The 57671-nt window shown below is 34.3% G+C and carries 57 protein-coding genes (1 of these 57 running past the window's edge); 49 read left to right on the top strand and 8 right to left on the bottom strand.

Annotation, left to right across the window (positions count from 1 at the left end; genetic code table 11):
* Both H8718_RS13170 and H8718_RS13165 read left to right on the top strand, forming a co-directional pair.
* A protein-coding gene (locus tag H8718_RS13170; protein WP_249333249.1) for a phage tail tape measure protein crosses the window boundary here: on the top strand, window positions 1-111 show its end. Its footprint begins 5064 nt before the window's first position; 111 of the gene's 5175 nt are visible here — the last part of the coding sequence; its start codon lies off the left edge, out of view; the stop codon is at window positions 109-111.
* 262 nt (window positions 112-373) lie between these two features.
* Window positions 374-679 carry a hypothetical protein gene (locus H8718_RS13165; protein WP_249333248.1) on the top strand — a complete coding sequence of 102 codons (306 nt, stop codon included), beginning with the start codon at window positions 374-376 and terminating at the stop codon, window positions 677-679.
* A 22-nt stretch (window positions 680-701) separates the two neighbouring features.
* On the opposite strand, the gene H8718_RS13160 is transcribed toward H8718_RS13165, so the two are convergent.
* Window positions 702-905: a helix-turn-helix domain-containing protein gene (locus H8718_RS13160; RefSeq protein WP_249333247.1), complete on the bottom strand. Its 204-nt coding sequence runs from the start codon at window positions 903-905 to the stop codon at window positions 702-704.
* A gap of 203 nt (window positions 906-1108) precedes the next feature.
* Between H8718_RS13160 and H8718_RS13155 the strand changes: the two genes are divergently transcribed.
* Window positions 1109-1351, top strand: a complete 243-nt coding sequence (locus H8718_RS13155) for a hypothetical protein (protein ID WP_249333246.1) — start codon at window positions 1109-1111, stop codon at window positions 1349-1351.
* Window positions 1338-1595, top strand: coding sequence for a hypothetical protein (locus H8718_RS13150; protein ID WP_249333245.1), 258 nt, complete (start codon window positions 1338-1340; stop codon window positions 1593-1595). The genes H8718_RS13155 and H8718_RS13150 overlap by 14 nt, the downstream gene beginning before the upstream one ends.
* A 393-nt stretch (window positions 1596-1988) precedes the next feature.
* Here the strand turns inward: H8718_RS13150 and H8718_RS13145 are convergent, their stop codons facing one another.
* On the bottom strand, window positions 1989-2900 hold the full coding sequence (locus H8718_RS13145; RefSeq protein ID WP_249333244.1) for a tyrosine-type recombinase/integrase: 912 nt from the start codon (window positions 2898-2900) through the stop codon (window positions 1989-1991).
* A 204-nt stretch (window positions 2901-3104) separates the two neighbouring features.
* Between H8718_RS13145 and H8718_RS13140 the strand changes: the two genes are divergently transcribed.
* From H8718_RS13140 to H8718_RS13110, 8 genes are all read left to right on the top strand, one after another.
* On the top strand, window positions 3105-3713 hold the full coding sequence (locus H8718_RS13140; RefSeq protein WP_249333243.1) for a histidine phosphatase family protein: 609 nt from the start codon (window positions 3105-3107) through the stop codon (window positions 3711-3713).
* 98 nt (window positions 3714-3811) lie between these two features.
* The gene (locus tag H8718_RS13135; protein WP_249333242.1) at window positions 3812-4210 is read left to right on the top strand and encodes a DUF3796 domain-containing protein; all 399 of its coding nucleotides are present in this window, start codon (window positions 3812-3814) and stop codon (window positions 4208-4210) included.
* A gap of 5 nt (window positions 4211-4215) precedes the next feature.
* Window positions 4216-4419 (top strand): helix-turn-helix transcriptional regulator, encoded by a 204-nt coding sequence (locus H8718_RS13130; RefSeq protein WP_249333241.1) that lies wholly within the window; start codon window positions 4216-4218, stop codon window positions 4417-4419.
* Between the two features lie 385 nt (window positions 4420-4804).
* Entirely contained in the window at window positions 4805-5008 is a 204-nt protein-coding gene (locus H8718_RS13125) for a hypothetical protein (protein WP_249333240.1), read from the top strand.
* Between the two features lie 193 nt (window positions 5009-5201).
* Window positions 5202-5741 (top strand): ribosome hibernation-promoting factor, HPF/YfiA family, encoded by a 540-nt coding sequence (hpf, locus tag H8718_RS13120; protein WP_177670827.1) that lies wholly within the window; start codon window positions 5202-5204, stop codon window positions 5739-5741.
* A 150-nt stretch (window positions 5742-5891) separates the two neighbouring features.
* Window positions 5892-6602, top strand: coding sequence for a purine-nucleoside phosphorylase (gene deoD / locus H8718_RS13115; protein WP_177670829.1), 711 nt, complete (start codon window positions 5892-5894; stop codon window positions 6600-6602).
* A gap of 157 nt (window positions 6603-6759) precedes the next feature.
* Window positions 6760-6885, top strand: a complete 126-nt coding sequence (locus H8718_RS20625; RefSeq protein ID WP_283246226.1) for a hypothetical protein — start codon at window positions 6760-6762, stop codon at window positions 6883-6885.
* A gap of 33 nt (window positions 6886-6918) precedes the next feature.
* The gene (locus H8718_RS13110) at window positions 6919-7407 is read left to right on the top strand and encodes a hypothetical protein (RefSeq protein ID WP_249333239.1); all 489 of its coding nucleotides are present in this window, start codon (window positions 6919-6921) and stop codon (window positions 7405-7407) included.
* Between the two features lie 41 nt (window positions 7408-7448).
* On the opposite strand, the gene H8718_RS13105 is transcribed toward H8718_RS13110, so the two are convergent.
* Window positions 7449-8963 carry a bifunctional metallophosphatase/5'-nucleotidase gene (locus H8718_RS13105; protein ID WP_177670834.1) on the bottom strand — a complete coding sequence of 505 codons (1515 nt, stop codon included), beginning with the start codon at window positions 8961-8963 and terminating at the stop codon, window positions 7449-7451.
* Window positions 8964-9136: 173 nt separating this feature from the next.
* Between H8718_RS13105 and H8718_RS13100 the strand changes: the two genes are divergently transcribed.
* The 4 genes from H8718_RS13100 (at window position 9137) to gpmA (ending at window position 11389) form a co-directional block, all read left to right on the top strand.
* Window positions 9137-9307: an ATP-binding cassette domain-containing protein gene (locus tag H8718_RS13100; protein WP_177670836.1), complete on the top strand. Its 171-nt coding sequence runs from the start codon at window positions 9137-9139 to the stop codon at window positions 9305-9307.
* A 66-nt stretch (window positions 9308-9373) separates the two neighbouring features.
* Window positions 9374-9622, top strand: coding sequence for a CPBP family glutamic-type intramembrane protease (locus H8718_RS21090; RefSeq protein WP_408646579.1), 249 nt, complete (start codon window positions 9374-9376; stop codon window positions 9620-9622).
* Between the two features lie 147 nt (window positions 9623-9769).
* A complete protein-coding gene (gene map / locus H8718_RS13095) occupies window positions 9770-10519 on the top strand; it encodes a type I methionyl aminopeptidase (RefSeq protein WP_249333238.1) in 750 nt (249 codons plus the stop codon).
* A 123-nt stretch (window positions 10520-10642) separates the two neighbouring features.
* A complete protein-coding gene (gpmA, locus tag H8718_RS13090; protein WP_330597705.1) occupies window positions 10643-11389 on the top strand; it encodes a 2,3-diphosphoglycerate-dependent phosphoglycerate mutase in 747 nt (248 codons plus the stop codon).
* Window positions 11390-11467: 78 nt separating this feature from the next.
* Here the strand turns inward: gpmA and H8718_RS13085 are convergent, their stop codons facing one another.
* From H8718_RS13085 to H8718_RS13075, 3 genes are read right to left on the bottom strand one after another with little or no spacing between them, the layout of a single operon-like run.
* A complete protein-coding gene (locus H8718_RS13085; RefSeq protein WP_249333237.1) occupies window positions 11468-13321 on the bottom strand; it encodes an ABC transporter ATP-binding protein in 1854 nt (617 codons plus the stop codon).
* On the bottom strand, window positions 13311-15047 hold the full coding sequence (locus H8718_RS13080; protein ID WP_177670844.1) for an ABC transporter ATP-binding protein: 1737 nt from the start codon (window positions 15045-15047) through the stop codon (window positions 13311-13313). Before H8718_RS13080 ends, H8718_RS13085 begins: the two co-directional genes overlap by 11 nt.
* Window positions 15048-15050: 3 nt before the next feature.
* A complete protein-coding gene (locus H8718_RS13075) occupies window positions 15051-15494 on the bottom strand; it encodes a MarR family winged helix-turn-helix transcriptional regulator (protein WP_249333236.1) in 444 nt (147 codons plus the stop codon).
* A gap of 263 nt (window positions 15495-15757) precedes the next feature.
* Between H8718_RS13075 and secA the strand changes: the two genes are divergently transcribed.
* The 3 genes from secA to H8718_RS13060 all read left to right on the top strand — a co-directional run bounded on the left by secA (window position 15758) and on the right by H8718_RS13060 (window position 21955).
* A complete protein-coding gene (gene secA / locus H8718_RS13070) occupies window positions 15758-18337 on the top strand; it encodes a preprotein translocase subunit SecA (protein ID WP_249333235.1) in 2580 nt (859 codons plus the stop codon).
* A 214-nt stretch (window positions 18338-18551) separates the two neighbouring features.
* Window positions 18552-20327 (top strand): sensor histidine kinase, encoded by a 1776-nt coding sequence (locus H8718_RS13065; RefSeq protein ID WP_249333234.1) that lies wholly within the window; start codon window positions 18552-18554, stop codon window positions 20325-20327.
* A 14-nt stretch (window positions 20328-20341) separates the two neighbouring features.
* The gene (locus H8718_RS13060; protein WP_177670852.1) at window positions 20342-21955 is read left to right on the top strand and encodes a response regulator transcription factor; all 1614 of its coding nucleotides are present in this window, start codon (window positions 20342-20344) and stop codon (window positions 21953-21955) included.
* On the opposite strand, the gene H8718_RS13055 is transcribed toward H8718_RS13060, so the two are convergent.
* Window positions 21950-22870, bottom strand: coding sequence for a CehA/McbA family metallohydrolase (locus H8718_RS13055; protein ID WP_177670853.1), 921 nt, complete (start codon window positions 22868-22870; stop codon window positions 21950-21952). The two genes, H8718_RS13060 and H8718_RS13055, sit on opposite strands and share 6 nt — an antisense overlap.
* A gap of 13 nt (window positions 22871-22883) precedes the next feature.
* Window positions 22884-23336: a DUF6669 family protein gene (locus H8718_RS13050; protein WP_177670855.1), complete on the bottom strand. Its 453-nt coding sequence runs from the start codon at window positions 23334-23336 to the stop codon at window positions 22884-22886.
* Window positions 23337-23529: 193 nt separating this feature from the next.
* Here H8718_RS13050 and H8718_RS13045 point away from each other — a divergent pair, with 193 nt between their 5' ends.
* The 30 genes from H8718_RS13045 (at window position 23530) to H8718_RS12900 (ending at window position 57531) form a co-directional block, all read left to right on the top strand.
* Window positions 23530-24459 (top strand): metallophosphoesterase family protein, encoded by a 930-nt coding sequence (locus H8718_RS13045; RefSeq protein ID WP_177670857.1) that lies wholly within the window; start codon window positions 23530-23532, stop codon window positions 24457-24459.
* Window positions 24460-24564: 105 nt separating this feature from the next.
* Complete coding sequence (locus H8718_RS13040; RefSeq protein ID WP_177670859.1) at window positions 24565-25554, top strand: ABC transporter permease; 990 nt, start codon at window positions 24565-24567, stop codon at window positions 25552-25554.
* A gap of 47 nt (window positions 25555-25601) precedes the next feature.
* Complete coding sequence (locus H8718_RS13035; protein ID WP_249333233.1) at window positions 25602-27344, top strand: extracellular solute-binding protein; 1743 nt, start codon at window positions 25602-25604, stop codon at window positions 27342-27344.
* A gap of 61 nt (window positions 27345-27405) precedes the next feature.
* Window positions 27406-28326: a carbohydrate ABC transporter permease gene (locus H8718_RS13030; protein WP_249333232.1), complete on the top strand. Its 921-nt coding sequence runs from the start codon at window positions 27406-27408 to the stop codon at window positions 28324-28326.
* A gap of 88 nt (window positions 28327-28414) precedes the next feature.
* Window positions 28415-29353 carry a carbohydrate kinase family protein gene (locus H8718_RS13025; protein WP_249333231.1) on the top strand — a complete coding sequence of 313 codons (939 nt, stop codon included), beginning with the start codon at window positions 28415-28417 and terminating at the stop codon, window positions 29351-29353.
* 9 nt (window positions 29354-29362) lie between these two features.
* The gene (locus H8718_RS13020) at window positions 29363-30721 is read left to right on the top strand and encodes a family 4 glycosyl hydrolase (protein ID WP_249333230.1); all 1359 of its coding nucleotides are present in this window, start codon (window positions 29363-29365) and stop codon (window positions 30719-30721) included.
* A 21-nt stretch (window positions 30722-30742) separates the two neighbouring features.
* On the top strand, window positions 30743-33844 hold the full coding sequence (locus tag H8718_RS13015; RefSeq protein ID WP_249333229.1) for an alpha-mannosidase: 3102 nt from the start codon (window positions 30743-30745) through the stop codon (window positions 33842-33844).
* A 21-nt stretch (window positions 33845-33865) separates the two neighbouring features.
* Window positions 33866-35356, top strand: coding sequence for a M17 family metallopeptidase (locus H8718_RS13010; RefSeq protein ID WP_249333228.1), 1491 nt, complete (start codon window positions 33866-33868; stop codon window positions 35354-35356).
* Window positions 35357-35375: 19 nt separating this feature from the next.
* Window positions 35376-36944: a hypothetical protein gene (locus H8718_RS13005; protein WP_249333227.1), complete on the top strand. Its 1569-nt coding sequence runs from the start codon at window positions 35376-35378 to the stop codon at window positions 36942-36944.
* Between the two features lie 23 nt (window positions 36945-36967).
* The gene (locus H8718_RS13000; protein ID WP_177670874.1) at window positions 36968-37663 is read left to right on the top strand and encodes an MgtC/SapB family protein; all 696 of its coding nucleotides are present in this window, start codon (window positions 36968-36970) and stop codon (window positions 37661-37663) included.
* Window positions 37664-37679: 16 nt separating this feature from the next.
* On the top strand, window positions 37680-38480 hold the full coding sequence (locus tag H8718_RS12995; protein ID WP_249333226.1) for a histidinol-phosphatase HisJ family protein: 801 nt from the start codon (window positions 37680-37682) through the stop codon (window positions 38478-38480).
* Window positions 38481-38556: 76 nt separating this feature from the next.
* The gene (locus H8718_RS12990; protein ID WP_249333225.1) at window positions 38557-39687 is read left to right on the top strand and encodes an MFS transporter; all 1131 of its coding nucleotides are present in this window, start codon (window positions 38557-38559) and stop codon (window positions 39685-39687) included.
* Window positions 39688-39880: 193 nt separating this feature from the next.
* Window positions 39881-40603 (top strand): LytR/AlgR family response regulator transcription factor, encoded by a 723-nt coding sequence (locus H8718_RS12985; RefSeq protein WP_249333224.1) that lies wholly within the window; start codon window positions 39881-39883, stop codon window positions 40601-40603.
* Between the two features lie 347 nt (window positions 40604-40950).
* Window positions 40951-41862 carry a sensor histidine kinase gene (locus tag H8718_RS12980; RefSeq protein ID WP_249333223.1) on the top strand — a complete coding sequence of 304 codons (912 nt, stop codon included), beginning with the start codon at window positions 40951-40953 and terminating at the stop codon, window positions 41860-41862.
* Window positions 41863-42353: 491 nt separating this feature from the next.
* A complete protein-coding gene (locus H8718_RS12975; protein ID WP_330597703.1) occupies window positions 42354-43547 on the top strand; it encodes an MBOAT family O-acyltransferase in 1194 nt (397 codons plus the stop codon).
* 12 nt (window positions 43548-43559) lie between these two features.
* Window positions 43560-44753, top strand: a complete 1194-nt coding sequence (locus tag H8718_RS12970; protein WP_249333221.1) for a DHHW family protein — start codon at window positions 43560-43562, stop codon at window positions 44751-44753.
* Window positions 44754-44759: 6 nt separating this feature from the next.
* The gene (locus H8718_RS12965; protein ID WP_249333220.1) at window positions 44760-45437 is read left to right on the top strand and encodes a response regulator transcription factor; all 678 of its coding nucleotides are present in this window, start codon (window positions 44760-44762) and stop codon (window positions 45435-45437) included.
* Complete coding sequence (locus tag H8718_RS12960; protein ID WP_249333219.1) at window positions 45424-46671, top strand: sensor histidine kinase; 1248 nt, start codon at window positions 45424-45426, stop codon at window positions 46669-46671. The genes H8718_RS12965 and H8718_RS12960 overlap by 14 nt, the downstream gene beginning before the upstream one ends.
* An 86-nt stretch (window positions 46672-46757) precedes the next feature.
* Window positions 46758-47171, top strand: a complete 414-nt coding sequence (locus H8718_RS12955) for an EamA family transporter (protein WP_249333218.1) — start codon at window positions 46758-46760, stop codon at window positions 47169-47171.
* 51 nt (window positions 47172-47222) lie between these two features.
* Window positions 47223-48333, top strand: a protein-coding gene (gene prfB / locus H8718_RS12950; protein ID WP_177670894.1) for a peptide chain release factor 2 whose coding sequence is annotated in 2 segments (ribosomal slippage) — window positions 47223-47297 and window positions 47299-48333 — 1110 coding nt in all. Because the reading frame shifts where the segments join, the coding sequence is not laid out codon by codon here.
* Window positions 48334-48493: 160 nt separating this feature from the next.
* On the top strand, window positions 48494-48937 hold the full coding sequence (locus tag H8718_RS12945) for an ACT domain-containing protein (protein WP_177670896.1): 444 nt from the start codon (window positions 48494-48496) through the stop codon (window positions 48935-48937).
* A 16-nt stretch (window positions 48938-48953) separates the two neighbouring features.
* Window positions 48954-50171 carry a homoserine dehydrogenase gene (locus H8718_RS12940; protein ID WP_249333217.1) on the top strand — a complete coding sequence of 406 codons (1218 nt, stop codon included), beginning with the start codon at window positions 48954-48956 and terminating at the stop codon, window positions 50169-50171.
* Between the two features lie 12 nt (window positions 50172-50183).
* A complete protein-coding gene (locus tag H8718_RS12935; RefSeq protein WP_249333216.1) occupies window positions 50184-51416 on the top strand; it encodes a cofactor-independent phosphoglycerate mutase in 1233 nt (410 codons plus the stop codon).
* Between the two features lie 93 nt (window positions 51417-51509).
* Entirely contained in the window at window positions 51510-52718 is a 1209-nt protein-coding gene (locus H8718_RS12930; RefSeq protein ID WP_249333215.1) for an aspartate kinase, read from the top strand.
* Between the two features lie 228 nt (window positions 52719-52946).
* On the top strand, window positions 52947-53567 hold the full coding sequence (tmk, locus tag H8718_RS12925; protein WP_177670904.1) for a dTMP kinase: 621 nt from the start codon (window positions 52947-52949) through the stop codon (window positions 53565-53567).
* Window positions 53568-53713: 146 nt separating this feature from the next.
* A complete protein-coding gene (locus tag H8718_RS12920) occupies window positions 53714-53953 on the top strand; it encodes a hypothetical protein (RefSeq protein WP_249333214.1) in 240 nt (79 codons plus the stop codon).
* A gap of 195 nt (window positions 53954-54148) precedes the next feature.
* On the top strand, window positions 54149-54415 hold the full coding sequence (locus H8718_RS12915) for a metal-sensing transcriptional repressor (protein ID WP_177670907.1): 267 nt from the start codon (window positions 54149-54151) through the stop codon (window positions 54413-54415).
* Between the two features lie 26 nt (window positions 54416-54441).
* On the top strand, window positions 54442-56865 hold the full coding sequence (locus H8718_RS12910; protein ID WP_249333213.1) for a heavy metal translocating P-type ATPase: 2424 nt from the start codon (window positions 54442-54444) through the stop codon (window positions 56863-56865).
* 29 nt (window positions 56866-56894) lie between these two features.
* Window positions 56895-57104 carry a heavy-metal-associated domain-containing protein gene (locus H8718_RS12905; protein WP_177670909.1) on the top strand — a complete coding sequence of 70 codons (210 nt, stop codon included), beginning with the start codon at window positions 56895-56897 and terminating at the stop codon, window positions 57102-57104.
* Window positions 57105-57135: 31 nt separating this feature from the next.
* Entirely contained in the window at window positions 57136-57531 is a 396-nt protein-coding gene (locus H8718_RS12900; RefSeq protein WP_249333212.1) for a cupin domain-containing protein, read from the top strand.
* Window positions 57532-57671: the final 140 nt, after the last annotated feature.

The following is a 57671-nucleotide window of genomic DNA, read 5'->3' as shown; positions in this document are numbered from 1 at the left end:
ATTAATGGCAACCCAGATAAAGACATGGTTAAATTGTTAAGAAAAGAAACAGATAGAATTGCAAATTATACTTTAGACAAATTAAAAGGTGTAATGAATATAGGATATTAAAATATAGGGTACTTATTAAGATTAATTTCTTAGTAGGTACCCTTTTTTTTGGCGCAGATGTATAGCCTACATTAATATAGGGTATAATCCTACTACCCTTCATCCTAAATTTTTTGATTTAAATCATTATATCTCTTTTTTAAACCATTAGGAAACGTCCCCCGTTCCTAGTGGTATTTTTTTGTTTCTATAAATGGAACTTAAAATATTATACTATCGTCTAAATACATTATAAATGTACGGTTTAGGAGTTGAGTAAAGTATGATAGCATGTCAAAGTTGTGATAGGATACCAGAAAAACATGAATGCGGCAGATGCAGACAAGTATTAAAGCATGAATTAGCAGAAATTGTTCGTGGTGAGGCTAAGATATATCTTGATGAAAACAGCAGAAATAAAAAAGGAAGACCATCGAAAATAAAAGATTCAACCTTTCAATACAATGTAGCCAAAAGATATAAAGAACTAAATAGCTATCGTAAAGTAGGAGAAGAATTTGGATTGAGCAAAGGAACTGTAGCAAAGATTATTAAGATATATGGTAGCAATTTGAAATATGTAAAATAATAAGACCACTAGGGGAATTTACCTAGTGGTTTTCTTTTATTTCTATGACTTGTTCAATTGGGATTTTAAAATGTAAACATATTTTTTCAAGTATATCCATACGGACAGGTTTGTCTTGATTTAACTTAGTAAAGGTAGTCGAGCTAATACCAACTTCATTTAATAAATAATCTCTATCAATATCATGTTCTACCATATAGTGCCTGAATGGTTTATAACTAATCATTTTACACCCCCTATTATAAAATTATCATAAATATAAAAATTTTTAAATATAATCAAGCATTTAAATGATTATTCGTGCATATGATGGAGTATAAACACAAACACAATAAAAAGTGTTTACCCACCAAGTACTCAACTCATGAGTATCTACTATTTTCATATCACTACACACTAAAAGTGTCCTCTCTGAAAGGATTTGATTATATGCCATCTACAAGAAGGAATGTTTGTATCACAAATGCTGAACTAGATAAATATTTAGATACTTGTCCGAATGTAAGTCAATTTTTACAAGAGGCAGCGTTATTCTATTTACAGGAAAAAGATAATGTATATGCAAAGGATAGAGAATTAAAGGAACTTGAAAGAAAAGTAGATACACTTAAAGAGGCTTTAAATAAAATCGTAGAAGCAATTATGGCAGGAGGTAATCATGATGAAGTTTGAAAATATTATTAAAAAACTTGCTAAAGATGGTTATAAAGTAGAGCCTATGGAATTTTCTTTTCAGACTGTATTAGGTGTAACTGGAACGGCCTTAGTGGATATTTACAATGATAATATACAGAAAACTACAGCTAGATATGTTGACGTTGTATCTCAAATTCAAAACGGAAAATCTCATATTCAGACAATAACTACCATTCAAGGATGTATCAAGAAGAGGCTAACCGAATACCAAAAACTATAGAATGTGACGAGCATTAAACCATGGCTATTGCGTGTATGTTATGTGGGTGTAGGTTATATGCCTAATTGTAGCTTATGTATTGCAATGTATCTAGTCAACTATTTTGTCTTAAAAGCAAAAAGGGAATACAGAGGTTTTCATTATAAAATGTTCCTCGTATTCACCCTGTTACCTTACTTTAATGTTATATTCCTAACGTTTGAAGGTATTCTATTTATGTCTAAAATATCTGGATATAAAATTGTTAAAGTAAGAAAAGCTAAACAGTCTAAACGTTCACCCAAACGTGTATCTGTTAAAGCTTAAAGCATCCGTCTATAGATATAATATAACCTAATAATATTATTGTTATACAAAGGATATGTAAACTTTACATATCCTCTTTTTCTATGCCTAAATATTGAGTTTAATAGCTTTTCGTTTCATATTGTTTAAAGGGCAGTAATCATCAAAATTGGATTTGACGTCTTCTATGTCTATATTAAGATATTTCTGTGTAATGCGGATATCATGATGGTTCATGATGGTTTTAAGATACATTATATTTCCTCCAGACCTCAAATAGTCAACGGCAAAGGTATGACGATAAAGGTGCATAGAAGTTCGTGCTACACCACGACTTTTATTATAATTAATCATAGCAAGCTTCATGCTTTCACGTTTTAATTGATCTCCATATATAGTAATAAATAAGTAATCATCATCTTCATGCTGATATATTGATAGATACTTTTTTAATACCCTCTTTAATTCTGATCCTAATGGTACATAGTACGGTTTATTACCTTTGGATTTTGAAAAATATATTGTGTTGTTTATAAAATCAATATCTTTAATTTTAAGATTTGCACATGAACTACTTCTACAACCTGTACTATACAATAAGTTAGCTATGCACCAGTTTCTATATTCTGTGAAAGTTTGTCTCTTAGGAGGTGCTAATAAAAGTTGCAATTCATCTTTTGTATATGGTACTTTTTGTGGAGCTTTATTTTTGATTGGAGGATAATCAAATGTTATCCCCCTACTATTAAAAAATATCTTCAATATAGATAGTCTTGTTGCAATAGTAGAATCAGTATTACCTTTTTTTCTCATGTACCTAGTGAAATCATTAATATCACGTTGAGACACATCTTCCATAGATTTATTACCTGTATAATCAATAAAGTATGATAATGTATGCATGTAATTGGATAAAGTGTCACTGGATAGATTTCTAATAGAGCAGTCGTCTATAAATTCTTGAATGCAATTTTTAAGACTATAATCGCTAATTTTAATTGCAACTTGCTTTCTTTTCATTCATTATACCACGCTTTCTTTATACTATTTGAAAATGTATAAAATGGCATAGTACAAAACTGTAAAACCTAGTATTCCCAATGGTTTGTTTAGAAAAGTGATCTAGTTTTATTATACTATCTAGGCTATTAATAGTATATACAGGAATTGCCTTAAGGGGGTATAAGTACTACAATATTTTTATTAAAATAAGGGAGGATTAAGATGCTTACATTATACATAACAAGACATGGAGAAACCGAATGGAATATACAAAAGAGGATGCAGGGGCATAAAGACTCACCGCTTACAGAGAAAGGGCGTAAGCAGGCACAGGCTCTTGGAAACTATTTAAAGAATATTCCTTTTGAGAAGGTATTTGTAAGTGATAGTAACCGTGCTTATGAAACAGCATGTACCATTATGGAAGAAAGAGATGTACCCATTATAAAAGAAGTAAGGCTTAGAGAAATGAATATAGGTATATGGGAGGGCTCTACTTTTGAAGAAGTAGAAAGGCTAGACCCTATAGAGTCCTATCACTTTTGGCATGAACCACATCTTTATAAACCACAGGGAGGGGAAAGTTTCTTTAATACAAGAGATAGAGCCTATAGCTTTATACAAGAACTCATAGAGCAGCATCAAGAAGGGAATATCTTATTAGTAACCCATACCATTACGCTTAAGCATATTATGAGCTTATGGGATGAGAGAGAAGTGGCCGAGTTATGGAACGAACCTTTTGTATCTCAGACAAGTTTAAGTATTGTAGAACTAGAAGAAGGGCGAGGGACGATTAAAGCCTATGCTGAAACGCCACATCTAGAATAGAGAGGAAATTTTCTATTAAGAAGCATTGACGTCTTTAAATATAAGTGATATATTCATCACATAAAGATACAAATATATCACTTATAAGGAGGTGCTTTATGAAAAGAGATACGACTAGGACACGAAAAATTAGCCCTTGGTTAGGGTTATTAGGGTTACTAGGATTTATATCACCCATACTCTATATAGAATTAAGTAATCCTAATGCACTTTTATTTTTAGGTTTCTTTGGATTTTTTGGATTCTATTTTGAAGGTAAGATGTCTAATACGTTAAGAGATGAGCGCTTTCAATATAATGAGCAAAGAGCAGTAGCGACGGCGAGCCAAATAACACACGTATCGATGGCATTTATACTTATTATTACGGTCAACTGGGTATCACAAAGGGGAATAGAAATAGCATATACCTTTTTAGTTGCAGCACTAGCTCTTTTATGGGCCCTACAGATTTCTCTGCCACTAGGGTTACTCTACTACTATGAGAATAAGGAATAAAGATTATGCCAGAGTTTATATGTACATTAAAGAAATATAGATTAATGAAAGAACTGACTCAGGAACAGTTAGCAGAAAAAGTGGGAGTAAGAAGAGAGACGATTATGAGATTAGAAGCAGGGAAATATAATCCGTCACTTAAGCTTGCCATTGATATTTCAAAAGTCGTAGAAATACCTATCGAACAACTTTTCATATTTGAAGATTAAAAAAACTTAGTACACATTAATGTGTACTAAGTTTTTTTAGGAGAAAAATTAAATAAGGAATTGACTTGCTAATAAAGTAAGTATGAAGAGAGTGAGAAAAATATTAAGAAAAAATAGATTTTTTGTTAAGTAATAGAAAGTAATAAAATACTTAGTTGATAGATATAGTTACTAAGAAGAATTTGATATTAGAGTGCAAGATTTTATGAACCTTAATGTTGTATATAGAATGTTAATAAATTAGATAAGATTTATATATATATTATATACAATTTATAGTGCATTTCTTTACATGAACTACATAGGAAATGCCTATACTTCTGCCATAGTCATTAAAAATTTGCATAAGAATCTAAACTTATTTTAAATTGGAGGGTTATATACTATGAAGAAATTATTATTTATTGCATTGGCCTCAATTAGTGCAGCTGCATTTGTGGGATGTGCACCAACATCAGAAGAACCTACAGGTACTGAAACAAGTGCTGGAACTACAACTGATGTAGATGCAACTGAAACAGGAAGTACAGAGGTAGATAGCACAGAGGCTGATACAAGTAATGTAGATAGTACAGCTGATAACGAATAAAAGAAATACTATAAGAAATCAGTATAGCAAATATAGCCTTTTCAGCCTCTATATAGAGATGAAGAGGCTAATATAAAATAACACATAAAATTATAAAAAACTTTATTCAAAAAGAGGATTTTAGCATATCTTATCGAATATATATAGTATAACTTACCTGTTAACAGGCAGTTGATTGAAAGGAGAGATACATATGAAATACAACATTATAGGTAAAAATATAGAGGTTACAAAAGGCCTTGAATATGCCGTAGAAGATAAACTTCATAAACTAGATAAGTATTTTAATGATCAAACAGAAGTACAAGTAATGTTAAGTGTAGAAAAGCTAAGACACATCATTGAGATTACAATTCCTTTCAATGGACAAATTTTAAGAGGTGAAGTAGAGGGCAAAGATATGTATGCCATTATTGATGATGCCGTGGCTATTATTGAAAGACAAATTGTACGTTTTAAAAATAAATTAAGACGTAGACATCGAAGCGGAGGAAGCATTGCAGGACTTTCCGATGCATTTGCATCTATGGATACAGAGCCAGAAGAGCTGCTAAAAATAAATCGAAAAAAGAAATTTGCGATTAAACCTATGGATACAGAAGAAGCTATTATGCAAATGGAACTTGTAGGGCATAATTTCTTTGTTTATAGAGATGCTCATACTGAGGAAGTTAATGTAGTCTATAAACGTAAAAATGGAACTTATGGATTAATTGAGCCTATTATAGATTAAAATAAAACTAAACGTGCAGGTATATAACTTGCACGTTTTTTATTTAGAAGGTAAAATGTTACAGTAGGCTTTGTCTACCTTGAACAGTTAATCCGTGACATGATACATTTAAGAGGTAGATAAAATTATATATATATTAGGAGGATACTTATGAGTACACCAACTCCACATAACGGCGCAAAATTAGGCGATATTGCAAAAACAGTATTAATGCCTGGAGACCCATTACGTGCAAAATTCTTAGCAGATACGTATTTAGAGGATGTTGTTCAGTACAACTCTGTAAGAGGTATGTACGGTTATACAGGGACTTATAAAGGTAAACGTGTATCAGTACAAGGACACGGTATGGGTATACCATCAATCGGAATTTATACTTATGAATTATATAACTTCTATGGTGTAGAAAATATTATTCGTATCGGTTCAGCAGGTGCTATCGATGAAACGCTTCATATTGGAGATATTGTAATCGGTATGGGTGCTTGTACAAATTCAAACTATGAGGATCAATACTTATTACCAGGTCGCTATGCACCAATTGCATCATTTGACCTTGTGCAAAAAGCAGTATTAGAAGCTGAACGTTTAGGTTACACTTATAAAGTTGGTAACTTATACTCAAGTGATACATTCTATGATGATAGTTTAAGACTTAAGTCATGGCAAAAAATGGGTGTACTAGCAGTAGAAATGGAAGCAGCTGCACTTTATATGAATGCTGCACGTGCAGGTAAAAAAGCACTTACAATTTGTACTATTTCAGACTGTCCATTTACAGGAGAAGCAACAACAGCAGAGGAACGTCAAACTAAGTTTACTCAAATGATGGAAGTTGCTCTATCTTTAATCGAAGAATAAAACCTTAAGGGGCTGTTGCAACAGCCCCTTTTTAATAATCTCTCTAAAAGTTAAGATTCTGAATAAATTATAGTAAAAATAGATAAAATTTTTGAAAATGTATTGAATGCTAATGCATAGCGAGACTAAAATATAAGTAGTGCATATAAATGGTAATATGGAAGGTACTATTACACTACTTAATCGTTTAGGAAAACAATTTGACTTTAAGATTACCAATGACAGAAGAAGCGGGCAGAATTTAAATGCTTTAGAACCAAGTACGGTGATAGAACAAATTTAACACTATTTGAATAACCTTGAAGGATGTGGAAAAATGGAAATTAAATGCACGAAGGAAGAATTTAAAGTTTTACTTGATTTAGTTTATGCAGGAAATCTACTTATAAATGGTATGCGTGAAGTGGATGAGCGTATCGCACCTCATGCAGAACTGGAACAAAAAATCTTTGCTATGGCAAAAGAGTTTGGGCTTGAAGATTATATTGAATTTGATGAAGAATTTAAAGAGTATATGCCAACAAGAGCTTATGAAAACAGCGAAATCAATGACTATATTGATGCCTACGAAGATAAAGTGTTCTGGGAAGAGCTTGTAGTACGTATGGCAAGAAGACAAGCCCTTAACGAACTTGGTGATGAAAATCCAGATATGACTAATGCAGAACTAAGAAATAGACAGATTGAACTTGAAGAATACTATGAAGATGAATTTATCGAAAATGGTATTTATCATTTAAAATGGATTAAACCAGAGATTCAATCAGAAGAAGAAGCTAAAGCAAAAGCGAAAAGGGAACAATAAACATAAGGGAGATAGATTATGTATATCTATCTCCCTTATGTTTATTTAAGAATCGTAATATATTTATTTTTATCGACAGTTACATTTTTATGTTGCATAAAGTAGTCAATGATGATCTCAGGCATTTCTACAAGAATTTCTTTAACAACTTTACATGCAGGGTACATATCATAGCCACCTACACCGCTGTAACGGTAATTGTTCATAGCAAGTGTAAGGATATCGTTAGGACCTACTTCTTTGCCATTTAGACTCATGGCTACTACACGTTCACCCACTGGTTTAGTAAGGTCGAAGGTATAGCAAAGTGGTGCGAAGTAATCATAGTTATAGTGAGATACTTTAGGTTTAAGGAATTTATCAGATACTGAAATCTCACCATTTTCTATGTGGAAGTAGCTTGCACTGTTCTCAAGGGCTGCTTTCACAACAGAACCTGTTACTTCAAGTACAATTAAAGTATTTGGGAAGATGTAAGTAGATACAATATCACGTACAGTTACTTCTTTGTTAAATCCTTTTACACTATTAGCAAAAGATGTGCAGGCAATATCAGCACCGCTTCTTTCTAATTGCACTTGGTTGATAAAGTTAGCAAGGTATGTGCCATTTAAAGACATCTCTAAGTGGTTACCAGGTACAAGATCTGTATCTAGGAAGCCAACGGGCTCATCAAGCCATGTTTGGAGTGCAGATTCAAGAGGCATAAGCTCATCGTAAAGTGCTTTGTTATAAGTAAGGCCTGTAGATACTAGTTTAGAAGTACTTGTGATTACGCCTTCTTCGCTGACTGTTACATCTACCTCGGCAAATTGTGTACCGTATTGAGGTGTTTGCACAATATGGGTACCTGCAATGTTTTTGTCTGCAAGTGCAATATGTTGATGCCCTGTAAGAAGTACATCAAAATCAAAAGCTTCGCAGATTGCATAAGCTAAGTTTTCTTTAGAATCACTAAGTTTACGATTTGTTTCAAGGTCATATTCAATACCACCATGGTAAATACCGATTAAAAGGTCTACCTCACCTCTAAGCGCTTCATAAGAAGGGCGAATACTATCAAGTGTAGCACTTACAGTAAAGTTTTTAAGGTTTTCAGGTTTTTCCCATACAGGAATGAACTCTGTGCTTACACCAATAATTCCTACTTTAAGGCCATTTTCAAGTGTATGAATAGCATGTTGCTTAATTGGAAGTTGATTAAGTTTATCCTCTACGTTGGTACAAAGGCATTTGGCATCGATATAATCAAGGTAGCTTTTTAAATAATCATAGCCATAGTTAAAATCATGGTTACCTAAAGTAATGTAATCATAGCCTGCTTTGTTCATTACTTCAGCAATTGGATTTTTTGGAAGGCCTAGACGACTTATATAAGTTGTAAAAGGAGAGCCTTGGATTGTATCGCCACCATCGATAACAAGTGTATTTCCGTCCTTTTTAAATTGCTCCATCATGCATAGGAAACCTTGTGGTTTTAATTCCTGATCTCTATAATCTGTTGGATAAACATATCCATGAACGTCAGATGTAAAATAAATTTTTAAGTTTTTCATATTAAGCACCTCATTATATTCTAACAATACTTTGTATTATAGCAGTAAACGTTATAACAGGCTATCATTAGGATATGATTTTAAGTTTAGAATTATTGTAAAAAGTAAGATTTAATATATTCGGTTCGTTTGATATAATGAAAAGAGTTCAAGTAAGAAGTAAGGGAGGTATTTTGACACCTACAAGTGGGATTATTAAAATAGCAGGCAGAGCTTATAGGGAAGATAAGAATAATGCAAAACAACTTATAGGTTACTTATCAGGAAATAGTAAGCGATATGGTAGATTATCCCCTAGAGAAATTCTTGAGATTTTTGGTAGACTGTATGAAAGGAAGCTGTAGGAAGTTAAGAAGAGAATAGAAGAGCTTATTAAAAGTGAACTTACTTTCCAAGATGCCTTCGGGATAATGGCTAGGGTTCTTTTATCTAATGTAGGTTTTCTGATTCTAGCTTTAGTGTTCCTTACCAAAATGTTTGACTTCTGGATTAATCTTTTAGTTGTAGCCGTTATACCAGCTCTATGTGAAGAGATGCTTTTTAGAGGTATGATTCCTAAAGCTCTATTGGGGACGGGATTTGCTTACGCACTTTATAAGGGTGGCTTCATTTCCTTATGTAACTCATGCACCTTTTCAATAATAGGATTATTGTGTTAGTGCAGCACCTTACTATGCATAAGGCAAAAGTAGCGTGATAGATGAAATATTAATGATGACAAGCATAATCTATATTATAATAGGAGTAGTTCAGGAGTATTACGAGTTAAACAAAATAAAAATAGAAATAGATAGAAGGAATGAAAAATGGGTTTAATTAAAACAAAACAACAAATAGAAGGCATTATAGAAAGTGCAAACATTAATACAGCCGTTTTAGATCATGTAGCAGCACATATTAAAGCTGGTATGACAACAGAAGATATTAATAAACTTGTACATGACTTTACAGTAGCGCATGGAGCTATTCCAGCACCACTTAACTACTGTGGTTTTCCAAAGAGTGTATGTACTTCTATTAATCATGAAGTATGTCATGGTATTCCAAGTAAAGATGTTGTCCTTAAAGATGGCGATATTATTAACGTAGATGTATCTACTATTTACAAAGGATACTTCTCTGATGCTTCTCGTATGTTTATGATTGGTGAGGTAAGTGAGGAAGCTAGAAAACTTGTAGAAGTAACACGTGAGTGTATGCAAAAAGGTATAGAAACGGTTAAGCCAAACGCTTACCTAGGTGATATTGGTGCAGCCATTTTAGCGCATGCTAGAGCAAATGGCTATAGTGTAGTACGAGAAATTGGAGGGCATGGTATAGGCTTAGAATTTCATGAGGACCCTTATGTAAGCCATGTAAGCCGTGCGGGTACAGGTATTAGGCTTGAGCCAGGTATGATCTTTACGATTGAACCCATGGTGAATATAGGAACAGCACGTGTAAGAGAAGATAAGAAAAATGGCTGGACGATTTATACAGCAGATAATAAACTTTCTGCACAATGGGAAAGCATGGTACTTGTAACAGAAGATGGATACAAAATTTTAACCTGCTAATAAATACAAGCCCTGTGGACTCATGAAGAGTGAGTTTACAGGGCTTTTTGTGCTCTTTTTGGACTTATTTACATAGAATGGATAGGAGGTGAAAAACTATAACGAGGTGAAAGGAGTGAAAAGGTGATTCAATTAGTACTTATTAGGCACGGAGAAAGTATGTGGAATCAGCAAAATAAATTTACAGGTTGGACAGATGTAGAGCTCTCAGAAAATGGTCTTATAGAAGCAAGAAAAGCAGGGATTGTTCTGAAACAACATGGTTTTACTTTTGATGAGGCTTATACCTCTATGTTAAAGCGAGCTATCCGCACCTTATGGATTATTTTGCATGAAATGGATTTAATGTGGATTCCTGTGCAGAAGTCCTGGAGGCTCAATGAGCGGCACTATGGTATGCTTCAAGGACTTAATAAGCAGGAGACTATAGATAAATATGGCGAGGAGCAGGTGCATGAGTGGAGGCGTTTTGTAAATATTAGTCCGCCACCTCTTACAACAGAAGATCCTAGATATCCAGGAAATGATATAAAATATCAGGGACTTACCAAAGAGGAACTTCCTCTTACGGAGAATTTGGCAGGTACAGAAAAACGTGTACGAGAAGAATGGGAAGAACATATTTTACCAAGTCTTAAAGTAGGTAAAAAGATTATTATATCTGCACATGGTAATACTTTAAGAGCACTAGTTAGATACTTAGATAATCTTTCAAGTGATGGCGTAGCCAATCTTAATATCCCTACAGGAACGCCTTTAATTTATGAATTTGATGAAACTTTACAGCCTATTAGACACTATTATTTGTCTATAGAAGGCGAATTGCCACCTAGTACTGTGCAAAAGTATGTACACGATAACTTGCTATAAAGTAATTTATTAAACAAAAAAGCTGATGCTATCCTTCCGGTGTAGGAGAGTAGCATCAGCTCTTTTTGTGTTATTTTATTAAGCTGATTGATCGAATTGGCTGTTATAAAGATCAGCATAAAGGCCACCTTGACTAAGGAGCTCTTCATGAGTACCTTGTTCCACAACAGTACCAGCTTTCATAACAAGAATCTTATCAGCATCTTTAATAGTTGAAAGTCTATGGGCAATAACAAAGTTTGTACGGCCTTCCATAAGACGTGTCATAGCATTTTGAATATAACTTTCTGTACGTGTATCTACACTACTTGTTGCTTCATCTAGAATAAGAATAGCAGGGTTAGCAAGGATAGCACGTGCAATAGTAAGAAGTTGTTTCTGACCTTGAGAAATGTTAGAAGCCTCTTCGTTAAGGATAGTATCATAGCCTTGAGGTAATGTACGAATAAAGTGGTCTGCATGAGCAGCTTTAGCAGCATTAACTACATCTTCAAAGGTAGCATCTTCCTTACCATAAGCAATATTATCCTTAATGGTACCTTTAAAGAGCCAGGTATCTTGGAGTACCATACCAAATAAATGGCGAAGCTCCTCACGTGTTAAATCTGTAATATCCACACCATCTACTTTAATCTTACCGCCATTTACTTCATAGAAACGCATAAGGAGGTTAATAAGTGTAGTCTTACCAGCACCAGTAGGACCTACAATAGCAATAGTCTGACCTGGTTCTACATCAATATTCATATCTTTCATAAGAAGGTGGTCTTCTTCATAGCCGAAGGCAACATGTTCAAATGTTACACTACCTTTAGGTTTTTCAATATGAACAGGACGTTGAGTTTCTGGCACAGCTTCTTGTTCATCTAATACTTCAAATACCCTTTCAGCAGAAGCTACAGTAGATTGAAGGATATTCGCAATGTTAGCAAGCTGATTGATAGGTTGAGTAAACTGTCTAGAATACTGAATGAAAGCTTGGATATCACCAATTAAGAGACGTCCTGTAACAGCAAGAAGTCCACCAACTACTGAGATAACTACATAGCCAAGGTTGTTAACGAGGCCCATAAGGGGCATAACAAGACCAGACATAAACTGAGCTTTCCAACCTGATTCATAAAGTTCATCATTAATTTTAATAAAAGTATCCACGGATTCTTTTTCATGTCCAAAAGCTTTTACAACGCGGTGACCTGTATACATTTCTTCAATATGACCATTTAAAGCTCCTAGTGCATTTTGTTGACCTGAGAAGTATTTCTGAGATCTTCCAATAATCGGCCTAATGACAAAAATACCTAAAGGTAAAGTAATTAAAATGACAACTGTAAGAAGTGTACTAATACTGAACATCATCACCGTTACACCAATGAGGGTAACAGCAGAAGTAATAAGCTGTGTAATACTTTGTTGAAGGGTATTACTAATGTTATCCACGTCATTCGTAATGGTACTTAAAACATCACCATGAGGATGGCTGTCAAAATATTTTAGTGGAAGACGTGCAAGTTTAGCATTCACATCTTTACGAAGTGTAAAGACTGTACTTTGGGCTACACCTGCCATAAGGTATTGCTGTAAATAGTTAAAGAAAGCACTTAGAATATAGAACCCAGCAAGTAGCATAAGAATTTTACTAAGAGCAGTAAAGTCTATACCACCAGTATCACTTGTGATTCTAGCAACACCTTCCACAATAGTATTGGTAGCACTACCAAGGATTTTAGGGCTTGCAACAGCAAATAAAGTACTGAGACCAGCAAGGACAAAAATAAGGATGAGTCTTGGAAACATAGGTTTTAAATAATTTAAAAGACGTTTCATAGAACCCTTGAAATCTTTAGCTTTAGCACCACCTAGAACCATGCCATGGCCCATAGGGCCACCATGACCACCAGGGCCACCTGGACGTTTTGGCTTATTTTCCATTTTCAATCTCCTCCTTTGAAAGTTGAGATAGAGCAATTTCTTTATAGACATCACAAGTATTAAGAAGCTCTTTATGTGTACCTTGGCCTACAATTTTGCCGTCGTAAAGTACAAGGATTTCATCTGCGTCCATAATAGTACTTACGCGTTGAGCTACAAGGATGACAGCAGAGTTAGTTGTTTCATGCTTAAGGGCTTTTCTAAGTTTAGCATCTGTCTTAAAGTCAAGGGCAGAGAAACTATCATCAAAAATATAGATTTCAGGCTTACGAATGAGGGCGCGTGCAATACAAAGACGTTGCTTCTGTCCACCAGACACATTAGAGCCACCTTGGGCAATATAGCTGTCTAGGCCATCTTCCATTTCGGATACGAAGTCACGTGCTTGAGCTACTTCAAGAGCCTGCCAGATTTCTTCATCTGTAGCATCTTCTTTACCATATTTCATATTGTCACGGATTGTACCATTAAAAAGAATAGCCTTCTGTGGTACAAGCCCAATTTTTTGACGAAGCTGCGCCTGAGTCATATCTTTGACGTCTATGCCATCTACTAATAGTTGACCTGATGTAATGTCATAGAATCTTGGAATAAGACTGATAAGTGTAGATTTACCAGAACCTGTACCTCCGATAATAGCCGTTGTCTTTCCTGGTTTTGTATCAAAGGTAATATGTGTTAAAGCAGGCTCTTCGCTGTTAGGATATGCAAAGGTCACATCTTTAAAAGTAACTTCGCCATGTATCTTGCAGTCTACATCACCAGATACGCTATCTTGAATCTCAAAAGGTGTTTCAAGTACTTCGTTGATACGTTCAGCAGAAGCAGCTGCTCTTGGAATAAGCACAAACATCATAGTTACCATTACAAGGGCCATCATAATTTGCATAACGTATTGAATAAAGGCAATAAGGCTACCTACTTCAAAGGCACCAGCCTGAATACGAATACCACCGAACCAGATAAGGGCTACAGAAGTTAAGTTCATAATAATCATCATACTAGGCATAAGAACAGCCATAATTTTGTTAACCTTGATGGCTGTCTGCATAAGGTCACTATTAGCATCATCAAAACGTTTTTGTTCATAAGGTACTTTGTTAAAAGCACGAATAACACGAATACCTGTCAAATTCTCGCGTAATACTAAATTAAGTTTATCAAGCTTTACTTGCATAGATTTAAAAAGAGGCATACCAGAACGTGCTACAAGCAAGATGACTACTACTAAAATAGGAATTGAAATAAGTAGAATAACAGAAAGCTCTAAGTTAGTAGAAAGAGCCATAATAAGCCCACCAATAACCATTAAAGGTGCAGTTACCATCATACGTAAGGACATCAGTACAACTTGCTGAACTTGTGTAATATCGTTGGTAGTACGGGTAATAAGGGAAGAGGTACCGAGCGTGTTAAATTCACCTAGTGAGAAAGACTCCACTTTAATGAATAAATCCGTTCTCAGGTCACGGCTAAAGCCCATAGCCACCTTAGCAGAATTAAGGTTGGCAAATACCATTAAAGCACTTCCTATAAGGGCTACAAGAAGCATGAATAGACCTATGCGTAGAATATAACCTGTATCTCCTGTACCAATACCTACGTCTACGATTTTAGACATAAGTGCGGGTAGGAAAAGGTTGGCAATGGTTTGTAAAAAAAGTAATAATAAAGTTAAGAGTGCAGTACCTAAATAAGGTTTTAAATACTTAGCTAGTCTAAGCAATTTTTATTCATCTCCTTTCAACTCAGCATCTATTAAATTTTGGCGTACCTGCATAAGCAGGCGCTTAAGAATGATTTTCTCTTCTATGCTAAAGTTTTCTGTGTAAAGAGCTTCTTGACTATCATGAATTAGTTTTAACTCCCTACATACAGAATATCCTTTATCAGTTAGGAAAATTCTACATACACGTTTATCCTCAGTATCACAGGCTTTGCGAAGAAGGCCACCACGTTCCAGGCGCTTAATAGCCATGGTAATGGTTGAAGCTTTTACTTGAAGCTTTTCAGCTAAAGTGCCCTGACTTACTCCGTTTTCATGATAGAGGCAAAGTAAGAGTCTAGGTTGCCCAGGGTAAAGGCCATACTTTTCAAGAATAGGGTGGCTTTGGCTAAAACTAAAGCGTGCAATTTCAAAAATTAAATGATTAATGGTATCTGGAGCAGACATAATAGCCTCCTTTGAAAATAGTTAGTCAACTAACTATATATCGAAATCATAAGAAAATCAATGAATAAAATATGAACAAAAAATGAAATTTATTTTCATAACTAAAAGAAGAGTGGGATTGATTATGGCTATAATTGGATAATAGGGATAGTTGTAATAGTGTATAATATTTGATATACTTAGAGTTAGCGTTTTATTAGAGAATGACAGGATATAATATCAATTATCTATATACATAACATAGAAAGAAGAAGGTGAAGATTTTGAAGAACTTAGTAGAGAAAATTTTTGGGACTCATTCACAACGTGAGCTCAAAAGAATAGAGCCAATCGTAGCTAAAATTGAGTCTTATGATGAGGCAATGCAAAAGCTTACAGATGATGAGCTTAAAGCTAAGACAGGGGAATTTAAAGAACGCTTAGCAAAAGGCGAAACATTAGACGATATTTTACCAGAAGCTTATGCTGTATGTCGTGAAGCAAGCTGGCGTGTACTTGGGATGAAACACTTTAGAGTACAGCTTGTAGGTGGGGTTATTCTTCATAATGGGCGTATTGCAGAGATGAGAACAGGGGAAGGTAAAACATTAGTTGCTACACTTCCATCGTATTTAAATGCCCTTACAGGTAAAGGTGTACACGTTGTTACAGTAAATGATTACCTTGCACATCGTGACGCTGAAGAAATGGGTAAACTTCATAATTTCCTTGGTCTTTCAGTAGGTTGTATTTTAAGTGGTATGGAAAATGACGAAAGACGCGAGGCTTACAACTGTGATATTACTTACGGTACAAACAATGAATTTGGTTTCGATTACCTTCGTGATAACATGGTACTTTATGCAGAGCAAATGGTTCAAAGAGAACTTAACTATGCCTTAATCGATGAGGTTGACTCTGTTCTTATTGACGAGGCTCGTACACCTCTTATTATTTCTGGTAGTGGTTCAAAATCTACTCATCTTTATAAAGCAGCAGATATCTTCGTAAGACGCCTTAAAAAAGGTCAGCTTCTTGGAGAAGAAAGTGCTATGGCATCTCTTATGCGAGAAGAGATTGAAGAAGAAGGCGATTTCATTGTTAATGAGAAAGAAAGAAATGTTACACTTACTGCCGATGGTGTAAGAAAAGCAGAACAATATTTTGGTGTTGAGAACTTAGCAGATCCAGACAACATGGAAATTCAACATCATATTAACATCGCTCTTAAAGCACATAACTTAATGCATCTTGAAAAAGACTACATTGTAGATGAAAAAGGTGAAATCGTAATTGTAGACGAATTTACAGGTCGTCTTATGGATGGACGTCGTTATTCAGATGGTCTTCACCAAGCTATTGAAGCTAAAGAAGGCGTGGAAGTTAAAAAGGAAAGTCAAACACTTGCAACTATTACATTCCAAAACTATTTCAATAAATACAATAAAAAAGCAGGTATGACAGGTACAGCTTTAACAGAAGAAGGCGAATTTAGAGATATTTATGGAATGGACGTTATCGTTATTCCTACTAATAGACCAATTCAACGTGTGGACTATCCAGATATGGTATTCAAAACAGAAGATGCAAAATTTGCAGCTGTTATTGAAGATATTAAAGAAGCACATGCAAAAGGACAACCAGTTCTTGTTGGTACCGTAACGATTGATACATCAGAACATCTTAGCAAACTCCTTAAAAAAGAAGGCATTAGACACCAAGTACTTAATGCGAAATACCATGCAAAAGAGGCAGAAATTATCTCTGAGGCAGGTAAAAAAGGTGCTGTAACAATCGCAACCAACATGGCAGGTCGTGGTACAGATATTAAACTTGAAGAAGGCGTACAAGAACTTGGCGGTCTTAAAATCATCGGTACAGAACGTCATGAATCAAGACGTATTGATAATCAGCTTCGTGGTCGTGCAGGACGTCAAGGTGACCCAGGTGCATCAAGATTCTACTTAGCACTTGAAGATGACCTTATGCGTTTATTCGTACCAGAAACAACAATGAAAATGTTTGATGCACTTGGCCTTCCAGACGATGAGCCAATTGAACATAAAATCCTTTCAAAAGCAATTGAAAGAGCTCAAACTAAAGTAGAAAGCAATAACTTTGGTATTCGTAAACATCTTCTTGAGTATGATAAAATTATGAATGATCAAAGAGAAGTTATCTATGGTGAACGTTTTAAAGTACTTAAAAACGAAAACCTTAGAGATAACGTTTTAAGAATGACTAAAAATACTATTACTAAAGCTGTAACAAATGCTACAAATGGTATTGAATATGCAGAAGACTGGAATCTGGCAGCAATGATGGATCACCTTTCTACAATCATTCCATTTGAAGAAGTAGAATTCACAAAAGAAGAACAACAAAACCTTAGTGCAGATTCTCTTATTGATCTTCTTTACAGCAAAGCTGTAGAGCTTTATGAAGGTAAAGAAGCTGAACTTGGTGAACAACTTCGTGAGATCGAACGTGTTATCATGCTTAAAGTAATCGATCAAAAATGGATGGATCACTTAGATAATATGGATCAAATGCGTCAAGGTATTAACCTTCAAGCATATGGTCAACGTGACCCACTTATTGAATACCGTTTCTTAAGCTTTGATATCTTCGAAGAAATGACAGAAAACATTCAAGAAGAAACTGTAAAAGCACTTTTCCACATTCGTGTACAACCTCATCAAGAAATTAAACGTGAAGCAGTTGTAAAAGTTACAGCTACAAATCATAAAGATGAAAGTTTAGGTGCTCAGCCAGTAGTGAAAAAAGAAAAAGTAGGCCGTAACGACCTATGTCCATGTGGTAGTGGTAAAAAATACAAACAATGTTGTGGACAACATGAATAAATAAAATGAAAGAGTGTATAGGAATTTCCTATGCACTCTTTTTTAGTGTTTTAAATATAAGTTAAAATTAGATAAAATTAATATTAAATTTATGATAAAAATATATAAAATTATGAAAAAATATTCGGGTTAAAGAGGTTCTATGTTATAATTATGAATCATAATAAGCATTACAAATATTATGAATTAGATTTATTTACATAGGGGGAGATTAATGAAAGAAATAAGGAGGAAGATTACTACTTATTTATTCCATTCTAATACCATATTTGTACAGCTAGTACTCTTTACATTAATAGTGAGTATAGTGCCAATCGGCATTATTGGTTCACTATTATTTAGTCATCTTTCAAGTTCCGTAGAAGAAACTTTAAATGAATCCTACTCACAGATTGCAAAACAATATGTAGCAAATATGAATGAAAGTTTGCTAAGGTATCAATATCGTTTACATCAAATAGCAGATAATACAATTATTATAGATGAATTACTAAATAGAGGGCAGGATACAAACCCCTATGTCAAAGGGAAAAAAGTTACAGTAGAAGTAAGAAAATGCCTAGGTGTAGAAGACTATAATAAGTTTAGAAATTGTATGGTTTATTCAAATATAAAAGATGCAAAAATATATGGGGATAAAGTATCGATGATAGAAGAGGCACGAAAAGAATCTTGGTATAGTGAGGATAGGATTTTAAGTGAAGGGATTTTTACTTACTTAAGTGTAGATAGACAGGAAAATATATTATCTTTAATTGAACCTATCTATTATATTGATACGGAATCTTTAAAAAAAGATTATTTAGGTTTTGTGAAGTTAGATATCGATACGACTAAGCTGTTTGAACCCCCTAAGGATAAGAAGGAGTTAACGTCACCATATGACATTATTGTATTAGATGAAGAGGAGTCTATTGTTTATACTTCTAATATTTACTCTACTAGTGTGTTAGAAGGATTAGCCTTTGACCAACTTAGCTCGCATAAGATGATTTTTAAAGATAATAAAATGATTTATGGAGACAGGCTCAATCTTTATAAATTAAAAGTACTCTTTATTTTTGAGAATGATTTCTTTGATAGAAAGCAAGAAACTCTGCAGAATTCTATTTTATGGATTCTTTTTTTACTCATAAGCTTGATTGCAATAACAACTTATTTATTTACAAGGAGTTTCTCAAGAAGAGTAGGATGTTTAATTCAAAAAATAAGGTTGGCAGAAGAAGGCAATTTCACTGTAACAGAAGAAATTGCAGGGAATGATGAGATTACTATACTAGATAGACATTTTAATATTATGTTAAAACGGTTAGATGAACTTATACAAAAGAATTATATTCAGCAACTAGAAAAGAAAGAAGCACAGCTGAAAAGTCTACAGTTACAGATTAATCCCCATTTTCTCTATAACACATTGGAGACGATTAGTTCATTAGCAGCTGTTAAGCATGCATTTGATATATGCGATTTATGTGAAAAATTAGGAGATATATTTAGGTATAGCTTAGGTAAAAATTATGGTGAGTATGTTCCTCTAGAGCAAGAGATTAGGCATATCCAAAACTATATATTTATCCAGAAAGCAAGATTTGGAAATAAGTTTGATGTAGTCTATAACTTAGAACAAGATCTGTTGAAAAATCAGGTATTACGTTTTATCTTACAACCCATTGTAGAGAATGCGCTTAGTCATGGTTTGAACATGAAACAAACAAAAGGAATACTAACAATCTCTATTAAGAAAGATGAGGGATGCATATGTATAGAAGTAGAAGATAATGGGGTGGGAATGGAATTAAATCAGCTCATAGCGTTAAAAGAATATATACAGGCAAATGAAGTAAGTAAAGAAGATAAGAAAAAAGGGATAGGTATAAGAAATGTTAACCAAAGAATTAAACTAGCATGTGGAAATCAGTATGGCATTACAATAAGGAGTAAACCTAATGAAGGTACTTGTTTTACGATAAAACTACCATTTATTCAGTAAGGAGATGGAATAAAATGAGCAGAAGAATTTTAATAGTAGATGATGAGACACTTATAAGACAAGGAATTCAAGCAAGGTTAGAGTATTTAGGATTTGAATTTGAGAAGATACAAGAGGCAGATGATGGATTAAAGGCTTTATCTGTATTACAGGAAGAAGAGATTGATATTGTTATTACTGATATTAGAATGGCAGATATGAGTGGGCTTGATTTTATACGACAAGCCAAGCCTCTTTATCCTCATATTCAATTTATGATATTAAGTGGGTATGCAGAATTTTCTTATGCAGAGCAGGCAATTCAGCTAGGGGTTAGTGCGTATTTACTAAAACCTATTTCTAATGATGAACTTAAAAAAGTTATGAATACTGCTTTAGAAGAACTAGAAAAAAGAGAAGAACAATATAGGATACTTAAAAAAGGCGAGAGAATTCTCAAGGAAAATGAACAGTATTTACTAGAGAAGAATTTGAATGCTTTACTTCATCAGCTTGAACCTTTAGAAGGAGAAGCGCTTTCATTGAAACAGAGTATAGAAGTATATTTTCCACTTCAAAATAGGAAGCTAATGACTATTTTGATTAATATTGATGGAGATAGTTATGAAAAAGATTCCTATCATTACCAAGATAATCAGCTTATTCGATTTGCTATAAGAAACATTTTTAATGAGAGTAATATTAAAAGTGATAAAATAATTATTAATAATTTATCCAATAGTAATCAGCTTTTTGCGATTTTATCTAATACCTGTGGTGTGACATTAAGAGCAGAAGCAGAACAACTGTTATCTATAGTACAAGGTAACCTCTGGAATCGCATGAATATCTCAACGAGTATAGGAGTTAGCTCTATAAAAGATTATTTATTTATAAAAGGGACTAAAGAAGCGAAAAAGGCTTTTCAGCAAAGGTTAATTCATGGAAATGGTAATATATATTTTTATGATGATATTAGGCTTTTAGATGTTATGCAATTACCTACAGCGCAATTGCATATGCTTAATCAGTACATAGAACGATTAGATATAGGGAATATTCAATTTATGATTAATACTATTTTTTCAGATGAGAATATTAGAAAGTATAATATCAGTTATATTCGCATGATGTGGGTGCGTATTATAGGAATTGTATTAAAATCATCTAACTCTATTTTGGAAAAAGAGCCAGAAAAAGTGGAACAACTTGTATTTGATGTAGAAGAATTAGTGTCTATCTCTTCTATTAAACAACTCAGGGAACATTTATGGAGTGTCATAGTAGATTGTTTAAATTTAGAGAGTAATGTAGATGCAACAGCTAAAAATAAAATGAAGCTGGCCGTTAAGTATATTACAGAGCACTATAATGAAGATATTGCTATTAATGATTTAGCAGAGCGTTTTACTATGAGCCCTAATTACTTTTCTTCAGTCTTTAAGAAGGAGACTGGGCAGACAACACTTAACTATATTAAGGAGCTAAGGTTAAAAAAAGCAAAAGAATACTTAGTAGGATCAGAAAAAAGTGTTGTAGATATTGCAAAAGAGGTTGGATATGAAGATAGCCAGTACTTTTTTAAAGTCTTCAAAAAAGCTACTGGCCAAACTCCAATGCAGTATAGAAAAAGTTGTAGTAAATTATAGATAGATAACAGGAGCAACTGCAATAAGATTTTCTATTTCCAAGTTATCTTTATAAAGTTTTGGAATGAGAATAGAAGAACTATTTAAGTTTGAATAAGGGATAATAAGAGGAGCTTTATGATTAAATGAAAAGCATAAAGTCTCTTTTTTTGTGCGAAGAGATAAGAGGTAAGGTCTCTCGTCTTCTACATAGCCAGGTTTAGTTGTATTTTGGATAGAAATATAAAGTGTCTTTGTATAATCATTTTTTTCTATCACAAGAAGAGGACCCTTTGACACCCATGTTCTTTGAGTATGAATCGCTTGTTTAAGCTCTGTAATGATATCACCATTTTCTTTTCCCTCAATGAAGGTTGCAAACTGACCATGCATACTGTCTTTACTATGTAAGTCCATACCGCTTGTAAAAGCAATACGGTGACCTTCTAGAATAAGGGATTCCCACCATAGAAGGCCTTGCTCATTAACTTCATGTAAAGGTTCAGGATTATTGAAAATTTCAATAAAATCTAGGCAGGAATAGTCTGTGAAAGTCATTTCAAAACGGCAGCAGCCAATAGGATAACCATATGAGAAAGGATGAGCAACGCCAGCTAGAGCCCCTTTTTCTTTTATAGCTTTAAAGAGTAATTCTGGGTTATGCAAATTAATATTCTCCCAAGGGATATATTCTTTAAGGTCAAAACAGAGGATATGACCATAATAAGTAGTATATTCCATTCCGTATATACAGGAGAGAGGAATATTTTTTTTGGCTAAAGCTTCCTGAATTTTTATATGACCTGAAATAGTATTGTGGTCAGTTAAAGCAAAAGCATCTACTTTATCATCACACATAAGGTCAATAAGTTCTGATGGTGTTAAATTACCATCCGATTCTATTGTATGGTTATGTAGTTCTAAGCGCTTATACATAATCATCCTCCTTTTAATTTACTGATAAAGAAAGCTTATAGTGTGTATCATCTTGAATAACGCTAAAAGCTACAACAGTTACTCTAATGACACCATTAATAGATTCTTGAGGAATACAACCTTCAGTAGCTTGAGTTTTTGAGAAGTAGATGATTTTAGGATTATCTTGGCGATGTACACCACCTATGAATTCATCATTCATAGTTACAATAATTTGTAATTCTGTTTTCATACTTTTTATGGTTGCTGTAATCATTTCATCTGTAGCAGAGTTGGCATTGTATTTACCATGGCACTCAGCTACTAATTCTTTTTTGAGTTCTTCTGTAATTGAATCATAATATTGCTTATCAAAAGCAAATGATAATGCCATTTCTTCATAGGGCTGATCTAAGCAGATTGAATAAGCAATTTGACCTACAAAGCCTTTGTTGAGTATACCACCTACGTCATATATTTGTTTCATAAGAACACTCCTTTAAAGTCAATAGAATAAATAAGTGTTTAAGATGTCACTACTATACTATCAATTTTTAAGTTATTCAATCAAATTAGAAAAGTTGTAGAAATATCCATTCTTGTGCGTAGAATTGTCCATTGTGAGAGGGATACAAATTTTAGTAATCTTGCAGTAGAAGCAAAGAATGGAGGTTACATAAATGAGTAAACTTGTTTTTTCAGAAGAAGGTAAATTTAAAATTTTGCAGTTTACAGATATTCACTTTAGCGATAACAATCAGGTAGATGAAGAGACAGTAAGGTTAATGAGAAAAATATTAAAAGAGGAAAATCCTGATTTTATTATGATTACGGGAGATACAGTATATGGAGAAAATAACGTGGAACATCTTCATTTGGCATTAGCACCTGTTATTGAATCACAAATTCCTTTTAGCTATACATTTGGAAATCATGACACAGAAGAGGGAGCAGATTATAGCATTTTATTCCCTATGATTACAGCTATACCTAATTGTGTAGCTTATCATGATGAACGCTCAAAAGTAGGTATGGGCAATCACATGTTGGAAGTAGTAGATGGGAATGGAGAAGTAAAATGGGTTATTGTAGGAATGGATTCAGGTAATTATAATCCGATTAAACATATAGGGGGCTATGCCTACGTACAGCAGGAACAGATTAATTGGTACCAAGAAAAAATAAAGGAGTATGAAGAAAAAAATCCTAACTTTTCAGCTCTTCTATTTATGCATATACCACTTCCAGAATATCACGAACTTTGGGATATGGAGATTTGCTATGGTAAGAAGAGAGAAGGTATTTGCAGTCCTAAAATCAACTCAGGATTTTTTGCAGCTATGCAGGAAGCAGGCCATACCAAGGGAGTATTTGTAGGACATGATCATATTAATGATTTCTATGGAGAAATGTATGGAATCACTTTAGGATATGGAAGGGCAACTGGCTATAATACCTATGGACAAGAGGATTTCTTAAGAGGAGCTAGAATCTTTATACTTGATCAAAATAATATAGAGGGCTTCGAGACTTATGTAAGGTTGTCAGATGGAACAGTTATTAATAAGCCAGAAGTACATATGCCACAGAGAAAACGAGATGATAATTGAGTGTAGAAATAGACACTAAATAACGAAGTTTTTTACATTGTTGACTATAAGGAAAAAATTTATGATGAAGATAGAAACTAATTTAAAAATAAGAGGGGGAGTTACATGAGTAGTACCAATGCTAAATCTATAGAGTACGAAAATATAGTAAATGCCCAGCCAGAATTAAGTAAGGTAGAAAAATGGAAGGGTGCAGCTATAAAAAATACTAAAAAATACTGGCCACTTTATCTTATGCTTGTACCTTGTATCATTTATTTCATTTTACTCTGCTATGTCCCCATGACAGGTATTGTCCTTGCTTTTAAGGATTATTCCTTTAAAGAAGGAATTTGGGGAAGTCCATGGGTAGGTTTTAGGTACTTTAAGACCTTTTTCAGTAGTTATGATTGTTTAAGGTTACTTCGTAATACATTAAGTGTTGGTTTTATTAAATGTATTCTTGAGTTTCCATTTGCTATTCTTTTAGCGCTAATGCTCAATGAAATCCGTAACTTAAAGTTTAAGAAGACAGTTCAAACTATTACATATTTACCACACTTTTTATCCTCTGTAATTATTGTAACGATTATGCAAAGAGTGCTTGCTCCAGGAACAGGGGTGCTTAACCAAATCATTGGAAGTATGGGGGGGGACCCTAGCACATTCTTCTTAATGGAGGCAAAATATTTCTTCCAAATCTTGTTCTCTATGGATTTATGGAGAAATATCGGTTGGGATTCTATTATTTACTTAGCTGCTATTAGCTCTGTAGATCAAGCACTTTATGAAGCAGCCGATATGGATGGATGTTCAAAGCTTAAGAAGATATGGCATATTACATTGCCAAGTATAAGAGGAACGATTGGATTACTTTTTATCATGGGTGTAGGTGGGCTTTTATCTTCAGGTTTCGAACAAATTTACTTATTAAGAACACCAGGGAATATGGCTTTAGCAGATACGTTAGATACTTTCGTGGTTCGTATCGGCCTTGGCAGTGGACAATTTGGCTATGCCACAGCCATTGGACTTATTCAAGGTGTAGTAGGACTGGTATTAGTTGTAATTTGTAATAAGCTTTCAAAGAAATTTACGGAAGTTGGACTTTGGTAAGAGTATTCCCATTAAACTTGCTAAGGGAAAAAATAAGGGGGGTTCATATGAAAAGTAAGATTTTTAGAATGATTATGGCGACAACGATGGTAACAACCATGTTATTAGGAACACTTACAGGCTGTACAGCTAAAGATGGAGGTACAGAAGCTTCAGGTAGTACATCGGATTCAGCAGATAGACCAGATACATGGATTGCTGACCGTACTATTACAATTCAGGCTTATGTAGATGATATTGGCTACTCACTTCCAGAAGATTTTAGTGAAACACCTGTTGGGCAAGAGATTAAAAGACTTACAGGAATTGATGTAGAGGTTCAATATACTCCAGGAGCTAAAGATTCAGAAGTACTAGCTTCACAATTAGCAGCAGGGACTATTCCAGATGTTGTTGTAACATACTTAAATAACTCTTCAAGACCTGAATTTACTTTATTGCTAAAAGCAGCTAAAGAAGGGCTATTTGCAGATGTATCTGAATATATGAAGGAATCTAAAGTGTACAGTAAGTATTATGAAGAAGGGTATCTTCCAAATGATACTTATAAAAATATTACCTTTAGGGATGACTTAGATGGTGCATACATTATGCAACTTTCTATTCCAGCAGTGGATAGATCTTTAGAATTTAACCCACAAGAAGAGTATGTAGGTGGTATGTATATTCAAAAATCTATTGTGGAGGCTCTAGGTATTAATCCGGCAGCAATTAGAACACAAGAACAATTCTATGATTTATTAGTAGATATTAAAAATGGTGGATTTAAAGATAAGAATGGTAATGATGTTTATCCACTAGGGCCTAAATATTGGGGGGGATCTAAAGATACTTTAGATTATATTGTTCGTGGATATAATTGGGGAGTAAGTGACGGATACAATATTGATCAAGATGGAAACATCAAACATGAGGTAGAAACAGATTACGTATATAAGAAAATTGACTTTGTAAGAAAGTTATTAGCTGAAGACTTGATGAATCCAGAATTCTTTACAATGGATTCTACGCGTGCAGCAGAAGTTTCAGAAATAGGCAATTCAGCAATTATAGCAGATGTTCATAACTACCAAGAGATTGTTTATGAAACAGGTGAATGGGTGCCACTTGGACCTTTAAATGACTATACAGGTGATAATGCAAAAGTAGTAAATGGAAAAAGTGGATATGGTGCTTGGGCTATTTCATCAGAAGCTGAAAATCCAGAAGAAATCTTTGCATTCTTTGATTTCTTATCCACTAGAGAAGGTAAGCTTTTAGGCAACTACGGAATTGAAGGTGAACACTACGATATGGTGGATGGTAAACCAGTAGTCAAACCAGAAATTTTAGAACACATAAATAATGGTGATTCAGAGTGGCTTATTAATAATGTTGGTGCATCTTTTGGAGGAACAGGTGTAGTACTTTGGGAATTCATTATGACAGATATTGATTGGCTTGAAGAATTTGGTGAAAGTCGTCCTGGTGCAGGTTCAGGAGGTGGATTTGAAGGAGCTATTGAAATAGCAACTAAATATCCATATAAAGAAAAATTAATTCCTGGTTTAGATGCAACGGCATATCTTTCAGCAGATTCTCTAATGGAAGTAAAAGCTCAAATGTCTTTACTCGATTATGATGAAATGTTAGTTCAAGCTATGTATGCTGCAAGTGAAAAAGAGGTAAAAGATATTGTAGAAGGATTCCGTAAACAGATACAACAAGCGGGGTTAGAAGAGTTTAGAGCTTATTTAGAAGAAATCTATAAAGAAGATAGTTCTAGCCTTAACTTCTATCCTATTAACTGATCCTTTATCTCTGCCATTTCTGTGGTAGAGATAAAACAATAAAGAAAGGATATAGGGATACATGAAAAAAGAGAAACCAGTAAAAAAATCAAAAATAAAAGAAAACTTCTCTGACAGGCTCATTCAAGGATTTATTTATTTAGTGGTCATTGCACTATGTTTACTCATTATTATTCCTTGTATCAATGTATTGGCCTTATCCTTTAATGATGGAGCTGATGCAGCTAAAGGTGGCATTTATTTTTGGCCTAGAGTGTTTACGCTAGATAATTACAAGGAAGTATTTGCAGATGGAAAGATTATGAAATCTTATGGTATTACTATTGCTAGAACATTTATTGGTACGAGTTTAAGCTTAATTGTAACGACTTTAGCAGCTTTTGCTTTGAAAGAAGAAAAATTGCCGGGTAGAAAAATAATTACTATGCTTATTACTTTTACCATGCTCTTTGGTGGTGGTATGATTCCAACTTATATTCAGTATAAGAACTTACACTTATTAAACTCTTTCTGGGTATATGTTATTCCAGGTATGGTAGGTGTAACGAACCTTTTAATGGTACGTACATTCTTTGAATCTATTCCGGATAGTTTAGAAGAATCGGCTAAGTTAGATGGATGTGGATACTTTAAAATTTACACACAAATTGTGCTACCTCTTAGTAAACCGGTACTTGCGGTTGTTGGTCTATATACAGCAGTTGGTCATTGGAATGATTGGTTTGCAGGGGCTTTCTACATGAATTCAAGTAAATTATGGCCGGTTCAAACAGTTTTACAGCAAATGCTTTCAAGGGCAATGGCATCTTCACAAGAGGTAAAAACAGCTTCACAAGCTATTGCACAAGCAAATAGCGCTGTAACATCTGATTCCTTGAAGATGGCAGCAGTTGTAATTACAACGGTACCTATTCTTTGTATTTATCCTTTTGCTCAAAAATATTTTGCGAAAGGTGCAATGATTGGAGCTGTAAAAGGTTAAATAAAAAGTAAAAAAGATTCTTTAGCACATACAAAATATTCATGTGATAAGGAATCTTTTCTTAATATAGAGGATAAGGAGAATGACCATGAGTAATAAAAAATGGGATGTTTATGTATATGGGGATATTAATGTTGATTTAGTTATACCAGGGGTAGAGCGCTTACCACTTCCAGGACAGGAAGATGTAGTAGAAACGATGAATACGTATGTAGGTGGAGGCGCAGCCATATTCACCTTAGGTATAGGAAAGCTAGGATTAAACCCTGTATTTCAAGGAACCATAGGCGATGACTGCTATGGTAAATTCATTTTAGATGAATTTAGAGAGAAAAATGTAGATCAAACTCTACTAGGTATAAGTAGCATCAATAAAACAGGAATATCTATAAGCTTTACCAATGAAGCAGATAGATCATTTTTAACGTATCGCGGTACAAATGATGAGATAGATTTATCTAAGGTTGATGTGGAAAAAGTTAAAGAGGCAAGGCATATCCATCTTACAAGCTACATGGGACGTAAAAATCATGAGCAGTATCTGGAACTATTAAAGGAGATAAAAGCATATGGAACAACAACTGTATCATTTGATGTAGGATGGGATGATGCTGGTGAGTGGTACCAAGGTATTTATGAATTATATCCTTATATTGATATTCTCTTCATGAATGAAACAGAAGCTATACACTATAGCCGAAAGAAAGAGGTAATTGATGCAATTAAGGATTTTGGGAAGACCTGTAAGCTTGTAGTGGCTAAGCTTGGTAAAAAAGGCTCTATAGCAGTTAAAGATGGACATATTTATGAAGCAGCATCTTATAGTGTTGAGGCCATAGACACAACAGGGGCAGGAGATTCTTTTAATGCAGGATTTGTCTATGGATTTTTAAAAGGAAAGTCTATCGAAGAAGCTTTGAAATGTGGTAATGCATGTGGTGGGTTATCTGTTACTGCATTAGGAGGCAATACAGGATTTCCAAAAGAAGATGAGCTTATAAAGTTTATGGCGAAAAGGGAAAGGTAGGGAGAAACGATGAAAGTAACAGTAATTGGCGGGGCAGGCGTTCGCACAGTTATTTTTATTAATGGATTATTAGATAGATATAAAGCTCTACATATTGATGAAGTAATTTTATTTGATATTGATCAAGAGAAACTAGAGATTATAGGAAAATTGTGCAAACACGTAGTACGACGCAGACAACAAGATTTAAATATAAAGATTGCAAAGGATCCTATAGAAGCTATTACAGGAGCAGATTACATCGTAACAACTCTCCGTGTAGGAGGAGATCATTCACGTGTTATAGATGAAACGCTTGCTTTAGAAACAGGTGTAATAGGGCAGGAGACAACAGGTGTAGGCGGATTTTCTATGGCATTACGTACAGTACCAGTGTTAGTGGAGTATTGTGAACTTATTAAGAAATATGCGCCAGATGCATGGATTTTTAATTTTACAAATCCTTCTGGACTTGTTACACAAGCACTTAGAAGTAAGGGCTATGACAAAATCATTGGTATTTGCGATGCACCAAGCAGTACGAAGTTCCGTATGGCTAAGGCATTAGAAGTAGAGGAAAAAGATTTATATGTAGAATTTTTTGGACTAAATCATTTATCTTGGATAAGTAGTGTGAAAAAACACGGACAAGAGATGTTAGGGCAACTATTAAAAGATGATCAGTTTTTACAAGATGTACAAGAGTTTTCTATGTTTGATTCAGATTTATTAAGAGGGATTGAATTATTACCTAATGAATATCTCTACTACTATTATCATAGAGAAAAAGCATTAGAAAACATTTTAAAATCAGATGCAACAAGAGGTAAGACTATAGAAGCTGTTAATCTTCAGATGATGAAGGAATTACAAGAAATAGATATTGATGCACGGCCTGAAGAGGCGCTGCAAATCTTCCTCTATTATATGGAAGTAAGAGAGCGCTCTTATATGAGTATTGAAACAGGTCACTCAAAAGCAGAACAGATTGAAAAAGGTAATCTTGAAGTACCAGATGGTATGGGATATGCCGGTGTTATGTTAGATTGCATTGAAGGATTGCAGAGTGAAGAAGGTAGGTATCTCGTATTATCTGTACAAAACCAAGGTTGTATAGAAGGTTTAGAGGCAGAAGATGTAATAGAAGTGACTTGTAAGGTTTCTAAAAATGGTATTTGGCCAGTACCAGTAGGGAAGATACCAGAACATTGTAATGTACTTATTCAAGCTATTAAATATTATGAGAAGCTGACAGTAGAAGCAATTTTTAGCCGTTCTAAGGAGAAAGCAATACAAGCATTGACCTTGCATCCACTAATTAATTCTTACTCTTTAGCAAAAGTATTAGTAGAAAAATATGATAAAGCTTATGGTGAAATTTTTAAATAGAATGCTTATAGGAGGAGAGTTATGCCATTTGACTTTCATAATAAAGGTAGAATCAATAACCTAATTGAAGAATTACAAGAAATGCGTTATCGCCAGCTAAGGGAAATACCTTCTTTCTCTTGGTACAAAGATGATGGTGCGATTGCTAATAGACAGCCACAAGGAGAATCTGAAATAGTCTCAGTAGGCTTTAGATGGAAAGGATGGGATCAGTATAATTGGTTATGTACACACATCAGTATTCCTAAGGAGTGGGAACACGAAGAAGTAATTGGTCTGTTTGATTTTGGTGTACCAGTGGGAACAGGGAATAATAGTCACTTTGAAAGCTTACTTTATCTCAATGGAAAGCCTTATCAAGGAGTAGATGGTAATCATAAAGAAGTATTTTTAGAAGTAAAAGAAAATGGATTTGAGTTAGACCTTAAATTCCGTGTATGGTCAGGGCTAAGCGGCGGTGGGATGCCACGGCAGATGCCCATGGAAATTGAACGTGCACAATATGGCATTTTAGATAAGCCTACAGATGATTTATATTTTTTAGCTAGAAACGTATTAGAAAGTTATAGTCTATTAGATGATAACAATGAATATAAGCAGTGGCTTTTAAATGAGCTGGTTCAGACCTTCAGATTAGTAGACTATACAGAACCTAGGTCAGAGGCATTCTATGTCAGTATCCAAAACGCCTATGAGTATTTAAGTAATAAAATGGATGGAAGAGGTAAGCCCAATGTTAGCGTAAGTATGTTAGGGCACACTCATATTGATGTAGCTTGGCTGTGGAGATTACGTCACACAAGAGAAAAAGCAGCAAGATCTTTTTCTACAGTAAATCGTTTAATGGAGAAATACGACCATTATAGTTTCTTGCAATCACAGGCTCAGCTTTATGAATATATCAAAAATGATTATCCAGATATCTATGAACAGATTAAAAAGCGTGTAGAAGAAGGCAGATGGGAACCAGCAGGGGCTATGTGGGTAGAATGTGACTGTAATGTGGTATCAGGGGAATCACTCGTGAGACAAATTCTAATAGGCAAGAATTTCTTTAAAGAAGAATTTGGATATGAGAGTGAATTTTTATGGCTTCCTGATGTATTTGGTTATTCATGGGCTATGCCACAAATTTTGAAAAAATCTGGAGTCAATACGTTTATGACCACTAAGATTAGCTGGAATGATACAAATAAAATGCCATATGACACATTTACTTGGAGAGGAATGGACGGCAGCGAAATTACTGCACATTTTATCACCACAACAGATGAAGGAGATAGTTATTATACCTATAATGGAGACTCTAGACCTTATGCAGTAAAAGGTGTATGGGATAATTATAGTAATAAAGATACGAATAATGATTTAATCATTTCTTATGGATATGGAGATGGAGGGGGTGGACCAAACCGCGATATGATTAGAACCATCTCTACACTTAATAAAATTCCTGGTATTCCTAATGTAAAAGTAGAACGAGCTACAGAGTATTTTAGAAGATTAAATAAAACAATAAATAAAAATGAAATGAATGGATACCTGCCAGTATGGGATGGAGAACTTTATTTAGAATTCCATAGGGGCACTTACACTTCCCAAAGTTATAACAAATGTATGAATCGTAGAATGGAAAACTTCCTTCGAGATACTGAGATACTTTCTGTTATAGCAGCAAGCCTTGCGGGGATTACTTATAGGAAAGAAGATATTCTTAAAGCATGGAAAATTGTACTTTGTCATCAGTTCCATGATATTTTACCGGGGTCTTCTATTAAAGAAGTATATGAGGATAGTCATAGAGAATACGAGTGTGCAAAGGCACTTTTAGAAGAGGTAATGAAAGAAGTAGAAAAAGGCTTGCTAGAGCATAAGAAGGATACTTATACAGTCTTTAATAATAGTAACTGGAAGCGTGATACATATGTTACTATACCTCAGTTAGCAGCAGATGAGAGTGTAACAGATAGTAAGGGAGAACGGCTTAAAATTGCAAGGCGAGAAGGTGGAGCAACAGTATTAGTTAAAGAAATGAAACCTTTCTCATTTGTGACACTAAATATTGTTAAACAGCTTGCTACGCAAAAGGAAAACTTTTTAAATACTAATGTTGTAGAAACACCTTATTATACTGTTACATGGAATACAGAAGGACAACTTACAAGGATTTATGATAAACAGGCTGGAAGAGAAATCTTACCAGAAGGTAGTTGTGGTAATGTACTTCAAGTCTTTGAAGATAAGCCAAGATGTTTTGATGCATGGGAGCTAGAGCCTACTATAGATCTTAAGATGGAAGAGGTTACTGACTTACACCATATACAAGTAAGACAAAATGAACTCGGCCTATTTGTAGACTTTACATGGAACTATCATAAGTCACATATCAAACAAACGATGTGCCTTTATTATGATAAAAAACGTATCGATTTTAAGACAGAAGTAGATTGGCAAGAGCGTCAGAAGTTAATGAAAGCAGCATTTCCTATTGATGTGCGCGCAGTAGATGCAAGATTTGATATTCAATTTGGTAATATTAGACGTCCAATTACTAGAAATAATAGTTGGGAAGCAGCTAAATTTGAAGTGATTGCACATAAATGGATAGATTTATCTGAAACAGGTTATGGCGTAGCACTACTAAATGATTGTAAGTATGGACATGATGTGAAAGAGAATATAATGAGAATTTCTTTAATTAAATCGGCAGTAGACCCAGATTACTCTGCTGATTTAGGAAAGCATATCTTTACTTATGCCTTATTGCCTCATACAAAAGAATGGTATGAATCACAAGTTGAGCAGGAGGCGTTTGATCTTAACAACCCACTTCTACCAATTAGTGGTGAATGTAGCATTATGAGTGGTTCACTATTCACTTTTAGTCAAGATAATATAGAAGTGGATTGTATTAAGAGGGCAGAGTATGCTGACCATATCATTGTACGATTCCATGAATTTATGGGGAAACGCAGTGAAATAAAAGTAGAAAGCAGTTTAGCTATAGATAAATGGTATGAGTGTGACCTTATGGAGCAGCCATTAGAAGAAGAACAACATACACCAATAGCTATGTTTATTAAACCTTATGAAATTAAGACAATTGCAATTCAGTTAAAATAAAATCTAGGAGGAAGTAAAAGCATGAAAGTCCGTCAAAGAGAATCTATTATCTTAAAGGGAAAAAAAGAATATGTACTTATACCTTATATAAAGGAAGAAGGCATAAAAAAGGAATGGCTACAGTTTTTACTTCCACTAGATGGGTTGGTTATAGATGAATTAATCAAAGATGGGGGTAAAAGTCTAATATTTACACAAGATTGCTGGGTACAATTAGAGTTTTTACCTATTACGAGAGAAAGAGCAACTATAATAGAAGATTTAAAAGAGACTTTTGGAGCTTTTGGAAAGAAAAATAGAAATGATTATCAAATTTTATTTGAGTATCTAGATCTAGAAACATTAAAAAAAGAAGAACTTATACAACTGGTGATACAAGCTATCTTAGAGGGAGCCTATAATTTTAATAAAGAATATTTAAAAGCTCTTAATAAAGAAAATATATTTGAGATGAGAAATCAGCTCACTGATGAAAAGGACAAGGTTACACTCACGATTGTTACAACGGGTGATTTTCAAGAAGCTATAGAAAAAGGCCTTATCTATGGTAAGGCTATTAATAGAGCACGTACACTAGCAAATCTTCCTAATAATTATTTAAATGTGCGTGACTTTACAGTTTATGCAAAGCAATTAGCTGAATTTTATCAGTTAGAGTATAGTGTATTAGGTCAAGAAGAATTAGAAAATTTACATAGTGGGGGTATACTTTCAGTTAATGCAGGGTGTAAAGAAGAACCTAGTCTAATTACACTTACCTATAGAGGGAATGATATGCAGGAGCTAAGCGCAGTAATAGGTAAAGGTGTTATGTTTGATGCAGGAGGATACCACCTGAAATCATTAGAAGGTATGGATGGAATGCAATATGATATGTGTGGCGCAGCTAATGTACTTGCAGTTATTGAGATTATAGCAGCTTTAAAAAGTAAGGTGAATGTCATGGTAGTTATACCCGCAGTAGAGAATGTTATCAGTTCAGAGGCTACTAAGATGGGGGATGTGATTACAACTATGGCTGGCAAAACTGTAGAAGTATGGAACACTGATGCAGAAGGGAGACTCATTTTATGTGATGCCCTTACTTATGCTATAAGACAGGGAGCAAGTTGTTTAATTGATTTAGCAACGCTCACTTATTCTTGCCAGGGGGCATTAGGAAGTGAAATTTCGGGTATATTTTCCAATAATGAAGTTTTTTATCAAAGATTTATAGCGCAGACTCATAAAACAGGAGAAAAAGTATGGAGGCTACCTTTAGACTCTATCTATCATAAATTATTAAAAAATACTATAACAGCAGATTTAATTAACTATGCACCGGGATATGGAGCAGGAGCAAGTATAGCGGCATGCTTTTTAGAGGAATTTATAGAAAAGGATATACCGTGGATTCATCTTGATATAGTAGGAACTGCTGTATGCAGAAATGAAACATGTAATAAAGTAAAAGGTGCTACGGGTGTATTAGCAACTACCATTGCTTCTTATCTAGATAGTCTATTTAGTTGATTAAGAAAGAGGGTTTAAGATGAAAAATTATACTTTTGATACTTATATTTCGAAAGAAGTATTAGAAAATTATTTATCACGTTCAGTATCAGCCGCATTTTTTATACATACAAAAACATTAGAAGATGATTTACGTGCATTAAAAAATATGGGAGTAAAATTTGTAGGACGCGCTTCAGGTATATGGGAACCTGATGAAAGTGATGAAGAGCATTTTAAAAAATCTAAGTATTTGGCAGACCGTATACATGAAATAGATCCAGAAATTATTTTGCAGGCTTGTATTTTTGAAGCAGTATACTTCTATGAAGATAATTTTAAGATACCTCCCTATGTATTTGAGGCATTTGGTTTGCCAGTAGAAGATAGATGTTTTAGGTTTAAAGATATGCTCTTTTTAGAAAGACCAAATGGATTTGTCTGGGGAAATGAAGGTGGAATTCCAGACCTAAGTAGGACTGAGGCAAGAATGTGGTTCTACTATAGAGCAACACAGTATATTGATGCTGGCTACGAAGCGTTGCATATGGGACAAATTCATCTTTATACAGCTAATGACAGAGGCATGAAGAAGATGGCAGAGTTAATACAAATGATTCGTGACTATGCAAAGGTACATGCAAGAAGACATAAAGTCTTAATGGATGCGCATAGTCATGGTATTAATATAAATGGCAAACTCCTTTTAGATTACCATGCTATGCCGTTTACTAGAGTACCACTTCTTGATAGAGGTGGAGAGAAGCTTGTTATGGTACGTGAAGGCTTTAGTGAAGGAGGAGAGAATCCTAATGGCTGGTCTGATGATGTGATGCCATTCCTTATGGAATATGATAATTGGGGTGGCAAGGTATTAGATGACTTTAGTCAGTATTCTTATGAAGAAAGAGCGACTAAAGACTGGTGGGGCTATGACCAAATTGGATGGTTTGCAAACCAAGACGAAGAGGGGCAAAGACATTTTCTTGAGTATACTTACAAATGGACAGCTATTAATAATGTAAATGCTTACTTTGAAGTGCCATTTCGTAGGACACTAGATAAAGCAGCTGTAAGAATGAAGCGTGCAGACAACGGACAATGGGATTATCAGGATTATTATCAGATTAATACAAAGAGTAAGGACTGCCCAATGGGCTTTAGCCAAGAAGAGACAGTGAAGAAGTTATGGGCAAGCGGTGACAAATTAAGAAAGCAAGCAGGTAATCCTAAACATCTTATTGATTACGGATGCAGAGGGGTTTATGACGAGGAAACAGGGATAAAGTTGCCAGAAAAGGTAGTAGTTTATGGAAGTTTTCAGCCTTATGTAGGTGCTGTTGCAAATGATTCTAACAGTGAAGTAACAAGGATGTATTACATAGGAGAGGGCATATACACACTTTCTGTAGTTCTGCCTTTTGCAGGAGAGTTTGATTATGCTATTTCAACTTATGGCACACTATCAGCCACGTATTGCTATGATAATTATCCAAGAAGCGGATCTTCAAATAAAGGAATTTTTAAAACGACCAAGGATAATACAGTAGTGCGCTTCAGGTATAAATTTATAGATCATCAAGTTACGCTAGAAATTTTTGAGGATTAATAAGGGAAGAGGGTATAGGGCTTATGGTGGAATGCTTACAATATCTAGAAGAATTTAATTATATCTCTATACTGGTTCGCCTAAGCCTTGCTGTTCTTCTAGGTGGAATTGTAGGTGCTGAGCGTGGTGCTAAAAGACAGATAGCAGGAATAAGAACTTTTGCACTAGTATGCTTAGGCGCAGCGCTTGCCATGGTGACCAATGAATATCTGGGAGTACGGGATGGCACTATAGTAGATCCATCACGTATGGCTGCACAAGTAATAAGTGGAGTAGGTTTTCTAGGTGTAGGAACAATTATTGTAACAGGAAAAAATCAAGTTAAAGGTCTTACAACAGCAGCAAGCTTATGGGCAGTAGCAACTTTAGGAATTGCAGTAGGGGCTGGATTTATATATGGAGCTGTAATAGGATTTATATTTATTATGCTTTCTATAAAGGTGTTGCAAAAAGCAAGTAGATATCAGGAAAATCACAATCGTATTTTAGAAGTTTATATGGAACTCAATCCAGAAGTAGGAATGACTTATGTAACAGATTATATACATAATAAAGAATTTGTTATTCGTTCCATGCAAAGAAGCTGCCAAAATACTTTTAGTGCTGATGATGTGGCTGTGACTATGGAGGTAGACTTAAAAAATAAGCAAAATCATAGTCATATACTAGCCGAGCTAGAGCAGATCAAAGGTTTAGATTATATAGAAGAAATACATTAAATAGGAGAAATGATATATGTACTTAGTAGATTATCATATGCATTCGAAATATTCTTTTGATGGTCATGAGGAAATCATGGATATTTGTGAGGAAGCGGTCAAGCGAGGACTAAAGGAAATTGCCATTACCGATCATTATGATATGTTTGAAGATAAAAAGTATGCACGTAGTTTAAAGTATGAGCAGATTTATGCAGATATAGAAAGGGCTAAAAAAGCATATGAAGGTAGACTTATTGTAAGGAAGGGGGTAGAACTTGGACAGCCCCATAAATCATTACGAGAAAGTCAAGAGTTTCTTGCAACATATGACCTAGATTTTGTTATTGGCTCAGTTCATAATTTAGAGGATGCATTAGACGTAGGAGACTATAATTTTAAAACAAAAGATATCAATACACTTTACTTAAGCTATCTAGACTCATTAATTGAGATGGCAATAAAATGTGATTTTGACGTTATGGGACATATTACATATCCAATGAGATACTTATATGAGCAATTGCAGATATATCCTAATATGAATTTATTTAAAGAGCCTATAGAAAGACTTTATAAAATCTTAATTGAAAGAGGAAGGGGAATAGAAGTCAATGCTTCTGGCTTTTTTCAGACTATAGGTAGATCTATGCCAGATTTAGATTTAGTGAAACTTTATAAGCAATGTGGCGGAGAGATTATTACAGTGGGGTGTGATGCACATTATTTAAGACATATTGGATGTGCAGTAAAGCTTGGATTAGATGTAGTAAAAAGTGCAGGGTTTGATTACATCACTACATACGAGCATAGACAGCCCCAGTTTAAACGGATATAAGAATAAATTGTAAATAATTATTAGATAAATAGGTGCAATGATGATAAATAAAATAAGCAGTAAGAGGACATATATAGTGTTTATTGCTTTTAGCATTTGTATGATTGTTTTAGGGGCGAGTGATAGCCTAAGAGGCATATTCTCTATTGTATTTCAAGACTACTATGAGTTAAGTACGACTCAACTTTCTATGATTGTAACTATAAGTTATTTGGGTAATTTAGTTTTTTTACTTTGTGGAGGAAATTTTCTAGATCGATTTAATAAAAAATATGTTTTTATTTCAACTTTAAGTATATGGATAATAGGCGCGTTATTATTTATTAGGGGGAATAGCTATATATCTTTATTACTTGGCATGTTTTTATGTACAGGTGCATCTACATTATTAAATACAACAATTAATATTTTAGTGCCAGCTATTTTTGCCGGTGCTCCAGGGCTTATTGTAAATGTATTATTTTTTATTCAGGGAATTGGAACAAGTGGCTCTCAAAATATAGTAGGTAGATTTGCAGCAGATATCTCTTATTGGAAGATGGTTAATATAGTATTATTAGGGGCCTCACTTATAGGAATGCTATTTATGTTTTATTCTACCATTCCAAAGGTAGAGCAGAAAAAAGAAACCATTTCCTATGTACATATTATCAAAAACCCAGCGTTTATTTTTTATATTTTAATATTTGGGTTTTATTTTATTGCTGAACACGGTATTTTAAATTGGTTTATGTTATATGGCATCAATGGTTTAGAATTAGAATATGATAGGGCCTCTTTTTTTCTTTCTATCTTTTTCGGGGGGATAACATTAGGACGATTAATGTTTGCACCCTTAGTCCAAATGCTAGGTGTACAAAGAAGTGTCATTGTATTCGGATTAATAGGGGGACTACTTTATATAATAGGCATAGCTGGTGGCATAAAAACAGTGGTGTTATTAAGTGGTTCAGGTCTAATCCTTTCTATTCTATATCCTACTTTAGTTTTGATGATTCAGAGCTACTATGATAAGGAATGTATTGCATCTGCTACAGGCGTTATTATTAGTATTGCTACTCTGTTTGATATTATTTTTAATCTAGGGTTTGGTAAGATTGTAGATACTCTAGGAATGAGGCAATCATTTTATATATTACAGATAAGTATGTTGTTATTTTTAAGTAGCTTAATATTTTTTCATAAGAAGGTTAAAGTAGAAAAGTAAAGGTCTACTAGGATGGTTCAATGCTATTCTAGTAGACCTTCTTAGTTTAGCGGGAAAGCAATATCCTTATAACATAATGTCTACATGATTTTTCAGTATATTATATAATATAGATATAGCGTTATTTAAGAAAACAGGTATAATAAAAAAGAGACTAGATTTTGAAGCACCATTGTTACAAAGGAGAAAGAGGATGTTTAAAATTGCAATATGTGATGATGAACAGGCGATTTGTTCATATATCGAAGATATCATTTTAGAGTATCAGAGAGAAATCCATGTAGATATAGAAGTTGAAGTATTTTACTCTGGTAAAGACTTATGTAGAGCGATAGATCATCAGCAACGTTTTGATTTAATCTTTTTAGATATTGAAATGAATCTATTAAATGGTATTGAAGTAGGAAAGAAAATTAGAGAAGAGCTAGATGATTATATTACAAAAATAGTATTTGTTTCAGGTACAGATACGTACTATAGACAGCTTTTTGAAGTACAGCCTCTTAATTTTGTTTCTAAGCCTATACAGCCATATAAGATCAAAGAAAATATTCGTTTGGCTATGAAACTTTCTGATCAGCTAGACGGATTATTTAGATACAAAAAGAAACATGAAAATTATCAAATTGATGTAAAGCACATCCTTTACTTTGAGAGTATAGGGAGACAGATTAGAATGGTAACAGTAGAAGGAGAAGGCCAATTCTATGGGAAACTAGAAGAAGTACTTGCACAAGTTGCAAAATATCAATTTATACAAATACATAAATCTTATGTAGTCAGCTATAATCAGATTACTCAGTTTAAATATGAGGCTGTCATCCTATCAAATGGAGAGAGTCTGCCCATTAGCCAGTCCCGAAGGAAAGACATAAGAAATTTTCAGATGAAATATGAGAAAGAGAGACTAAGTTAATGTATTTTTTAGTAAGTATATTATTTATATATAATCTTTATAAATTAATGATGTTGTTTTTTGATAACACTAGGATAAATCGAAAAAAAGAAATTGTTTCTTATGTTATCTATTTTTTTGTAAATGTATTTATTAGTACATATTTTCCTATGCCTATACTGCTTGTGACAAGTAGTATTATAGGCTTCACCCTTATTTCTCTAAATTATAAAGCTAGCCTTAAGAAGAGAATTTTAGCAATATGCTTTATAGTCTTATTATCTGCATGTGTAGAGACTGTAACCGTTCAGCTTATATCTGGATTAAAGCTACAATTGTTTAGAAGGGATCAACCTGAGTTTAATTATATGTTTAGTTTAGTACAGTTGATTCTTTATTCAGTAACTATTATATTAGGTAAGTTTAAGAATATAAAAAAAGGTGAGCAGGTATCACCTCTCTACTGGTTTTTTATTACCTTTATACCACTGATTTCCTTATATATTATTTTATTACTGATGTATATTAAAGATATACCTGTGTTCTTAGCGAATATGGCTATTATAGGTATAATGGTGGTTAACGTTTTAACATTCTATTTATATGATAGAGTATCAGTTATGCATATAGAGAGAACAGAGAAGTTGTTATTAGAGCAACAAAATAAGTATTATGATGAGCAATTTAAGATTATGAATAGCTCTATAAAAGCAACACGAGCTATTAGGCATGATTTAAATAATCATATTGCAATTGTTTCTAGCTTAATTGAACAAGGGACATCACAGGAAGCCTTGCAGTATTTAAAGGATATTAAAGGAAGTTATAATCGAAATGGAAATTATGTTCAAACAGGTAATATTGCTATTGATAGTGTATTAAACTTTAAATTGCAAGAGGCAGATGGACAAAATGTCGATGTATCCTTTGACATCTCTATTCCTGACACAGTAGAAATACCTGCTTTTGATATTGTAACAGTTTTAGGAAACTTATTAGATAATGCATTAGATGCTACATGTAAGCTAGAAGATAATAGAAAGATTGATCTTCAAATGAAATATGATAAAGGTCGTTTCTTATTTAAAATAGAAAATACATATAATGGGCAAGTGTTAAAGCAAGATGGTATTATTTTAACTACAAAGCATAATAGTAGTAATCATGGTATTGGGCTTGAAAATGTACGAAAAATTGTAGATAAGTATGAAGGTATGATGGATATTGAGCATGATGAAAATAAATTTTCTGTAACATTTTTATGCTACACTAATGATTAAAGAAAATGCTTTCTTAGTTTAGTGCAAAACTTTGTATAGTTTTTGACAAAAACTCGCACAAAAATGTAAAAAGTGTAAAATAGTACTTGTTCAATGATATGTTAAGGGAAAATGTAGTAGCATGCTATAGTATAACTTATGAAAGATTTGGAATTTGAGGGAATTTCTAAGGCTTTTATAAAAAACAGGGTGCCTTTTAGAGAGTGGCAAAGGGTTTTATAGATTAAAGAGAAAAAGAAAAAACAGGATATCCGAGGGGGAGGATATCCTGTTTTTTTGCGTTCAGCTTTTATTAAGGTTCATTTCTTATAATAACATCAGCAATATTGATGAGAGGAGAATGAACTTATATGGTATTTTCAAGTTTATTATTTATATTTGTTTTCTTACCAATAGTTCTTGGTATTTACTATGGTATATTAAGAAAAAGAAAAATGCGTAATTTTTTTCTACTGCTAGTGAGTTTAGTGTTTTATGCATGGGGAGAACCCGTGTATGTATTTCTAATGATAGGATGTATAGGTGTTAATTATTTAGCTGGTAGGTGGATAGAGCAATATAGAAATGATCGAAAAAAAATTAAGAGAATTCTAGTATTAGCGGTTTCTTTTAACGTACTTGTGCTCATTACTTTTAAATATACTCAGTTAGCACTTCCAGTTGGCATTTCATTTTTTACTTTTCAGGGGATTTCCTATGTAGTAGATATTTACAGAGAAAGAGGTAAGGCTCTTAGAAATCCACTAGATGTAGGACTTTATATTAGTCTATTTCCGCAGCTTGTAGCAGGTCCTATTGTACGTTATGAGACGATTGCAGATGAAATTTATAATAGGTGTGAAAATGCAGAGGATATAGCTGAAGGTATTAAGCGTTTTATAAAGGGATTGGGTAAAAAAGTTATTTTATCTAATAACTTTGCCCTTATTGCAGATAAGGCATTTGGGCTAGATACTGGGACCATAACGATTACCTTTGCTTGGCTTGGAGCATTAGCCTATGCTCTTCAGATTTACTATGATTTTTCCGGGTATTCTGATATGGCAATTGGGCTAGGGAGAATGTTTGGATTCCATTTTAATGAGAATTTTAATAGACCTTATTTAGCGAAGTCTATTTCTGATTTTTGGCGTAGATGGCATATTTCGCTTGGGTCATGGTTTAGAGATTATGTGTATATTCCTCTAGGTGGAAGCAGAGTAGGGCCAATAAAGCTTATACGCAACCTTTTTATTGTATGGGCTTTAACTGGCGCTTGGCATGGAGCGAACTGGACATTTATTGTATGGGGGATTTATTTTGGCTTATTTGTTTTAGCAGAAAAGAGTTTCGAGCTAGAGGAGAAATTAAGTTGTCATAAAATAATAGCACATCTATACACCTTAATAGTGGTCTTAGTAGGCTGGGTTATTTTTAGAGCGGCTACACTAAGTCAGGCATTTACTTATATTAAAGCTATGTTTGGATTAACACATAATGCGGTATTAGGCAATCTAGGAGCTTTATATTTATTAGAGAATTTTATTTTAATGTTTTTAGGGATTATCATGCTCCTGCCTTTTAAACGAGTGCATAAACAAAAGGAAGCCCCTCTTTATCTTGTAGGTCTTGGTATAGTTTTTTTAATTGCAACGGCCTATCTTGTCAAAGGGAGCTATAATCCATTTATTTACTTCAATTTTTAGGAGGGAGAGAGTATGAAGTTATACCATAAGATAGTTATTATAGTATTTAGCTTAGTCATTAGCATAGGTGGCCTATTTACTATAGGAGGTAATATAAAAACATTGGCAAAAACGACATGGAATAGTATGAAAGTCGGTTGGCAAAAAGAGCAGGATGTATTAGGGGTAATAGAGGGGTTTACAGAAGGGATAGAAACAAGCCTTACAGAATCATTTTGGCTTAAGGAAAAGTATATCGATTTATACGGACTAGTAGAACGTTTATTAGGTAGAACTTATATAAGAGATGTAAATCCTTCTCTTGTAGTTGTAAAAGATAATCATGAGCAATTACAGTTTTTGACTTTCTCAGCCGACTATACTGAGGAAGTAGAAAAGATAGATAAGCTAAATAAGATACTTCAAAAGAGTAATACGCCTTTACTTTATGTACAGACGCCACTTAAAATAATAGAAGGTTTTACACAGTTACCTTCATCTGTTCAGGACTGGTCAACAGAAAATACAGATAAACTGTTGCAATCGTTAGAGGATAAGGGAGTAGATTATTTAGATTTAAGACAATCTATAATAGAAGATGGTCTTAACCTAGAAGAATTGTTTTATAAGACAGATCACCACTGGACTACCCATACAGCTTTCTGGGCTATGGAACAAGTTGTAGAAAAACTTGAAAATGAGTATGGTATGGTGTTAGATATAGAAAAGAATTATACGGATATCAATAAGTATAAAGCGACAGAATACCCAAACTCCTTTTTAGGGTCACAAGGAAGAAGAGTGGGAAGGTTCTACACAGGTGTAGATGACTATACGCTTTTGACACCTTTATTTGATACCAACTATAACGTGGAAATTCATAAGAGTGATTCTGTTAAAACTTATGAGGGGGATTTCGAGGAAACTATTATTAAAACAAATCTACTAGATGAGAATGAGAGCGTCTATACTAACCGCTATGCAGCTTATTTTGGAGGAGATTATCCAGAGGTAAGAATTGAGAACCGAAATAAAGCAGCTGGACACAAAGTACTTATTATAAAAGATTCTTTTGCTCTACCTTTTAGTGCATTTTTATCTACTATGTTTGCAGAAACACGTTTGTTAGATTTAAGATATTATGATGCGGATAAATTAGAGAGTTATATTGAAGAGTATAATCCTGATGTAGTATTATTTGTTTATAAATGTTTAAAAATGGAGTAAAGGCATATGATAAAGGTATTACTTGTAGAAGATCACATTAAGATTAGCCAAAATATAAAAACCTATTTAGAAGATGAATTTGAGGTAATGCCCGTTTATAGTGCAGAAGAAGCCAAGTTATATTTAGCAGCAGAAAGTTATGATTTAATCATCCTAGACTTAATGTTACCGGGAGAAGATGGTATGAGTGTTCTTAAGTATCTTGAGCAGAAGCAGATAACAGTAGGTGTTATTGTCCTAACAGCTAAAGAGGACCTTGGCGATAAGCTTAAGGCATTTAATTTAGGGGCACATGATTATGTAACGAAACCTTTCTTTATGGAAGAACTTAAGGCAAGAATGAATGTGGTACTAAAAGGGCTCGGGAAAATTACGAAGGCAAATCTGTTGACCTTTAAGGAGTTAACACTAGATACAAGCAAAAAGAGTGTAACCATAAAGGGAGAAATAGTTGAAATGAATGAAAAAAACTATCATCTTCTTGAGTATTTTTTACTTAATAAAGGTATTTTGCTGTTTAAGGAACAGATTTTTGATCGTATCTGTGGCTATCAAAGTGATGCATCAACAGATATTATAGAAGTGTATATGAGTAGGCTTAGAAAGGTGCTAAGTCCTTTTGGGTATGACCGTTATATTGTTACGAAAAGAGGAATGGGGTATATGCTAGATGAAACAAAGTGACCTTTTTATAAGGACGAAACGTAATATTATTCTAAGTACCTTAAGTATTGTACTTATTTGTCTTATAACCTTTATTCTAGTAACACAGTATTTTTATAAAAGTAGACTATTCGAGGGAGTAGATCAACAGCTACTCACTTACAAAAATATGATTTTAAATGAAGAGATTATCAAGAAGAAAGGGAAAAGTGAAGAGGTTATTATTCCTGCACCTTTAACACCAGATTTGATTAGTTTTGTATGGAGAGGTAGTGAACTAGTTGATAAAAGTCCACATACTTATTTCGGAGAAGGGAATTATCCAGTTTTTCCTAAAGAGTATGAAGGGGGTCTTATTACATTAGAGAGTAAAGGATATACCTATAGAGCTGTGAGTTTTGAGAAGGAAGGCTTAAGTATACAGCTTTTATTTAATGTAGATCCACAGATCCTCTCTGTTAAACAGCTAGAAAGAGCTAATGGCTTAAGCTTAATGGTACTTATAGGGATAACAATGGCACTTGCTTCTTACCTGGCGGCACTCGTTTTAAAGCCAGTTAAAAAAGCTTATAATGAGCAGGTTTATTTCGTACAGGATGCATCTCATGAAATGCGTACACCTCTTGCAGTGATAAAGGGGCAAGTAGAACTTATGACGGCACATCCGCAGGATAGAATAGAAGAGCATTTTGAACAGTTTTCACAAATGATAGGGGAGATAAGAAGTTTAGAAAAGCTTAATAGAGATTTACTATTACTTTCAAAAGAAGATATAGAAGGTAAAACTGTAGGAGAAGCTATAGAAGTTAAAAATTTTATAGGTGAGATTAGAGAGTTCTATACGGAACTTGCTGAACTGCAGAATAAGCATTTTATTGTAAAAGTGCCAGATAGTCCTGTTAATGTAAAGTGGGATTTGGAGAAGGTCAAAAGATGTTTAATCATTCTTTTAGAAAATGCATTTAAATATACAGATGAAGAAGACACTATTTTACTAGGAGTGACTAAAGTGAATAAAAGCATTGTTGTGCGAATCGAAGATAGTGGTATAGGCATTTCAAAAGAAGACCAAAAAAGATTATTTGACCGTTTCTTTAGAAGTAGTGATGTAAGGGCCCGTGGTATAGAAGGAAGTGGAATTGGTCTTAGTTTACTACAATCTTTAGCGCATACACTAGGTATAAAAGTACAGGTACAATCCACTTATGGTAAAGGAACTGTTTTTACCCTTGAAATTCCCCTAAAGATGAATTAAATAGAATAAAGATATTTATATAGAAAAAAGCTTATGCTAATATAATAAGAAGAGGGAAATTTATTAAGAAAGTAGGCCTTCTTATTATGTGGATGATTTATGGATTATTATCAGCTGTATTTGCAGCACTTACAAGTATTTTAGCAAAGATAGGAATGGACAATGTCAATTCTAATTTAGCAACAGCTATTCGTACTATGGTTGTTTTAGTGATGGCATGGATTGTAGTAGGCGTGACTAAAACAGCAGGAGGTATTACACAGTTAACAAGGACTAATTGGATTTTTCTTATCTTATCCGGGATTGCAACAGGTGCATCTTGGCTATTCTATTATAAGGCGATTCAAATAGGTGAGGTATCAAAAGTTGTACCTCTTGATAAATTAAGTATTGTTTTCGTATTTATTTTTTCGGTTACAGTACTTAAAGAACCTCTTTCTATCAAAACTTTAATAGGAACAGGACTTATTACACTTGGCACGCTTGTACTTGTTTTATAAGCTGCATGAGCAATAGATAATAAGATATAAAGAAACAAAAGGAGTGATATTGTGTTAGAGTTAGATCAACTAAGGCTATCTTTAGAGCCGTATAATGCAAAATTAATGGAAATGGGGAACTCTCTTTGACATTGCTAAACATAAAGAAGATATAGCAGAGTTAGAAGAAATTTCAGCATCAGCAGAATTTTGGAGTGATATGGAGCACGCTCAGAAAGTGCTTCAGAAGCTTAAAGGATATAAGGAAACGGTAGAAAAGTACGAAAAACTTTGCACAAGCTATGAAGATGTTATGACACTTATTGAAATGGCTAATGAAGAAGAAGACGCAGAGCTAGCTGAAGAAGCGCAAAGTGAAGCAACTGACTTTATGAATGGCTATGAAGAAATGAGAATTGCTACATTACTTGATGGTGATTATGATACAAATAATGCTATCTTATCACTACATGCCGGTGCAGGTGGTACAGAAGCTTGTGACTGGGTAAGTATGCTTTACCGTATGTATACAAGATGGGCAGATAAAAAAGGTTTTAAAGTACAGCTTTTAGATTACTTAGAAGGTGATGAAGCAGGGGTTAAGTCTGTAACGATTCAAATTAACGGTGAAAATGTCTATGGTTACCTTAAAGCAGAAAAGGGTATTCACCGCCTTGTACGTATTTCACCATTTGATTCATCTGGTAGACGTCATACATCCTTCGCATCTTGTGATGTTATCCCAGAGATTACAGATGAGATAGAAATTGAAATTAAAACAGAAGATTTACGTATTGATACTTACCGTGCTACAGGTGCTGGTGGGCAGCATATTAATACAACAGATTCAGCTGTTCGTATTACACACTTACCAACAGGTGTAGTTGTTCAGTGTCAAAATGAGCGTTCTCAGATTCAGAACCGTGAAAAAGCTATGCAAATGCTTAAAGCTAAGCTTTTTGAAAAACAAGAAGAAGAGCGTATGGCGACACTTGAAGGTATCCGTGGCGAAAAGAAAGATATCGGTTGGGGAAGTCAAATTCGTTCTTATGTATTCCATCCTTATAATATGGTTAAAGACCATCGTACAAGTGAAGAGACAGGAAATACTGGAGCTGTAATGGATGGTGACATCGACCGTTTTATGAATGCATATCTTGTTTGGATTCATCAAAGAGATTGATCTTAGGCATCTAAAAATTCTCCGTAAGTAAGGATTTATCTTATTATGGAGAATTTTTTGCGTGTGTAAATAAGTAAAATATATTGAAAAAACTAGACTATTATGCTATAGTCTTTATATTAAAAACAAATGTTCACCATATACGAACAAGGAGAATACAATGAAACAAAACAAGCAGTTTTACATTATTGATAAAGAGGTTTTACCTGAAGTATTTTTAAAAGTAATGGAAGTTAAAAACTTACTGGAAACAGAGAAAATGTTAACTGTTCAAGAAGCTACTGAAAGGGTAGGGATTAGCAGAAGTTCTTTTTATAAATATAAAGATTCTATTATGCCTTTTTATGAAAAAGGTAGGGGGCAGACCATTACCATTCTCATTAAATTAAAGGATGAAGCAGGTAGATTATCTGATTTATTAAATGACATTGCAGATTTGGGGGCTAATGTATTAACCATTAATCAGATGATTCCTATGAATGGTATCGCACTTATTAATATTTGTATGCAAACTCAAAAGATGAAAATAGGCGAAGGGGAACTTATTGAGCGTTTACAAGGAGTAAAAGGCGTTCAAAGTGTAAAACTATTAGCAAGGGAATAATAAGGAGGAGTAATAAATGAAAATAGCAGTTTTAGGGTATGGTACAGTTGGATCAGGTGTAGTAGAGGTATTAATGACTAATGCAGAAAGTATTGCCAAAAAAGCAGCTACACCACTTGATGTGAAATATATTTTAGATTTAAGAGATTTCGACGAGAGTCCGTTTAAAGAAAAATTTGTAAAAGATATTAATTTGATTTTAAACGATGAAGAAGTTGATATTATAGCTGAAGCTATGGGAGGGATACACCCTGCATATGATTTTGTAAGAGGTGCCTTAGAAAAAGGCAAGAGTGTTGTAACTTCTAATAAAGAACTTGTAGCAGCATATGGGCCAGAACTTTTAGAGATAGCAAAAGAAAATCATTGTAATTTCCTATTTGAAGCCAGTGTAGGCGGTGGCATCCCTATTATTAGACCTCTCAATAGCGCACTTACTGCTGATGAGATTTATGAAATCACAGGTATATTAAATGGTACAACTAACTTTATTTTAACTAAGATGAAGGTAGAGGGCAGAACTTTTGAAGATGTGCTTAAAGAAGCACAGGAACTAGGTTATGCAGAGAAAAATCCAGAAGCTGATGTAGAAGGACATGATGCATGCCGTAAGATAGCCATTTTAGCTTCACTAGCATTAGGTGAATACGTAGATTATAAAGATATTGATACACAAGGTATTACAAAGATAAAAAAAGAAGATATGGAATATGCAAGTCATATGGGCTATAGTATTAAACTTCTTGCAAGCTGCAAAAGAGAAGCAGAGGGCATTTATGCAAGTGTTAAACCAATGATGATTCCAAATCATCATCCATTAGCACCTGTAAGTGATGTATTCAATGCAGTACTTGTAAAAGGCAATATGGTTGGGGATGTAATGTTTTATGGAAGAGGTGCAGGTAAGCTCCCGACAGCCAGCGCTGTTGTAGCAGATATTATAGATGCTGCAAAACATAAAGATACCAATATTATGTGCTTTTGGAGTAGAGAAAAGCTAGAGATCCAGAGTAATGAAAATGAGCATGCTCAGTATTTTGTAAGACTAAAGGGGGATCCGATCTACATTAAAGCCATAGTAGAAGAAGTTTTTAAAGATACACAATCTGTAGCTGCGCTTGCTCCAAATGAATACGCCTTTATTACTGCATGTGAAACACTAAAGTCTTTACAAGAAAAGCTAGGTCAGCTTAAAGATGTAGAGGTAATGAGTAAAATTTGTATAAAGAAATAGAGGTTAGATAAAATGAAATATGTTGTGGTATTGGCTGATGGAATGGCTGATGAAAGGTCAGCAGAATTAGGTCATAAATCACCAATGGAGTATGCACATACACCTTATATGGATGCCCTAGCACCATATAGTGAAGTGGGACTTGTAAATACCATACCGGAGGGGTGTGCGAAAGGAAGTGATACAGCTAATTTAGCTGTATTAGGGTATAATCCTCAAAAGTATAACTTTGGGCGTAGTCCATTAGAGGCTTTAAGTATGGGGGTTCAATTAAAAGAGAGTGATGTAACCTTTAGAATGAATCTAGTGACTTTAAGTGAAGAAGCATGTTACGAAGAGAAGAAAATCTTAGATTACAGTAGCGATGAAATTACAACTGAAGAAGCAAGTATACTTATTAAAGTTGTACAAGAAGCTTTTGGAGACCGAGTAAAGTCTTTTTATCCAGGAATGAGTTATAGACATCTTTTAGTATGGGAAAAGGGCAGTACAAACGTTCAGCTTACACCTCCTCATGATATTTTAGGGCAGATCATTGGTCATTATAAACCAGAGGGAGACCACGGCAGCGAAATCTGGGCGATGATGAAAGCAAGTTATAACCTGCTTAATCATCACCCTATTAATGAGAAACGAAGAGATAGAGGGCTTAAGCCAGCTAATAGTATTTGGATTTGGGGGGAAGGAAGGAAGCCACATCTACCTGAGTTTAATAAAAAGTATGGGGTACAAGGAGCTGTCATTTCAGCAGTAGACCTTATAAAAGGTATTGGCTTAGGAGCAGGGATGCGTTCTATTGATGTAGAAGGTACTACAGGAAATGTGCATACTAATTATAAAGGGAAGGCAGATGCTGCTATTAAAGCCTTATTAGAAGAAGAATGTGACTTTATTTATGTTCATCTAGAAGGACCTGATGAATGTGGACATCGTGGGGAAATGGACAATAAGATTTTAGCCATTGAGCAGATTGATAGTAAAATTATTGGACCTATTATTCAGGCATTAGAAAATGCTGGCGAGGATTATAAACTTTTAGTTTTACCGGATCATTCTACACCAGTTAGATTAAGAACACATACAGGAGAACCTGTTCCTTATATGATTTATAATTCAACATGTAAGCCAATAAAAAGTGATAAAAAGCTTTACAATGAGACTTATGCCAAGGAAGAGGGAAGCTTTATAAACAATGGTTATGAATTAATGAGACATTTTTTGAAAGAAAATAATATATTAGTATAAAAAATTCTGCAGAACACATTGTTTTTTGTTTAACGAGGGTATATAATGGGGTAACTCGAAATGAGATTATACCCATGTGAAGGAGGAGATTACGTGTTAATCGTACAAAAATTCGGTGGTAGCTCTGTGGCAAATACGGAAAGAATCTTTAACGTAGCACAAAGGATTGCTGAAACTTATAAAGAAGGAAATGAAGTCGTTGTTGTACTTTCAGCCCAAGGGGATACAACAGATGATTTAATTGCTAAAGCTAAGGAAATTAGTAGTAAGCCTACTAAGAGAGAGATGGATATGCTGCTTTCAACAGGAGAACAACAATCTGTAGCTTTAATGGCTATGGCTTTATCAGAACTTGGTCTTCCAGCTATCTCACTTAATGCTTATCAAGTAGGTATGATGACTACATCAGCTTATATGAATGCACGTCTTAAAAAGATTAAACCAGACCGTATTAGACGTGAGTTAGATAGAAAAAATATTGTACTTGTAACGGGATTCCAAGGGATGAACCGTTTTGATGATATTACGACACTTGGTCGCGGTGGCTCTGATACAACGGCAGTAGCGATTGCAGCAGCATTACATGCAGATAAATGTGAGATTTATACAGACGTAGAAGGCGTTTATACAGCAGACCCTCGTATTGTAAAAAGTGCAAGAAAAATGGATGAGATTACTTATGATGAGATGTTAGAACTGGCATCTCTTGGAGCACGTGTACTTCATAACCGTTCAGTGGAACTTGCTAAAAAGTACAATGTAGAGTTAGTAGTAAGATCAAGTTTAAGTAGAGCAGAAGGAACAGTTGTTAAGGAGGTTTGTAAAATGGAAAGAATGTTAATCAGTGGTGTAGCAGGGGATAATGAAATTGCACGTGTATCTCTTATTGGAATAGAGGATACACCAGGTAAAGCTTTTGATATCTTCGCGACACTTGCAAAAAAAGGCATAAATGTAGATATTATTCTTCAATCAATTGGTCGTGATGGCATGAAAGATATCTCTTTTACAGTAGCGGAAACAGCACTTGCTGATGTAAAAGAAATTGTTGCTACACATATGGATAGATGGGGACTTACAGATGTAGATTATAATGAAAACTTAGCTAAAGTATCTGTTGTAGGTGCTGGCATGGTAGCTAATGCAGGGGTTGCTTCAAAAATGTTCGAAGCAATGTATGATTCAAATATTAATATACATATGATTTCAACATCTGAAATTAAAATTTCTATCCTTATTGATAAAAAAGATATGCATAAAGCAATGAATGCAATTCATGATGCTTTTCAACTTGTAGATTAAGAGGTTAGCAGCAGGCAGTGGGAAAAAGGAAAGTACAAGACTATTCCTTTATCCACTGTCTTATTTTTTTACTAAGATTTTATTAAAAGTATAGCGTTTCCCATATAAAGGTTGTAGATTAAATTTGCGGATTACAGGGAGTTGTCTTATAATAGGCAGAGAAGTTCTACTTGGGAATAGAGTAGAAGAAATAGATGATAAGTGGATGAACTAGAGGAGGACCTAAGTGTGGCAAAAGGTATATTTATAGCATTAGAAGGTGGGGAAGCTACTGGTAAAACAACTACAGCTAAAGTAGTAAAAGAAAGACTTGAAGCTTTGGGATATGAAGTAGTTGTAACAAGAGAACCAGGAGGTATTCCTTCAGCAGAAGCAATTAGAGAAAATATCATGAATTTCCCTGTGGATGCAAGAACGGAGTTGTTACTTTATCTTTCTGCAAGAAGAGAACATTTAGTAAGCAAAGTTATCCCAGCATTGGAAGCAGGAAAAATTGTGATTACAGATAGATTTTATATTAGTTCCCTTGTCTATCAAGGTTATGCAAGAGGAATTGGTATAGATACAGTGCGAGAGCTTAATGATTTTGTATGTAATGGTGTGTACCCAGATTTAAACATTATTATAGATATACCTGTTGAAGTGAGTATGGAAAGAAAACAAGGCGTAGATGATATTAACCGTTTAGATCTAGAAGGCTATGAGTTCCACAAAAAAGTGGAAGAGGCTTATAGAATGATTCACGCAGAAGGGAAAGACAATACCCTTATGTTAGATGGTACAAAAGATATGGATACGATGATAGATGAAGTTTTCTCTGTCGTTAAGGGGAAAATAGATAGAGCATAATAAAAGACTACTTTGTGACCTGCGCGCATCTTAAAGACCATATCATACACTAGGGAGCTTGGAAGTAGTGCAGTATGTATTGTAGCAGGAATTCATATTGCCAATGCATTAAGTCATAGTTTCTTCTCTAAGGAGGATTGGTTCAGATGGCTGCTCAGATTGAAGGCCATCCAGATAATACGATGCCTGCCATACTTGGAGGTATGACTATGGGTGCTATGAATGACAAAGATATGAAAAAGATTCTTAACCAGGCTAAAGTATGTAGGAAAAAGGGAACTTTTTTTAGTGGAGCAGGTCCTACCTTGACTGTTGTAGTACGTAATGTAGTCTCCTTTAGAAGAGAGAGGGTGGACTTTTTAGCAGGTATGGAACATAACTGGTAAGTACAAATGTCCCAGGCAGACTAAGGTGGTGCTAAAGTCTGGATTGATGAAGAACTTAAAGATTAGAAAAATAAAAGGCTATTTGCTTGGATATTTAAAATGTTTATAGCAAATAGTCTTTTTTTGTTGACAAAAAATAAAAGGTATTTTAATATAAAGACACACCCCCTGTGGGGGAGGATAGGAGGCGAGGATATGAACGAAGAAAGAAAAAAAGCACTACAAGCCTTAAAGACAGCTAAAGGTCAGACAGAAGGCATTATTAAAATGATAGAAGATGAGCGTTACTGTATGGATATATCTAATCAAATGTTAGCCGTGCAGTCACTCTTAAAAAAAGCAAACTTATTAATTCTTAAAAATCATCTTAATCACTGTGTGAAAGAAGCTTGCCATACAGAAAATGCAGATGAAAAAATTGATGAGATTATCAGTATTTTTGAGAAGATGATGAACAAATAATAAAAGAAAAGAAAGGAAGGGGTTAAATGAAAGATACATTTAAAATAGAAGGTATGGCCTGTTCTGCTTGTGCAAATAGAGTAGAGCGGGCAACAAAAAAATTAGAAGGTGTAGAAGAAGCAAGTGTTAACTTTGCTACAGAAACGCTTATGATTAAGTATGACGAGTCAAAACTTAGTAAAGAGCAGATAGAGCAGACTGTGGAAAAAGCAGGGTATAAGGTACATAAAAATACCAAGCAATATACTTTCAATATAGAAGGAATGACTTGCTCAGCCTGTGCAACACGTGTCGAGAAGATGACAAGTAAATTAGAAGGTGTAGAAAGATCCAGCGTTAATTTTGCAACTGAGAAGTTAACGATTACAATAGATGAAGATAAGGTAAGTCCCACTCAAATTAAAAATGCAGTAGAAAAAGCTGGTTATAAAGTGGCAGAAGGAAAAGTGCAGGAGGAGAAAGAGGAAAAAGATCCAAGTAAGGCACTTTTAAAACGTTTTATCTTCTCTTTAATTTTTGCCGTACCATTACTAATTATCAGTATGGGGCATATGGTGGGGATGCCTCTTCCAGAAATTATAGATCCAATGGCAAATGGTTTAAATTTTGCACTTATTCAGTTAGTACTTACAGTGCCAGTTATGCTTATTGGCTATAAGTTCTACGCAATAGGGCTTAAAAATTTAGTTAAACTTAGTCCTAATATGGATTCGCTTATTGCTGTAGGAACCCTTGCAGCTTTTGTATACGGTCTATTTGCTATTTATAAGATAGCAGGTGGGGACCATGAGTATGCTATGCATCTTTATTTCGAATCTGCAGCAGTTATTTTAGTTTTAATTACACTAGGTAAATATTTAGAAGCTGTATCAAAAGGCAAAACCTCACAGGCTATTAAAAAGCTTATGGGACTTGCTCCAAAAACAGCTACTGTTATTCGCAATAATCAAGAGGTCATTGTACCACTTGAAGAAGTTGTAGTAGGCGATATTATTATTGTTAAACCAGGTGAAAAATTACCTGTAGATGGTGAAGTAGTAGAAGGAATAACTTCTGTAGATGAATCTATGCTTACAGGAGAAAGTATTCCAGTCGAGAAATTTCCAGGCAGCCCCGTTATTGGTGCAAGTATTAATAAGACAGGACTTATACGTTATAGAGCAACAAAAGTAGGTAAAGATACTGCTCTTGCACAAATTGTTAAGTTAGTAGAAGATGCGCAAGGTTCAAAAGCACCGATTGCTAAACTTGCAGACGTCATTTCTTCTTACTTTGTACCTGTTGTGATTGGGCTTGCTATTCTTGCTACACTTGCTTGGCTTATAGCAGGTGAAAGCGTTGTATTTGCTCTAACCATTTTTATTTCAGTTTTAGTTATTGCATGTCCTTGTGCCCTAGGCCTTGCTACACCAACAGCTATTATGGTTGGCACGGGAAAAGGTGCTGAACATGGTGTACTGATCAAGGGCGGAGAAGCCCTTGAGACAACTTATAAGATTAATACTATTGTATTTGATAAAACAGGAACAATTACAGAAGGTAAACCTAGAGTAACAGATGTTATAACCCATGACATGAGTAAGGAAGAAGTCCTTATACTAGCAGCAAGTGCTGAGAAAGGTTCAGAGCATCCACTAGGAGAAGCCATTGTAAGAGAAGCACAGGAGAAGGGCTTAGCCTTTAAAAATATTGAAAGTTTTAATGCGATTCCAGGTCATGGAATTGAGGTTACAATAGATGGGCAGCAAGTTTTATTAGGTAATAAAAAACTTATGGTAGAAAGACAAATTCCTACCAGTCATCTTGAGAATGTTTCAGATCAGCTTGCAGCTGAAGGGAAGACACCAATGTATATTGCGACACAAGGTATTTTAAGAGGAATTATTGCTGTAGCAGATACTGTAAAACCAAGCAGTAAGCAAGCTATTAAAACACTTCAAGAGATGGGCATTGAAGTGGCTATGATTACAGGTGATAATAGAAAAACAGCAGAAGCTATTGCAAAACAGGTAGGCATTGACTTAGTACTTGCTGAAGTGTTACCAGAAGATAAGGCAAATGAAGTGAAAAAGCTCCAAAGTGCTTCTAGAAAAGTAGCTATGGTAGGTGATGGGATCAATGATGCACCAGCACTTGCACAGGCAGATATAGGGATTGCTATTGGTTCAGGTACAGATGTAGCCATTGAATCAGCAGATATTGTTCTTATGAGAAGTGATCTTATGGATGTACCAACTGCCATTAAGTTAAGTAAAGCGACAATTAGAAATATTAAACAGAATCTTTTCTGGGCCTTTGCTTATAATGTGTTAGGTATTCCAGTAGCGATGGGGATTCTTCACATATTTGGTGGTCCACTTATGAATCCTATGATTGCAGCAGCAGCTATGAGCTTTAGCTCTGTATCTGTATTACTCAATGCATTAAGACTAAGAAGATTTAAAGCATAAAATATTAATAATAAAGGAGTGTAGAAGATATGAAAAAGAAAATAATGATTGAAGGCATGAGCTGTGGACATTGTGTAAAACATGTACAAGAAGCCTTAGAAGGTTTAAATGATGTAAGCTCTGTAGAAGTTAACCTTGCAGAAAAATATGCAGTAGTAGAAACAACTGTAGAAGATAGCCAGTTACAAGAAGCTATTGATGATGCAGGTTATGATGTAATAAGTATAGAAAATCTATAAAATAAGAATTTAAATCAAGGAGCTTAATGAAATGAATACAAATGAGATCATTTACCCCATAAAACATGTACTTCCAAATGGAATCATATCCATTAAGCTACCAGAAGTTCAATTGGGGAGTAGAGATAGTATATCATTAGGCCCTAAGACTGAAATGCTTTATGCAAAAGATCTACTTACAGTTACAGAGAGTCCAAGTATGGGCTGTAGTGTAATGGAGATGAATAATTCAACTTATTATTTTGAACTTAACCATGATGAAGTAAATTATGTAATTGAGGGAAGTTTAACAATTATTACAGCTGGTAGAAGTAGGACTATAAGGGCTGGAGAGGTGTGTTTTATACCTAAAGGTTCAAAAGGGTCTTATGTTGCAGAAAAAAATGTTAGATTCTTATCAGTAAGTTATGCTGAGAAATGGGAATAAAAAAAGGTGTAGGGTAATTACTGAACTGCTACCCGTCAAGTAGACAACTAAAAAAATAAAAACTTTTTACTACCATTAGATTCAGATCTAGTGGTAGTTTTTTATGCTACCTGCAAATAAGCTTGGTGTTTTTCAAAAGG

Source organism: Zhenhengia yiwuensis (assembly GCF_014384995.1).
Taxonomy (GTDB): domain Bacteria; phylum Bacillota; class Clostridia; order Lachnospirales; family Cellulosilyticaceae; genus Zhenhengia; species Zhenhengia yiwuensis.
This window is presented reverse-complemented; position numbering and strand designations above follow the sequence as displayed.

What these genes read in the sequence shown, in the direction of transcription:
- map (WP_249333238.1), top strand. Translation starts at nt 9,770, where the DNA reads ATGGGTTTAATTAAAACAAAACAACAAATAGAAGGCATTATAGAAAGT.
- H8718_RS13160 (WP_249333247.1), bottom strand. Translation starts at nt 905, where the DNA reads ATGATTAGTTATAAACCATTCAGGCACTATATGGTAGAACATGATATT.
- H8718_RS13000 (WP_177670874.1), top strand. Translation starts at nt 36,968, where the DNA reads ATGGTGGAATGCTTACAATATCTAGAAGAATTTAATTATATCTCTATA.
- H8718_RS12980 (WP_249333223.1), top strand. Translation starts at nt 40,951, where the DNA reads ATGTTTAGTTTAGTACAGTTGATTCTTTATTCAGTAACTATTATATTA.
- H8718_RS13105 (WP_177670834.1), bottom strand. Translation starts at nt 8,963, where the DNA reads ATGAAAAACTTAAAAATTTATTTTACATCTGACGTTCATGGATATGTT.
- H8718_RS13050 (WP_177670855.1), bottom strand. Translation starts at nt 23,336, where the DNA reads ATGAAACAAATATATGACGTAGGTGGTATACTCAACAAAGGCTTTGTA.
- H8718_RS13045 (WP_177670857.1), top strand. Translation starts at nt 23,530, where the DNA reads ATGAGTAAACTTGTTTTTTCAGAAGAAGGTAAATTTAAAATTTTGCAG.
- H8718_RS13060 (WP_177670852.1), top strand. Translation starts at nt 20,342, where the DNA reads ATGAGCAGAAGAATTTTAATAGTAGATGATGAGACACTTATAAGACAA.
- H8718_RS13015 (WP_249333229.1), top strand. Translation starts at nt 30,743, where the DNA reads ATGCCATTTGACTTTCATAATAAAGGTAGAATCAATAACCTAATTGAA.
- H8718_RS12960 (WP_249333219.1), top strand. Translation starts at nt 45,424, where the DNA reads ATGAAACAAAGTGACCTTTTTATAAGGACGAAACGTAATATTATTCTA.
- H8718_RS13145 (WP_249333244.1), bottom strand. Translation starts at nt 2,900, where the DNA reads ATGAAAAGAAAGCAAGTTGCAATTAAAATTAGCGATTATAGTCTTAAA.
- H8718_RS13030 (WP_249333232.1), top strand. Translation starts at nt 27,406, where the DNA reads ATGAAAAAAGAGAAACCAGTAAAAAAATCAAAAATAAAAGAAAACTTC.
- H8718_RS21090 (WP_408646579.1), top strand. Translation starts at nt 9,374, where the DNA reads ATGGCTAGGGTTCTTTTATCTAATGTAGGTTTTCTGATTCTAGCTTTA.
- H8718_RS12995 (WP_249333226.1), top strand. Translation starts at nt 37,680, where the DNA reads ATGTACTTAGTAGATTATCATATGCATTCGAAATATTCTTTTGATGGT.
- H8718_RS13125 (WP_249333240.1), top strand. Translation starts at nt 4,805, where the DNA reads ATGAAGAAATTATTATTTATTGCATTGGCCTCAATTAGTGCAGCTGCA.
- H8718_RS13155 (WP_249333246.1), top strand. Translation starts at nt 1,109, where the DNA reads ATGCCATCTACAAGAAGGAATGTTTGTATCACAAATGCTGAACTAGAT.
- H8718_RS12955 (WP_249333218.1), top strand. Translation starts at nt 46,758, where the DNA reads ATGTGGATGATTTATGGATTATTATCAGCTGTATTTGCAGCACTTACA.
- H8718_RS12905 (WP_177670909.1), top strand. Translation starts at nt 56,895, where the DNA reads ATGAAAAAGAAAATAATGATTGAAGGCATGAGCTGTGGACATTGTGTA.
- H8718_RS12915 (WP_177670907.1), top strand. Translation starts at nt 54,149, where the DNA reads ATGAACGAAGAAAGAAAAAAAGCACTACAAGCCTTAAAGACAGCTAAA.
- H8718_RS12945 (WP_177670896.1), top strand. Translation starts at nt 48,494, where the DNA reads ATGAAACAAAACAAGCAGTTTTACATTATTGATAAAGAGGTTTTACCT.
- H8718_RS13020 (WP_249333230.1), top strand. Translation starts at nt 29,363, where the DNA reads ATGAAAGTAACAGTAATTGGCGGGGCAGGCGTTCGCACAGTTATTTTT.
- H8718_RS12985 (WP_249333224.1), top strand. Translation starts at nt 39,881, where the DNA reads ATGTTTAAAATTGCAATATGTGATGATGAACAGGCGATTTGTTCATAT.
- H8718_RS12920 (WP_249333214.1), top strand. Translation starts at nt 53,714, where the DNA reads ATGGCTGCTCAGATTGAAGGCCATCCAGATAATACGATGCCTGCCATA.
- H8718_RS13065 (WP_249333234.1), top strand. Translation starts at nt 18,552, where the DNA reads ATGAAAGAAATAAGGAGGAAGATTACTACTTATTTATTCCATTCTAAT.
- deoD (WP_177670829.1), top strand. Translation starts at nt 5,892, where the DNA reads ATGAGTACACCAACTCCACATAACGGCGCAAAATTAGGCGATATTGCA.
- H8718_RS12900 (WP_249333212.1), top strand. Translation starts at nt 57,136, where the DNA reads ATGAATACAAATGAGATCATTTACCCCATAAAACATGTACTTCCAAAT.
- H8718_RS13010 (WP_249333228.1), top strand. Translation starts at nt 33,866, where the DNA reads ATGAAAGTCCGTCAAAGAGAATCTATTATCTTAAAGGGAAAAAAAGAA.
- H8718_RS12970 (WP_249333221.1), top strand. Translation starts at nt 43,560, where the DNA reads ATGAAGTTATACCATAAGATAGTTATTATAGTATTTAGCTTAGTCATT.
- H8718_RS12910 (WP_249333213.1), top strand. Translation starts at nt 54,442, where the DNA reads ATGAAAGATACATTTAAAATAGAAGGTATGGCCTGTTCTGCTTGTGCA.
- H8718_RS13085 (WP_249333237.1), bottom strand. Translation starts at nt 13,321, where the DNA reads ATGGAAAATAAGCCAAAACGTCCAGGTGGCCCTGGTGGTCATGGTGGC.
- H8718_RS13055 (WP_177670853.1), bottom strand. Translation starts at nt 22,870, where the DNA reads ATGTATAAGCGCTTAGAACTACATAACCATACAATAGAATCGGATGGT.
- H8718_RS13165 (WP_249333248.1), top strand. Translation starts at nt 374, where the DNA reads ATGATAGCATGTCAAAGTTGTGATAGGATACCAGAAAAACATGAATGC.
- H8718_RS20625 (WP_283246226.1), top strand. Translation starts at nt 6,760, where the DNA reads ATGGAAGGTACTATTACACTACTTAATCGTTTAGGAAAACAATTTGAC.
- hpf (WP_177670827.1), top strand. Translation starts at nt 5,202, where the DNA reads ATGAAATACAACATTATAGGTAAAAATATAGAGGTTACAAAAGGCCTT.
- H8718_RS12965 (WP_249333220.1), top strand. Translation starts at nt 44,760, where the DNA reads ATGATAAAGGTATTACTTGTAGAAGATCACATTAAGATTAGCCAAAAT.
- H8718_RS12940 (WP_249333217.1), top strand. Translation starts at nt 48,954, where the DNA reads ATGAAAATAGCAGTTTTAGGGTATGGTACAGTTGGATCAGGTGTAGTA.
- H8718_RS13110 (WP_249333239.1), top strand. Translation starts at nt 6,919, where the DNA reads ATGGAAATTAAATGCACGAAGGAAGAATTTAAAGTTTTACTTGATTTA.
- H8718_RS13035 (WP_249333233.1), top strand. Translation starts at nt 25,602, where the DNA reads ATGAAAAGTAAGATTTTTAGAATGATTATGGCGACAACGATGGTAACA.
- H8718_RS13040 (WP_177670859.1), top strand. Translation starts at nt 24,565, where the DNA reads ATGAGTAGTACCAATGCTAAATCTATAGAGTACGAAAATATAGTAAAT.
- H8718_RS13140 (WP_249333243.1), top strand. Translation starts at nt 3,105, where the DNA reads ATGCTTACATTATACATAACAAGACATGGAGAAACCGAATGGAATATA.
- H8718_RS13075 (WP_249333236.1), bottom strand. Translation starts at nt 15,494, where the DNA reads ATGTCTGCTCCAGATACCATTAATCATTTAATTTTTGAAATTGCACGC.
- H8718_RS12935 (WP_249333216.1), top strand. Translation starts at nt 50,184, where the DNA reads ATGAAATATGTTGTGGTATTGGCTGATGGAATGGCTGATGAAAGGTCA.
- H8718_RS13025 (WP_249333231.1), top strand. Translation starts at nt 28,415, where the DNA reads ATGAGTAATAAAAAATGGGATGTTTATGTATATGGGGATATTAATGTT.
- H8718_RS13135 (WP_249333242.1), top strand. Translation starts at nt 3,812, where the DNA reads ATGAAAAGAGATACGACTAGGACACGAAAAATTAGCCCTTGGTTAGGG.
- H8718_RS13130 (WP_249333241.1), top strand. Translation starts at nt 4,216, where the DNA reads ATGCCAGAGTTTATATGTACATTAAAGAAATATAGATTAATGAAAGAA.
- H8718_RS13005 (WP_249333227.1), top strand. Translation starts at nt 35,376, where the DNA reads ATGAAAAATTATACTTTTGATACTTATATTTCGAAAGAAGTATTAGAA.
- H8718_RS13150 (WP_249333245.1), top strand. Translation starts at nt 1,338, where the DNA reads ATGATGAAGTTTGAAAATATTATTAAAAAACTTGCTAAAGATGGTTAT.